We start from the raw sequence: 53825 nt of genomic DNA, 5'->3' as shown, positions 1-53825 counted from the left end.
GACTTCACCGGCATCGTGCCTTTCCCTGTCCGCCTCTCCTCCTACCTGCTCTCGATGACTTGTAGCTACCGCTACGCCGTCATCGCCAGCGGAGGTAAGGAGGAAACCAAGAAAAAAACGAACCTAGACCACTTATATCGACAGGCCGTCAAGACTTTCGATCCATGATAGGGATGACGAAACTCGATGATGACGAAACTCTTGACGAGTTCCGGTACGGGCTTTTGGGATTGCTGCGGGGGCGTCGAACATCTGGGTTGTCGTGCTTCCTTTTAGTTGCGTACACTCCCCCCGGTTTACCTTTGTGACGGATCACAATCTCTCGGCTCCACAACCACCCTTTCTCTGGGGGAGAGATGCGCAAACAAGCGTTTTCCCTGAATCTTCGCACGATTTTCACGGCGTTTCTAATCACTTTGAGCGTCTCCGCGACGGCGGAGGATTCGTTTCGGGCCGGGCTGGCCGAATTGGCTGCCGGTTCGTTCGAAAAGGCGGCGGCGACGCTGGCTGAATTCGTCAAGAAGAATCCCGAGCATCCCGCTGCCGTTCAGGCGATGTGCGGAAACGGCCAAGCTCTCTCGGCGATGGGACGCAATGCCGAAGCGGCGGACGTCTTCGAAGCTGCACTGAAACAGCGGACCAACCGCGTTCGCGAAGCTCCCATCCGTCTGAGTTGCGCCAAGTGCCAGCTGCACGCCGGCCGCTATTCCGCCGCCGCCGAACACGCGCACCAGGCGATCCAGGTCTCCACATCGCCCAGCGAACGGGCGGCCGCTTATCCGATGTTGATCTCCGCCCTGTGCGAAGATGAGCGATGCAGCGAAGCCTGGTTGCATCTGCAGAAAGGAGCCGACTCGGGTGAACTCGATCCCAACGTCACCGTCTCGCTAGCAAAGAAGGTCGCCGCCGGCGCGCTGAAGCAGGGCGAAGCCAAGACGGCGTGCGAAGCTTTTGGCTGGCAGATGGAAAACGATCAAGACGACCGCGGCAAACAGGAAGCCGCTCTCGGCTACGCCTGGGCTCAAGCCGCATTGGCAACGACGCCGACCGAAGCGGCCGAAGCGTTGTTGGAATACGTCGACAACTATCCCAAGTCGCCCGGCGCCGCGCGAGCTTTGCTAGCTGCGGCACGGAAGCAGATCGACGCCGACCAGACGCCGGTAGCTATCGAGTTGCTGCAACGCTTGTATGCCCAATACGCCGATGCTAGCGAGACCGTCGACGGCCTGACGCTGCTGATCCAGATCGCTCAGAAGGCTGGCGACGAGGAACTGCTGCAAGAAACACGAGCTCACTTGGCTCAACAACACACCGACACTCCCGCCGCTCGCAGCGTATTGCATCTGGCGATCGCCGACGCGGCAAAATCGGGGGACGACGCAAAGTTCGAAGCGGTCGCGTCGGTCGTCTTTAACGCGGGCGATCCGCAGTTGGTCGCTCAGACATTGGACCGCTTAAGCGAGACGGCGGGGAACGAGATCGTGCTGCGATTTGCCGACGCGGGACTGCAACGGATGATCGATCCGCAGCAGCACATCGTCACCGGAGCGATCATCGATTGGTTGTTCGAGCACCAGCATTGGTCGGTGATCACCGAAGCGACAGCCAAAATGCCAGCCGAGGTGTTGGTAAGCAACCAGTACCAGGGAGCTGTGATCGCCGAGAGTTTGCAGCGTTTGGGAAGTTCTAAGGCAGCTTATGACTTATTCACGCGATTGGCGGCCGGTTCCGAGCCGACATTTGTAGTGTTGTTGCGGCGATCCGAACTGGCGGTGCAGGTCGGTTCGGTCGATGAAGCTACACAGGCGATTGCCGCGGCGACGGCCGCAGCCGAATCGTCTCGCGATCGGCAATACGTGCAGATCGTGGCAGCTCAGTTGGCCATTCGCCGCGCCGACTTTGATAGCTCGCGAAAACTACTCGACACCGTGGTGCTGTCCCCCGCAGCGGATCAACGCTTGCGTGGCCGAGCCCAGTGGTTGATCGGCGAAACCTATTTCATGCAGCGAGATTACCGTGCCGCCATCGACGCCTACCGCCGCTGCGAGACGTTGTTCCCCGAATCGGGATGGGGAGCCGCGGCGTTGCTGCAAGCCGGCAAGGCGTTTGAAAAGATGGGTAACTTTCGCGACGCCGCCGTTTGCTACACAAGTCTGCTGAACAAACATGCCAAATCACCATACGCTCGTCTGGCCAGCCGCCGCCTCGGCTGGATCGGCAACGAAACGACTCGCTAAACCGATGCTAGCAAGCCACGCCGCACCGAACCAAGCACCCCGCTGCGCAACAACCGCCGCGGCCCAGCCGACCGCTGCGCGATCGTTTGCCGCCCTGGCGATGATGCTAGCGTTTGCGTTTAGCGTTCCCGGAACCGCTGCGGCGCAACAGTTCCGCCAACCGGGTCAATCTTTCCAACAACAGGGCTTTGGCCAACAGGGCGGGTTCGCGCCGCAACCGACAGCGATCCCATCGATCCCGCCAGCCGCTCAGCCGCAGCCGACCGCTGAAGCTCCGGCCGAGGAAGCTGGCGAAGAATCGTCGTCGTGGGTTCCGGGATGGGCGTCGAGCTTAAAGGCTCAGATCAGCGCCGGCGGATTGCTGATGATTCCGCTGGGCATCTGCAGCTTGATCGTGATCGGATTGATTTGCGAGCGATTGATCTCGCTGCGCCGCGGCCGCGTGATCCCACGCCCCTTTGTCCGCCGGTTCCGCGAAAAGCTGGACGATGGGCAATTGGACATCGAAGAGGCGAACGAGGTCTGCAACGAATTCGACTGCGCCGTCGCCGACGTCTTTATCGCGGCGGTCAAGCGAACCGGCCGTCCGATGGTCGAGATCGAAGCGGCTGTCTTCGACGCGTTGGAACGGACCGCCGACGGATTGCGACGCTATCTGCGTGTCTTCCACGCCGTCAGCAATGTCGCTCCTTTGATCGGGCTGTTGGGAACCGTGCTCGGCATGATCGACGCGTTTGAAACGATGGCGTCCGAAGCCGGGGCAGGGCACCCGGAATTGCTAGCCGTCGGGATCAGCCAAGCGCTTGTGACGACCGCCGGCGGGCTGTCCGTGGCGATTCCCGCCTACCTGGCCTACATGTATTTCAGCTCGCGAGCCGATGGCTATCTGGCTGAGATCGAACGCTTGTCATTGGGAGTCATCGACGCGGTCTCGGCCGAAAGCGGCGGAGCAGCGTCGAAGACGCGGCGACGAAAGGCTGCATAATGGCATATCAACGACGCAGTGGCGAAGAGGCGACGATCAATCTGACGCCGATGATCGATGTCGTCTTCCTGTTGGTGATCTTCTTTATGGTCGGGGCGAAGTTCACCGACCAAGAGGGGAGCATCAAGGTTAACGTGCCGGGAGTGGGGAATCTGCAATCGATCACTCGGGGGCCCGACCAACGGGTTGTCGATGTCCTCGCTGATGGGTCGTTGTTGCTGGACAAGAATCCAGTTGCTATCAATCAATTGCAGCAAACCCTAACGAGTGCGGCCGCTCAATATGCCGATACGAGTGTAGTAGTGAGAGGCGATGGGCAAGGCAATTTCCAAGCGATTGCCGAAGTCCTGCAAGTCGTTCGCCAGGCCGGAATCACCGATATGGGAATCGCTGTTCGAATGCAGCGATAGCATAAGCTCTCGTCGTGCATCGCATGAAGTCAATCACCGATTCAACGCTCGCGCAAACGCCCTGGTTGGCGTTCCTCGCCGTGATGGCGATGGTACTGGTTGTTGCTACGTGGGTTCTGTGGCGACGGCAATCGGGCCGCCGGCGTCCCAAAGCCGCGATCGCGTGTGCGGTTCTTTCAGTCCTTATCCACAGCTCGCTGTTCTGGTTTGTGCCGACCAAGGACCAACCAGGCAAAGGGACCGGCGACGCGCCCGGCGAGATCGACGGCAACGCTCCGGTGATGGTCACGATCGCTGACGTCGAAAGCTTTGATCCCGACCAATCGGCGTCGCTCGACGAAACACCCGAGACCTTCGTCCCGCCGCTGGAGCTGCCCACGCCCGAAGCCGATCCGCAGCCGGCTGTCGTCACGGCTCCCGCGCCGTCGGAGCTGCCGATGCAGACGTCGACCGATCCGCCCGAGTTTGCCGCAGAGCCGATCGAGTTGAACGCGACGCACGCGGAGATCGATCAAATGATGACCGATCTGCTGTTGGCTGATGCGACGCTTTCACAAGCGGATGCACCGGAACCGATGCCGACGCCCGAGCCACCGATGCCGAAACCAGCAGCCGCGACGCCGCAGCCAACCGAACCGCTGGCCGCTCAGCCCGCCAGCGCCGCGTCGGGCGTCCCCGTGCCAACTCAGACAGTCGCGACGCCGGTCGCTTCACCACGTCCCGACGACTTTGCCAACCGTCGCGGCCCGGCGCGTCGGAGTGCATTGATCGCAACCGGCGGCGATGACCGAACCGAAGCTGCCGTGGCGGCTGGACTGCGGTTCATCGCATCGCGTCAACGTCCCGATGGAATCTGGGATCCGACGACGACCGGAGCGGGGCAGGAACGGATGCCCCTAGGTGAGAATCGCAACGGTGCGGGGAAGCGAGCCGAGACGGGGCTGACCGGGTTGGCGCTGCTGTCGCTGATGGGCAGCGGGTACACGCATCTCGAAGGACCGTACAACGACAACGTCGCCCGCGGCCTGCAAGCGTTGTTGAACCGGCAAGCGAACGACGGATCGATGGGGGGACCGGCCGGCACGTACGCGCGGATGTATTGCCACAGTATCGCCACCCTTTCGTTGGGCGAAGCGTTTGCGTTGACGCGCGATCCGCGGTTGGCTCAAGCGACAGCCGACGCGCTCAGCTATTCCGCTCGGATCCAACATCCGTCGACCGGCGGCTGGCGTTATCAACCGGGCGACACCGGCGACACCAGCCAATTCGGTTGGCAAGCGATGGCGATGGAGAGTGGCAAGCAGGGAGGGATGAACCTCGATCCACAGATCGACCATCGACTGCGAACCTTCCTGTCGACAGTCCGCGCCGGCCGCGGCGGTCTGGCGTCGTACCGCCCCAAGCGTCCGCCATCGCGAACGATGACCGCCGAGGCATTGGCGTCGCGGTTGTTGTTGGGACATTACGTTCCGCCGGCGGAGATCGCCGAAGCGGAGGCGTACATCTTGCAAGAGCTGCCGGGGATGGGCGAGGACAATTTTTATTACTGGTACTACGCCTCGCTGGCGCTACATCAGTTGCAGTCGCCGGCATGGACGCGTTGGAACGAAGCGATGAAGCGGCGGCTATTGGCAACCCAACGCAGCGACGGCAGCTGGCCGACGACCAGCGTCTGGGGCGGCTACGGCGGCGAAGTCTACACAACGGCGATGGGCTGTTTGTGTCTGGAAGTCTACTACCGACACCTGACGCTGCACCAAGCCCCCGAAAAGATCGCCAACGGCGCGGTGCGACCGCTGGTGCGGTAGCGGCGGTGTTGCTCAAGTCACCGGTGAAGATCGCGTGTCGTCGCTTCGCGACTTGTGTCGGATCGCGTTTTCTTTAGACCTGGGACTTGCGTCCCAGGCTAACACATCTCGTCGCTTCGCGACTGACGTATTTTCGAGTGGCGAAGCCACAGCATGCAACAGCCTGGGACGCAAGTCCCAGGAAATCGCCCTCCACCGCACCATTTCAAGTCCCAGTTGCCGCGCGCCTCCCCTCCCCGAACTTCGCTGCGCTGGTTCGACCCTCCCCTTCAAACTTCGTTTGGGGGAGGGTGAAACCTTCCGGTTTTGACGGTTGTAGCGGTTGGAGTTTTGCGATCGCGCATCGCGCTGTGGGCGAGCTATGCTTCGCATGTTTGGGGATCTCCCCGACGCTTCGATTCGACGCAAAACTGCCGACTTCGCCGACGGGCGACTATGATGCAAGGTGCTGTTCTGCGTCTCGACCCGCGCGCCAAATCCGATGACCGCTCCTCCGACTCCGCCGCATCCCGATCCGACTCCGCCCCCCGCGGCGGGATTGGATGCTGCGCGTCAAGCGCCTCCCACCGCTCCACCGGCGATCACTCCGCCCCCCAGCGCACTGCAACAGCTCGATTCGTTAGCCGATGAGCAAGAGAACCAGCAACCACTGCCTGCGACTCAAGCTTTCTTGCGCGACGCGAGGGTTCCCGGTTGGTTGGTCAGCGGTCTGCTGCACGGCGGCGTACTGCTGTTCCTGGCACTCTGGACCGTCGTCGGAACCACAAGCAACCTGTTTACGATCCAGGCGAGGTTTGAGCGCGAGGAGCCGACGCCGATCGAGCTGACGCCGCCGATGGATCGCCCGATCGTCGAAATCCGCCAGACCGAAGCGATGCCCGATCACGCGATCGAAGCGGCGGTCGAGGCTGTCGAGTTCGAGAAGCCCGAAGCGCTCACGGCAACCGCGCCAACTAAGCCGCTGGATACGATCCGGAAGATGATCGATGGACTGCAACAGCCGACGTCGACGCCCGCGCTGCGGATGCGAGGCAACGCGGGGATCGAGGGGCGCGTCGCGGGCAAACGACAGGAACTGGCTGAAAAATATGGAGCCAGCGACGCCAGCGAACAGGCTGTCGAAGCGGCGTTGGATTGGTTGGTCGCTCACCAACAAAACAACGGCTCCTGGGACTTCGACCTCTCCCACGCTCCCTGCAACGGCCAGTGCCGCAATCCGCGATCGAATCCCGACGGCCAAGCGACTCCCAAAACGGCAGCCACCGGACTGGCGCTGCTGCCATTTTTGGGAGCCGGGTATACGCACCGCAGCGGCAAACATGCCGAAACCGTCTCGCGGGGACTCTACTATCTAAGAAGCCAGTTGCGCGACGCAGCGGTTGGCCGCGAATTGATGCACGGCAGCATGTACGGCCACGGGATCGCAACGCTGGCAGTCGCCGAAGCCTACGCGATGACCAAAGACGAAGACCTGGTCGGCATGCTTCGCGATCTGCAGTCGTTCATCGTGATGGCTCAGCACGAAAAGGGAGGCTGGCGATACAACCCCGGGCAGCCGGGCGACATGACGATCACCGGATGGCAGATCATGGCGCTCAAAAGCTGTCAGATTGGCGGGCTCCCCTTTCCGACAAGCGTCCATTCGCGAGCGGAGGATTTTGTCACCAGTCTTGGCAGCCAACAGGGCTCGCGGTTTGGCTACCTGGAACCGGTCGCCGAAGCGACGCCGACAGCTGTCGGTCTGCTGCTGCAGATGTACCTGAGCAAACCGCCCGGGGACGCGGCGATCATGGAGGGCTGTCATTATCTGTACGAACTGGGCCCTTCGAAAACGAACGTCTATTTCAACTATTACGCCACGATGACGCTGCACCATGCCCGCTATTACGGCTTCCCCGAATGGAACGCCAAGCTCCGCGATTACCTGGTGAAAACGCAATCTCGGCGGGGGCATGAAGTCGGCAGCTGGCACTTCCCCGACCGCTTCGGCAACGTCGGCGGCCGGCTGTACAGCACCGCGATGTGCGCTCTGGTCCTGGAAACCTATTACCGGTACTTGCCGTTGTGGGCCGAAGCCGAATTCCCGTTGTAGTGTTCCAGCGGCGAAGAACCTATACTTGGCAAGCGTTTGGAAATACAATCCGCTGCCCCGACCAAAGGCTGCGGCGGCCTCGTTTTTACGTTCAGGCAAGTCAGTCGGCACGCGAATGCACCCATGGTTCCTTGGCGAACCGGGCGCTGTCGCGTGCCGGCTGATACCTCGATTTGAAATGCGGACTGCCGCTGGCACCGATCGGCAAGCAGCCGGAATCCAACGCCGGCCAACTCTATTTAATTAAACAACTTCATTTGATACGTCGCTCATGTCGCTGCAAATTTCACTCAACGGACAATTGGTACCTAAAGAAGACGCCAAGATCAGCGTTTTCGACCACGGGTTGCTGTACGGCGACGGCGTGTTCGAGGGGATGCGGAGCTACGCCGGCAAGATCTTTAAGCTGGACGATCATCTCGATCGGCTGTGGGATTCCGCCCGAGCGATCTGTCTGGAGCTGCCGATCACACGCGAGCAACTGGCGGAAGACTGCAAAGCGACCTTGGCTGCCAACAACATCATCGACGGCTACATCCGTTTGATCGTCACCCGCGGTGCCGGTTCGCTGGGCCTCGATCCCAACCGCTGCACCAATCCGCAAGTGATCATCATCGCCGACAAGATCTCGCTGTATCCGAGCGAATATTACGAAAACGGTTTGCACTTGGTGACCGCGTCGACGATCCGCAACCATCCAGCGGCGCTCAGCCCGCGAGTCAAGTCGCTGAACTATCTGAATAACATCATCGCCAAGATGGAAGGTTTGCAGGCCGGATGCGTCGAAGCGCTGATGCTGAACCACAAAGGGGACGTCGCCGAATGCACCGGCGACAACGTTTTCATCGTCGACCGGGGAGTCCTCAAGACGCCATCGACCGATTCGGGAATCCTGGAAGGGATCACTCGCAACGCCGTCCTTGAAATCGCCGAGGACTTGGGGATTCCGACCCGCGAGATGACGCTCACGCGGCACGACCTGTTTGTCGCCGACGAATGCTTCCTGACCGGCAGCGCGGCCGAAGTTGTTCCAGTGGTCCAGTTGGACAATCGCCCGATTGGCGATGGCAAACCTGGGCCGATAACCAAACGCCTGCTCGAAGCGTTCCATAAATTGGTTCGCCAATAGGCGGCCGCGGTTCGGCTGAGACACGCATGTGGTTTGCCGCCGACGTGTTTCCATTTTCTTTAGCGGTTCAATCGGCCGCTTGTCGGATGCTGACATGTCCCTGGCGGCCCAGGACGATATGGTCCAGGACGCCGATCCCGATCGTATCGCCCGCCGATTCCAACCGCCGCGTGACGGCAAAGTCTTCGGGACTGGGAGTCGGATCGCCCGAGGGGTGATTGTGGACCAGGACGATCGATTGGGCCGCGTCTTTGATCGCAGCGCGAAAGACCTCGCGGGGATGGACCAAACTGGCATCCAGCGTTCCAACGGTGATGCAATGCGTATCGATCACTTGGTTCTTCGTATCGAGCGTCACGATATGAAACTCCTCGCGGCGCATGTCGCTGACCAACCGCGCGAAATGGCGTCGGCAGAAGGCAGCCGCTTCGGCGGAACTGCAGATCTTGGTCGTCGCCGGCGGCTCGGCTAGCGCTGCGATCCGGCGTCCCAATTCGACTCCCGCCATGATCTGGCAATAGGCGGTTTTATCGACGGCGGGGCTGATCGATTTCAATTCGCCGCGACCGGCGGTTGGCAAACGGTCGAGTTTCCCAGCAAAATCAATCGCCAGTCGCTCCCCGGCCATCATCGCCGATTCGCCCGGTCGACCGCTGCGGATCAGGATCGCCAGCAGTTCGGCGGTCCGCAAATTCGCGGCACCTTGAGCCAACAACCGCTCCCGCGGCCGATCCTGTTCGGGAGCCATCTTCACCTGGTTGCCAAACAGCTTTTCATCGAGCCATTTAGTCGCCGAGAATTCGCCGAGGTCGGTGTTCCAGCGATAGGTCGCTGGATCGTTCTCGCGCAAAAGCCAGCCCTGTCCTACCAGTTCGTTGACGACGCGGGTGACGAAGCCCCGATTTTCGGGGTCGCAGGCGCGGTGAACGACTTCGATCTGGAACTGGGGCTGGGCCGAGACCTGTCGGATCACTGGCAGATAGCGATGGTATCGCCGTGTCGTCGAATCGGCAGGTTGCTTTGCAGCGGTCATAACAATTGATTGTTACGGATCGACGGCGGCATGCAACCGTTTTCCATTCGCCCGGGGGGAACGCATCTCCCAGCGGCACCGATCTGCGCGGCGACTGGTGCTGGGGGTATGACGGTTTTGCGGAATATGCGCCTGTTAGGTTGTGTTTTGCGATCTGGCAAGGGATTCCAAACAAAACGGTTGTATATCGATCCAGATCCTGGCCGATCTGATCTTCGGGTGACCAAATCGGTCTGCATTCCAATCCTCCCGTGTTGGCGGGCAGCGAGATGCGGTCTCCCGCGACGGACTTAGGCAGCGAAAGGATTCGATTTCATCGCAGTTGGGCCCCGTTTCAACTGTGAAGCAACTTCCAAAAGGGAGAGATGGTATGGTCGCTGCATTACCGGAGTATCTGTTGGTATGCGAGACGCGTTTGGATGAAGAGGATCGCCATCATTGGCGGTTCAGTTTGGAAACGATTTTGGGACAGAGTGTCGTTGAAGCGAGTGATCATGAACCGTGTGATTTAAATCGGCTGGCGTTGTTGGCAGTCGTCCGGGGGCTTGAAGCATTGGATGGCCCCAGTTGCGTGACGATGATGTGCAGCAACCGCTATGTGATTCATGGGCTCCGCAACGGTCTGTCGGCCTGGCGCGAGACGCGCTTCAGCTGGGACCACTTTGGCCGCATGGTGACGATTCCCAACGCCGACCTCTGGCGGAGAATCGATCGCGCACTGGACATTCACCAGGTCAGCACATGTTGGTTGAGTGCCGCGTTCCTGTCGCAGGGACGCAATGCCGCACGCATGCCCGAATCGCGACCGGCGCCGTTGGATCGGATCCGCAAATGGCTGGCAGGCCAAGCGGTTGCCGACACGCCAACGTTTGCCGTCGCTTGATCCTTAACGCCGGATCGTAAACCATTGAAACTTGGAGTGCGGCGCTCGCACGCCGCACTCCGAGAGAGTCACGTCGAAAAAAGAAACCGAGAATTGTTGTATTTGCGTCGCCCCGCGGAAGAATGCCAGCATTCCTGCCGGTTGCACAGGAAAAAGCCTTAGGGCAATTATTCCGCGATTTAGGCGACGCAACCCTAACCCAACCCCTTGCATTATCGACGCGAATGCGTCGAATAGCATTGGACGCTTCTACCCCCTCTCCCGTTTAACGCGAGTACCCCTTCGATGCATACACAGGTCCCGCTCGATGGAATAGGACGCCTGGTCGCAGGACGCCACGAAAACCCAGCTGAACTGCTGGGTCCGCATCCGGTAGAATACCAAGGACGCAAAGCGATCGCCGTCCGCGCCTTCGTGCCCGACAGTTCCCAGGTCTGGTTGGTCGACCAGCCCGAAGACGCCCCACGCCCGATGCGTCGACTGCATCCGGCCGGCTTTTACGAAGCCATTTGCCCTCTCGACAACGAACAAGTTTCCTCGAACTACCGCTTGAAAGTCGCCCATAACTCGGGCGAAGTGACCATCATGTCTGATCCCTACGCCGTTGAACCGTTGTTGCAAGAACTGGACCGCTACCTGTTGGGCGAGGGCAGGCACTACGAACTGTACAAGCGTTTGGGAGCGCAGCTTCGGACCGTCGACGGAATCGATGGCGTCAACTTCAGCGTCTGGGCCCCGAACGCCAAAACGGTTCAGGTCGTCGGCGACTTCAACAACTGGGATGGCGTGCTACATGCGATGAAGGTCCATCCCAACTTGGGCGTATGGGAATTGTTTATTCCCGACGTGAAGCCAGGGGACATCTATAAGTACCGCATCTTGCAGCAGGATGGCCAATGGAACGACAAGAGCGATCCGCTGGGCTTCGCCGCCGAATTGCCACCGCGGACCGCTTCGGTCGTGACGGAATTGGACACGCACACATGGCAGGACAATGCCTGGATGGAGTCCCGCCGGGAATCGAATCAGCTGGAAAAGCCATTCAATATTTATGAAGTTCATCTGGGCAGCTGGCAGCAGGGGGGAGACCAGGAGCACGGCTGGTTGAACTACCGCGACCTAGCCCATCGGTTGGTCGATTACTGCAAAGAGATGAACTTCACCCACCTGGAACTGATGCCGATCAGCGAGCATCCGTTCACCGGCAGCTGGGGATATCAGACGGTCGGCTACTTCGCCGCCACCAGCCGCTATGGAACGCCCGAAGATTTCATGTACTTCGTCGATCACTGCCACCAAAACGGTATCGGCGTGATTTTGGATTGGGTTCCCGCTCACTATCCCAAAGACGGCCACGGGCTGGCTCACTTCGATGGATCGGCGCTTTACGAGCACGCCGACCCGCGACAGGGGGAACATCCCGACTGGGGAACCAACATCTTCAATTACGGACGCAACGAAGTCCGCAATTTCTTGATCTCCAACGCCCTCTTCTGGCTCGACAAATATCACATCGACGGCCTACGCGTCGACGCGGTCGCATCGATGTTGTACTTGGATTACAGCCGTGAAGCTGGCGAATGGATCCCCAACGAGCACGGCGGGCGCGAGAACCTCGCCGCGATCGATTTCCTGCGGGAATTTAATGTCGTCGTCCACGAGAAATTCCCCGGCGCGGTCACGATCGCCGAAGAGTCGACAGCTTGGGGGGGCGTTTCGCGGCCGACTTACGACGGCGGACTAGGCTTTACGTTCAAGTGGAACATGGGGTGGATGAACGACACCTTGGATTATTTCCACAACGATCCGATCCACCGCAGCCATCATCACGACGAACTGACGTTCAGCCTGATCTATGCGTTCACCGAAAACTTCACGCTACCGTTGTCGCACGACGAAGTGGTGCATGGCAAAGGGGCGTTGTTGTCACAGATGCCAGGCGATCTGTGGCAAAAGTTCGCCAACCTGCGACTGCTGTATTCGTACATGTGGACCCACCCCGGCAAGAAATTGCTGTTCATGGGGGGCGAGTTCGGCCAATGGAACGAATGGAATGAAGACGGCCCGATCCAGTGGGAGCTGCTCGATTTCGACACCCATCGCGGGATTCAAAACCTGGTCCGCGACCTGAACAAGTTGGTCGTCGAGAACCCCGCACTGCATCACGACGACTTCACCGCCGCCGGCTTCGAATGGGTCGACTGCATGAACGCCACCGACAGCGTGTTGGCTTACGTCCGCAAAGCGGATGGTTTTGGCCCCGCCCTGATGGTCTGTGCCAACTTCACCCCCGTCGTCCGCAAGGACCACCATGTCGGCGTCACGCAGAGCGGTCGTTGGACCGAGATCTTCAACTCCGACGCGGCGATCTACGGCGGCAGCGGTATCGTTAATCCCGGCATGACACAATCGCTGGGGATCCCTCATCACGGCCGCGACGATTCGATCAAGATCGATCTGCCGCCACTGGGGATCGTGGTACTGAAGCACGAAGCGTAAGCTGCCCGCTAGAGAGAGAGGGACGACAGGCGATCGCGCCGGTCCCTTCACGGGATCGCCCGGATGAATCCATGTTCCGGTGCGATCCGCGCGATCTCGATCAGTTCGCTGGCACGATGCGGACTTCGTACAGCTTGGGCCAGTTCTTTCCGGTCACGAACAATCGTTTGGCATCGCGATCGTAAGCGATGCCGTTGAGCACATGTTCGCGAGAGGGGCGTTGATTTGCGGGCCACAATGCGTGCAGATCGATCCAGCCCAAAACGCGGCCATCTTGTGGCGAGATCCGAGCGATCGAATCGTTGTACCACACGTTGGCAAAGATCTCCCCTTCGACGAACTCCAATTCATTCAGGTCGTCGATCCGCCGACGGCCATCGTGAACGGTGATCTGCCGCAACTCTTTAAAGGTATCGGGGTCGAGGAACCGCAGCCGCGGCGACCCATCGCTCATGATCAGATGCGTCCCGTCGTGGGTCAGCCCCCAACCTTCGCCAGCGTAGCGCAACGTCTTGCGATGTTGAAAGGTTTCGCGATCGAAAACAAACGCACGGCGTTTCTTCCACGTCAGCTGGATGATCGAATCCTTCCAAACCGTAATCCCCTCGCCAAACAGATCGCGGTTCAGCGAGATACTTTGCAGTACGTTGCCGGTGGCGAGATCGACCCGCCGCAGCGAACTGGTCCCATACTGGCCCGTCCCCTCGTACATTCGCCCGTCGGCAACAGCCAGCCCCTGCGTGAACGCTCCCGCGTCGTGAGGATAGACGTTGACCACCTGGAAACTGGCGATCGGCGTTGTCGTCGTCTGATTCGCCGACAACAACATCGCTACGCATCCAAGCGCGCTCAGGCCAACCCCAGCTGTCAGCAGCCAGCGGTAGACCGACCAACCGGCTGAGGGCAGGGGGCGTTTGCTTTCATTTGAGGCAGTCATTTCAGTCACGGGCAATGGTTCCTTTCTTCTGTCGTTCTATTACATCTGGTAATCGAAGAAAAGTGAAGTCGGGTCCTCCACAGGGCAAATCACTTTTTCAAACCGAAGCGACTCAGCAAATGGCAACCCGACGCGTCAGCGAGGAATTTACAGGGCGCCTCGTTTACGCGTCGGTTTTCCAACAGTGCCTCAAATCAAACCGTGATTTGCCCCGGGGGGAGACCCACGCACGGCAAATCTCCGCCGCCCCCCCCCGAACCGCCCAAACCTCGCGGTATGCCAAGGGTCGCGACCGAGGCCCCCACAGGCCGAACGAGTCCCCCCCGCAAACGTCCTCCGGAAAACCCTGCATTTCCCTTAGCGAAAACGCCTATTCGGCCTGTTGATTTAATCGCACGCGAACTTCTTGAATCAACAGGCCGCTAATGCGGTGTCGAACTGTCTCGACAACCTGGATTTCCCACGCTTCCTCGACTAGAATCGACTACCTTGTCTAACGGGTGGTACGGAACACCACCTCAACTGCTGACTGCAAAACGGAAGGGGAAAAGGACAGCGGTTTCACGCGGCCCTGGGCCCGCGTGGATTGCACCTTCATCATGGCCAAGCCTTTGCAATTTGACGAAGTCTTTTCGAAAGCGCGCGCCGGCGAGACCGAAGCGTTGGGGGGCCTGTTGGAAACCTACCGCAGCTATCTGCGCGTCTTGGCCGCTTCGCAAATCAGCCACCGCCTGGGGCAACGTGTCAGCGCGTCGGATATCGTTCAGGATACGATGCTCGCCGCCCACCGCGATTTTGGCGATTTTCGTGGACAATCGCCGGAGCAGTTTTCGGCGTGGCTGCGGGTGATTCTATCTCGGAATCTCTTTCGCGCGATCGAACGCCACATGAAAGCCGACAAACGGGATGTCCGCCGCGAGGTCTCGCTGGATCAAGTCGCTGGATCGGTCGATTCGAGCGCCGCCGGACTGGCCAATCTGCTCGCATCGGACCAATCGACCGCCAGTCGAATCGTCAGCCGCGGCGAGGAGACGCGACGGTTGGTCGATCTGTTGGTTGAATTACCCGAGCATTATCAACAGGTGATCATGCTGCGCAACTTCCAGAGTCTGCGGTTCGAAGAGGTCGCTCAGGAGATGGGGCGAACGGCAACGGCCACGCGTCTGCTTTGGTTGCGAGCCCTCAAGAAGCTTCGCGAGCTCTACGAATCGGAGGCCCCCGCTCAATGAACGGCCCCGACAACTCGACAGCTTGCCTGGATGGACTCTCCCCCGCCGACCAGGATCAATTGGTCGAATTACTCGATCAATACCTGATCGCAAGCGAAGAGGGACGCCAACCCGATATCGAATCGATCGTTGCGCAACATCCTCATCTGGAGACACCGCTTCGCCAGTATCTGGCGGGCTTGAATCTGATCCAACAGGCCAACAACACTCAGATTCAGCAATCGTTTTCCGAAACCCAGCGGGCCAGCCAGCTGGTCGATTACGAATTGGGGCCGGAGATCGGCCGCGGGGCGATGGGGATCGTTTACGCCGCCACCGACAAACGAACCGGCCGCGCGGTGGCGTTAAAGATCCTCGCCTTTGGTTCGTCGTTGGACGCCGGCCTGATCGAACGCTTTGCTCGCGAAGCCCGCGCGGCTCAATCGCTTTCCCATCCAAACATCGTTCCCGTTTACGACATCGGTTGCGACGACGCGGTTCATTATTATTCGATGCAGCGGATCGAAGGCGATTCGTTGGATCAACATATCGCCGCCGCCCGCTCGCGTCGCCGCGACGCTGCCGATTCGGCCAGCGGTTCGCTGCTGTCGGGGGACGATCGCTTTCGTCAGATCGCGCTCCGTTGTGCGGAGATCGCCGACGCTCTTTACCAAGCGCATCGCAACGGGATCATCCACCGCGACATCAAACCATCCAACGTGCTTCGCGACCGCGACGGCAAACTCTGGCTCACCGATTTTGGCCTGGTCCGGATCCATCAAGAACAAAGCCTGACCAAGACGGGCGATCTGATCGGAACGTATCGCTACATGAGTCCCGAGCAAGCCCGAGGGCGAGTCGATCTGATCGGTCCGCATACCGATGTCTACGGCTTGGGGGCCACGCTGTATGAGATGTTGGCCCTTCGGCCATTGTTTCGGGGCGACGATAGCGCCCGCTTGTTGCGGCGGATCGACCAGAACACGCCACAACCACCACGTCACTGGGACCCGCGAATCCCGCGCGACCTGGAAACGATCGTACTCAAAGCGATCCGCGCCGATCACACGCAGCGTTACGCGTCGGCCAAAGAACTGGCCGACGACCTGACTCGATTCGCTGAAGGGAACCGCATCCTCGCCCGCCGCGAAAGCGTGGCGATCCGGTTCGCGCGGCGATTCCGCCGACACGCGCGCTCATTCGCCGCGATCGCAGCGGGTCTGATCCTGATGCTGGCTGCCGGGTTTGGGCTGAATCATCTCCTGACGATCGACCGCGCACCAACCGCCGCTGCCGTTGATCCGACGATGCGTCAAAAAATTGCGGAACTGCAACTGACCGAACTTCAGCAAGCCGAAGGGACCGCCGCAATGGTCGACGCAAAATATCGTCAACTGATCGAATCGCTGGACGCACCCGAGGAGCGAACGGATCAACGGCGATTGCGATGTCGCGCTGAAAACCAATGGGCGACGGTTTGCATCGCCCGCGGCGACTTAGAAACCGCCGACGACTTGATGCGACAAGCCGTTGCGTCGGCCGAACGCTTGCCCGAAATGGCGATCAACCGTCCGGTGAAGGGACTGACCCTGGTGAACCTAGCTCGCTTGCGAGCCGCCCAAAACGATCTGCCAGCCGCGCGAGGGGCGTTCGCCCAAGCGAGTGACGTATTGGGGCCCGAAACCGATTCGATGACGTCCAGTCGATTGATCGTCGCGTTGAACGATTTGTGCATGGAGCTTAAGGGGCGTGGGGCGACCGACGCCGCGATCGAGGTGGCTGGCGAGTTGAACCGGTTGTGCAACATCGACAACAAGCGAGACGATCGGTCGTTGAACCAGCTGCGTCAGGCGTCGATTGCGAGAAACAATTTGGGAGCGCTGTTGTTTGAAACCAACGACTTCGCTGGCAGCGCGATCGCCTACGACGAATCGATCGCATTGTTCGAACAGATGCTCGAATCCTTCCCTTGGAACAACGACCTGCGACGGGAATACGCCGTGGCGTTGAACAACTTGGGACGAGCCCAAGCTGCCAACGACGAAGTCGAAGCGGCGGAGGAAACGTTTCTGCAGGCGATCGCGATCATCGATCCGCTGTATCAAGCGGACGACGACGACGCCGAACTAGCGTACCAGGCGGGTGGAATCTGGAATAATCTAAGTGTTTTACAACGTCGGACCGGCGATATAGCAGCCTCCCAAACCGCTTTGAATAACGCCAGACAACGGGCTCAACGCGCTGTCGCTTTGCAACCCCAGGCGTTGCAATATCGCAATGCATTGAGCAGAATTGAACAGAACCAGAACGCGGAACCGCGAGTGGACCACGAGCTATGAAAAAGCCAGCGACAACCAAACGACGACCCTTCCGCATCGAATCGCTTGAAACGCGATCGATGTTGGCTAGCGATGGGCTTTCGTTGGACGCCGGCTTGATCGACCACCCAGCGCGTTCGTTGGGAACCGTCGATGTACGCATCGCCGATTCCGTGATGACCTACGAGGTCTTTGCCGCACGTGGATTCCGCAGCGTCCCGCCATCGGACGCCCGTCCCGATTGGCACGGTAATCCCCAGGATGCGGGGCCGCGCGATAACGTTGCCGGTCCTCAGTTTACGTTTGTCGCGCTCCCGGAATTGCGAGCGCGGTTGCTGCAGGAGACTCAATCGTCCCCCAACTCGCCAGTAAAATTGCAGTTCGATTGGCATGATTCGCTGTGGAGCGGTTCGATGTCGATCGATTCGCCCGGATCCAAACCGCTGCCCGTTCACGTCGATCCGGCGCCTGGATCCAGCGACGTCACGCCCGATGATTCGATGCCCGATCTGTCTGCCGGCTCCGACGGCGATTCGTCTTCGGGAAGCGACGAAGGGGGACTTCATCTCGGCAGCGAACCTTCCACCGCGACGGCACCGCAAACGATCGACGAAGCGTCCAACAGCGAAACGCTTGCCAGCATCGATCAAGCGCTGCTGGAACTGGCGGATGACAACGTCGACGAAGTGGTCGATGCCGACGCGAGTCTCATCGGACGCGAGGCGGCGACGGGCGAAACCGCCACGTGGTCGGAGAGCATTCGCCAGCGTGCTGCGACGAGCTCGACAGGCCAGCGAAGTTTTGCCGATGATTTGCGGCAGATCGATGCCGCACTGTTAGCCGATCTATCGGGAGACCTCGACAGCCAGTTTAACGAACTGCAAACGCGACGATCCTGGAATGCTGGCAGCGATCGATACGGCGACGCATTGGATCGCTGGATCGTCCAAAACTCGGATCTCGCCCAACAGCTCACCCGCGCGGTACAAAATGAGATGATCGATCTGACCGCCGATACATCGAGCGACCTGGTCGGGATGTCTCTCTCCTACGGCGGCTTGAAGATGACTCAGTTGTTTGTCGAAGCCGACGGCAGCGGACCCGCCGATGCGGAGGCCGAATCGCCGAGTCAAATCGGGTTGGTCTTCGAATCGATGGCAACACACACTCGCCTAGCCTCTGCGGTAGGTGTGATCGCTGTCGCCTCCTGTCTGGCACTTCGTCGCCGAACAGAACAACCGCTGGGCGCGCTTCCCAAACCGTAATCAACGGCCGACACTCTGGCTGCGGCCGACGACCGGGCGACAGCCCTCTTTCTTGGGACAACCGAATCGATGGATGGAGCGACAAGTTTTTTTGTCTACGGGACGCTCAAACGCGGTGAGTGTCGCGAGCGGATGTGGCCTCACGCGCCGGTGGAGATCCAACCCGCTTTTGCGTGGGGCTTTCTGTACGATCTTGGTCCCTATCCGGCGATGACTCCAGGAGACGACTGGATCGCCGGAGAGATCTGGACGATCGCATCGCCTCACGTCGCAGAGACCCTGGTGGTGCTGGACGAGATCGAAGGCTACGACGTCGCCAGCGACAACAATCTCTACGATCGTGTACAGATCGATTGGCATCGCGCCCCGGGCGATTCATCCGCTGGCGGGACGGCACTGACGTATCACTACGCTCGGACCGATCGATTGCTGGCCGGTCAAAGGATTATCGGCACGCAGGGCGAACCGGCTCACTGGCCCTCGGCCGGCTGAACCGAATAGGTTTTGGCCAACCGAGCGATCACGTCGGTGACCGCGGTGCGGAACGATTCGGGGCCGATCACCTCCGCTTCCGCCCCCAGCGACAACAACTTCGGCATCAACTCCCGTGGATGGGCGGAAGAAACCGTTAGGATCGCGCCACCATCGGGCTGCATATCCAATTGCTGTTCGGTGTGCCAAGGATCCTCGCGAACCCAAGCCGCCCCAAACGAAGACAACCGAATTTGAACGCTCTCGGTCGCTTCGCCGGAGAAGATTCCAAAACTTCGGTTGAGATGTGTTTGGATGTCGACATCGGGATCGGGCTTGAACCATTCGTCCAGCGCCGTCGCTTTGGTGAACCGATCCAATTTCCAGTGCCGCATTCGCTCTTTGGGATCTTCCACCTCTTCGGCCGCCGCGATCACGTAGATGCTGGATTGATAGATCGCCAATCCATACGGTTCGATCCGCCGCGTCGAAGCGGCGCGACCGGGAGATTGGTAATCGATTTCAACGATCCGATGCTCGACGATCGCGCGATTGATCGTCCGCAAAATCCCAGCGTGCTTTTCGTAGGTCTTCGTCGGCACGCCGTAGACGCACAGCGTTTCGCGGAATTTGGAATAGTGGTCGTAGACGCCGTTGGGAACTTCTTCTTCCAACTTGTTCCAGAACGATTCGACCCCCTGCCAATACTGTGTCCCAGCCAATGGGTTCAACAGATCGCGGCCGATTGAAAGAGCGATCAATTCCGTCGCGGTCGCACTGATCTTATGAATCCCGCGATCGACACGCCCCAGTTTCCAGACCTTGCCACGTTGGTTGGTTTCGACATCCAAATCGTAACCGGCCGACTGCAACGCTTCGATATCGCGGCGAACGGTCCGTTCGTGCAGCTTGGACAATCCGAGGTCGGTGATCAGATCGTCGCGGATCTCGTCCAACGTGCGGCCGTAGCGCGCGTCTTCCAACAGTTGCAAGATCTTATGTTGCCGAATCAGTTGCTCGTTTCTCGCCATCCATGAACCCGTGGGGCAATCGGATCAATCTCTGCCGACACAGCCCGCCTGCGTCGCAGCGATCCATCCTAACGCCTCCGCCGCTCAGGGAAAGGAGAGGTTTTAATGCTGGCATCCTTCCCCCCGTGGTCGCTCGACGCCGTCGAGCGATCTCCACAACCGCATCGACTAATACGGATGGGGTTGCTGCAAGAAGTCCCCGACGGTGCTGACGGGACGCGGCTTTTCAGCTGGCTTGGTCAGCTTGCTAAAAAAGCTCTCCGACTTCTTTTTCTTTGGCTGGTCGTCAAACGGATTCAGAAAGTCGGTCGTCTTGTTCCAAGCCGACCGCGTGCTGGTACCGACGCTGCTCCAAAACCCAGGCTCCTTCGATTTGGGAACCGGCTTGCGTTGCGAGACGGTCGGAAATTTCATCGTCGGCATTTTGGGAGCGGACCAATTCATCGGGTTCAGCTTGCTGAACATCGATGGGCTCTCCGCTTCGATCTTTGGCGGCTGAGCCAAGACGGGCTTCGAGCCGCAGGTCAAAGGGACGAGGAGAGCTAGCGTCAGGAAAATGGGGAGCATTCGAGGGACCATGATGACCTCCTTCTCGGTTAGTAGTTGGTTATTGTTTCTTCAGTTTTGCTTGCGGTCACGTGGGCTGGGGGCGCATTCAAGCGAATCGCAACCCAGTCGTCTTTGGTCAAAAAACCGCGTGCTTTCGACAGAATGTCCATCGATTCAGATCCGAATCGGTTCGTCAGATGACTTGTTACCCGTGGCATTTGGTTGCCGCGGACCAGCGCAACGCGGTCGCCCGGTTGCTGCAGGTGGTCGGAGAGTCGGGTGAGCCAGCGTCCATCATCGTCGATCCCGACTGCGGGCAACGCGCCGTCGGCGTAGAACACCCAACTGGGTTCGATGTTTCCAGCGACGATGATCTCCGACCGCTGGCGATCGGCCAGTTGTTGCGTCAACAGATCCAGTTCGGTGCGGTGATTGTCGGCCAGACGAGGGCCCAGGGTAAACAGCAGCCCGGTCGCCAATACGCCCCCGATAACAAACGATCGGATCCCGAGGTCGGCATGCTTCTCCACAACCAGGGCAGCGCCGATGCAGCTGGCTACCGCCAGGACGATCCCGGCGATGCCAACGATCGACGCGTCGGGCAGGAGCTCGGTCGCGGGACCGGCCAAGCCGATGGCGATTCCGATCCCTACGGCGATACCGCAAAAGAAGCCCGCTTTGAGCCACCGCGGCCAATCGAATTGCGATTCCGCCACGCGATACAGGAACCAACCGATGCAGAGTGCCACGCCGGGATAACAGGGTGTGATGTAGCTGGGTAACTTGGTTGCCGCAATCGAAAAGAAGCCGACATAGACAGCCACCCAACAAACCGAAAGGACGATCGCAGGTCGCACCTCGGGCTGTTTTTTGTAGCTGTCATAAGCAGCGATGCCGATCGGGATCGCAAACATCGACCAGGGAAACGTTCCGACCAATAGCGTGCCCAAGTAGAACAAGATCGGCGGACCGTCGTGTCCTTCCATCGGGCTGAGGGCGCGGCTGACATTGTGTTCCAGGAAAAACTCCCGCAACCAGACTCCGTCGGTCTCCCGCCCCACGGCGACGTACCACGGCCCGGCCACCAACAGCACGACGGCCAAAGCGAGCAACGGATGCATCTTCCAAGCCGTTGAAATCGCAGCGACGACAAACCGTCCGGCGGCGAGGATCCCAGCGACCAGCCGAGCGAAAATCCCGCGACCGATTGCTGTCGATCCGCTATCCGAATCGGACAGGCATCCTTGCGATTCAATATTTTTCGAGTGATTCAATTGCCAGATTGCATGCAGCCCGATCACACATCCGGGCAACAGCAACCCGATCGGCCCTTTGGCAAGGACCGCCAGACCGCAAGCGGCATAGACGGCAATCCAGCCCAAAATGTTGGGCCAATGATATTCGAGGCGAGTGGAGGATTCGGTCTCCACGATTCGATGCGACAGTTGGACGTAGATCGCAATCGCCAGCGTCGAGCAGAAGATCAGCGGTCCATCGGGAGTTGCAGCTCGCGAAGCGAGCACAAACATCAACGATGTCCCTAGCGAGATCCCGACCCAAGGCGCGACGCGATGCCCCAGCAAACGCGTCGCGATCGAAATGGTCAGCAGGACGGTCCCCAAACCGCACAGCGCCGATGGCAGCCGAGCGGAAAATTCGTTGACTCCGAACACTTGGTAGCTGACCATCTGCATCCAATACAGCAGCGGCGGTTTATGCGTCCGCAGCTCGCCGGCAAACGTCGGCACGATCCAATCGCCATTCTCCAGCATTTCGGCAGCGCAGCGGGCGTTGCGAGGTTCATCGCGATCCCACAAACGAGCGCCCCCCAAATCGGCTAGCAGCACGATGGAACAGAGACAGGTGACGATGATCCAAGAACGCAAGGGAACGAACTCCGGTAGGTTTGACTGGCAATACAACGCCATAGCGATACTCAATTTCCGCCCTGCGAATAAAGAGCAGATTCCTCGATTGGATGCTGTCAACGCCTCCGCGCCACGTTAGCATAAGCAATACTCCAGGCGGAAAATTTCGGACGTTATATCGGCAGCGAATCCCTGTTTTGAATTGAGGCACCATCCGGCACGCGCTTGCGTCCGGCAAACTCGCCTCAACACAAACACAGGATCGCCCTGACACTTTTTCGATCGCATCGCCCCACCTCGAAAGCCCTCCCATGCCTTCAACCTACCTTCATGCTTGCATTGCCCTGGCCCTCTACTTCGCCGCCCACATCCTGCCGCTGCCGCTAGCTTCCCCGATTCAGACCGCTTCAGCCGACGAACGGCAGCCGAACTTCATCATCATCTACTGCGACAACCTCGGTTACGGCGATATCGAACCGTTTGGATCGACTCTGCATCGCACGCCGAATTTGAATCGAATGGCACGCCAGGGGCGTAAATTTACGCACTTCTGTGTGACGGCTGGCGTCTGCACGCCGTCGCGAAGCAGCATCATGACAGGCTGCTATTCGCAGCGAGTCGGGCTGCACAAAAACCCACGCGACGGCTGGGTCCTGCGCCCCGTCTCGCGTTATGGACTGAATCCCGAGGAACTGACGATCGCCGAAGTCCTCAAACAGCAGGGCTACGCAACGGCGATGGTTGGCAAATGGCACCTGGGGGACCAACCGCAATTCATGCCCACCCAGCAAGGCTTTGACTGGTTCTTCGGCGTCCCCTATTCCGACGATATGACCGAACGGGTCTGGGACCAGGACGGATCGCACTGGCCGCCGTTGCCGTTGATGGAAAACGACACCGTGATCGAAGCTCCTTGCGATCGCGATGGTTTGACCAAACGCTACACCGAGCAGGCGATGCAGTGGATCGCCCAACACAAAGACGAACCCTTTTTTCTCTATTTTCCACAGGCGATGCCGGGCAGCACGAGCACACCGTTCAGCAGCGACACGTTTCGGGGCAAAAGCAAAAATGGCCCCTGGGGCGATTCGATCGAAGAACTCGATTGGTCGATGGGACAGATGCTCGATCAGCTGGAAGATCTGGGGATCGCCGAAAACACATTGGTCGTCTGGACCAGCGACAACGGGGCACCGATCAATCGCGATCCGGCCGATCTGAGTCGCGGTTCGAATCGGCCGCTGCATGGTCGCGGCTACACGACCAGCGAAGGAGCGTTCCGCGTGCCGACGATCGTTTGGCAGCCCGGCAAGGTCCCTGCGGGAACGGTCTGCGAGGAACTGGCGACGACGATGGACCTGCTGCCGACGTTTGCAAAGCTAGCGGGCGGATCCCCGCCAACCGATCGCAAGATCGACGGCCACGACATCGCACCATTGCTGTACGGCCAATCGGGAGCGAAGACACCTTACAACGCCTTCTACTATTACCACCAAGACCAACTGCACGCGGTCCGCAGCGGAGCGTGGAAGTTGTTTTTGCCGGAGGCGAAAGTTGCAGGACACCCTCACTTCAGCAGCAAAGTGCCTCCACAACCGTTGCTATTTAACGTCGATACCGACATCGGCTGCAAGAAAAATGTTGCCGCTGAACATCCCGAGATCGTTGCGCGATTGAGTCGCTTGGCCGACGAAGCGCGAGCCGACCTGGGAGACTTGGGCGTCGCCGGAGCGGGGCAGCGGCAACGGGGTGAACTGCCCAAGGGAGTCGAACCAGTCGCCCAACGGCTGAAATAACACGACCATCGTCCATAGGCACCGGGTTCCGCATCCCCAGGAATACGGACCCCGGTGACGTCGCGACGGTTCCGACACCCAAGTGCGCACGTTCCGCGATTGCACTTGGACTTTGGAATCTGCCGCCACGGGCGTTGTCGGGCCGAGATGGCCGATCAACCGACGTGCCGCAGCGCTTCGATCGGATTCATTTTGGCCGCTCGCAGCGCGGGATAGAGGCCGAAGGTGACGCCGACGGCGACCGAGATTCCAAACGCGATCGGGATCGACCAGGGAATGATCACCGGCTGCATCGTGAGGACGACTTCGGGCAGCGAGTCCATCATCTCGGGCATCGCTTTTTGAAGAGTCCAGCGGAACAGGTCGAGCACTTTTTCGCAGGTCAGTCCGCCCAAGATGCCGGTGATTCCGCCGCCGACGGACAGCAGGACCGTCTCGATCAAGAACTGCCGGGTGATGTCGCGTCGCCGCGCGCCCAGGGCCCGACGAATTCCGATCTCGCGGGTCCGTTCGGTCACCGTGGCCAGCATGATGTTCATGATGCCGATGCCGCCGACGACCAACGAGATTCCGGCCAACAGGCCCATCATCGCCATGAACATCAGCCGCGTGTTCTGAGCCTGTTCGAGCAGCTTTAGCGGGACACCGACGGTGAAATCGGCAAACAGATGCGTACGATCGAGTGCTTGTTCGATCGCATGTCCGGTGGCAACGGCATCGCGTTGATCCTTCAACCGCAGCGTGATCTGCGACAGCGCTCGGCTGCCGTTGTTGCCGCGTGAGGTGACTTCACCAAACCGGATCCAATACGTTTCCAGAGGAATATAGACGTTGTCGAAGAACTGTTGCTTCTTACTGGTATTATCGACGCTGTCGAGATCCTCGCGCGACGCGGCAACGCCAACGACGCGGAAGTAGTCGTCGATGACGTGGATCGATTTCCCGATCGGGTCTTCGTGTTTGAACAGCGTGTCGGCGACTTCTTTTGCCAATACGCAAACGTTTGCGCCGGTCTCGATATCGCGGTCGATCAGAAATCGTCCGGCAACCAATTCCAGCCGATACAGATCTTTGTAGTCGGGAGTGCAGGCGTTGATCTCCCCCATCATCATGCGGTCGAGATAGCGGAACTCGCGCCCCGAGCGACGGTAGAACGGAATCGCCAGATCGACCGACGGGATGGAGGTCTCCAGATGGTGCCAGTCCTGTTCGGTGAGTCCGTAATAATAGACCCGTTTGCCCTGCAATTCATCGGCCGGCGGACGCGCCGTGGTCAAGATGATGTTGTTCGCCCCCAGTTCTTCGATCTGTTGGTTCGCTTTCGCCGCGATCCCTTCGCTGATCGCCAGCAACCAGATCACGCTGGCGACACCGATGAAGATCCCCAACACCGTCAGCATCGAACGCAGCGGATGCATCAACAGCGTCTTCAGGCCAACGCGGACATCGCGCATCCGCATCCGCAATTGCGACGGGCGAGTGCGATGCAGCGGCGCGTCGACGACGTCGGTCGCTTCGGCAGGCGGGGCGGGATTGCGAAGTCGTTGATCGAGTTCGACGACGCCATCGCGCAGCCGAACAATCCGACGAGCCCGTTGAGCGACCTCTTCCTCGTGGGTGACCATCACGATCGTGGCCCCCTGTTGATTCAACTCCTCGAACAACTCGAGAATCTCCTCGGTCGTCGCGGTGTCCAGGTTACCGGTCGCTTCGTCGGCAAGGATGAATTCGGGATGATTGATCAGACTGCGCGCGATGCCAGCCCGTTGCTGCTGGCCGCCGGAGAGTTCGGTCGGGCGATGCTCGCAGCGCTCGCCAAGTCCCACCAGGTCGGCCAGCGCTTGACTGCGCTGTCGATCCGACGCGCTGATCCCACCGCTGTAGGCTAACGGGACCTCGATGTTCTCCAACACATCCAACTGAGGCAGCAGGTTGTAGGCTTGAAAGACAAACCCAATCCGCTTGGCTCGAATCGCCGATAATTCATCGTCGCTCAGTTTCGCAACGTCGCAATCGCCGATCAGATATTGGCCGGAGGTGGGCGTATCGAGGCCGCCGAGAAGATTTAGGAGCGTGCTTTTTCCCGATCCCGAGGGGCCCATGATGGCCACATAATCCCCGCGAGGAACTTCCAGTTGAACGCCTTTGAGGACATGCACCGTCTCGCTGCTTAAGTGATAATCCTTGCAGAGGCCGCGGATACTCAGCGCGATCTGCGGCGGATCGACTGAACCTTCAACAGGTCCAGGATCGGATTGTGCGAGCAGCATGACAACTCTTCGGTAGGCGGGGCATTTAGGTCGCTTCTTGCGTTGGCAGGTCCATCTGCTCCATCACCTGTTCGGTTCGCACGTTCAGCACGACCTCTTCCTCAGCGGACAACCCCGATTCGATGACCAGGTTGGTTTCGTTGGTTGTCCCGATGAACACTTCGCGCGTCTCCAACGTTCCGTCTTCGTGTGGCAAAGCACAGAAGTATTGCCCTTCGCGTTCGATCACCGCTTCGATCGGGATCTGCAACGCTTGATCGATCCGTTGAACCAGGATGTTGACTTCAGCAGTCATCCCAGGACGAAGATCTCTGGGCGGGTCGGTGATCTCGATCTCGACGACGTATTCTTTGACGTGCGACATGTAGACGCTGATCGCGGGGAGCGGATATTCACTGACCGTCGTCACCTTGCCGGTCAAGGCGAGGTCGGGCATCGCGTCGAGCATCAATTCAGCGGTCAGGCCAGGGCGAACGTGACCGATCCGCGATTCGTGGACCAACGTTTTCACTCGCATCTTGCCGGGATCGGGCAGATTGATGATCGTCTGGCGTTCGCGAACCGGCATCCCCTCTTCGATCATGATCTTGTTCGCACTGCGGCTCTGATTGTTCGCGTAGACAACCTGTCCGGCGACGGGAGCCATGATGCGGCACTTCTCGATCTGATCTTGGATCTCTTCCAACTGGACCTTATCGAGTTCCCAGGTCTTGGTCCGCGATTGCAAACGCGATTCGGCGGTCCGAATCTCGGCTCGCAACTGGGTTAGCATCTTCTCTTTGGTGAAGGTGTTCAAAACCGCGAGCTTCGTTTCGGCAACTCCCAATTCGTTGCGAGCCTTTTCGACGGCAAACGTATCGGCTTCCAATTGAGCTTCGGGAATGTAGCCTCGCTCGGCCAAACGCTTGCTGTAATCGAGGTACTCTTCGGCGCGGCGTTTGTTCTCTTGAGCGACAAAAACTTCGCTCTGCTGTTGAGCCAACTTTTCTTTAAATGTCCCCTCTTCGTATTCGCTCAATTCCAGCTTGGTCGAATCGACTTTCGCCTGAGCTTCGATCACCGCCGATTCGCTGTTGCTGCAGACGATCTGTTGTTGAATCAGTTGCGTTTGCAACGCGGAATCGTCCAGGCGAACCAAAAACTCCCCCGCTTCGACCCATGTCCCCTCGGGAACGATCTCGATGATGTTGGTGCCGGCGGAGCCCGAACGGCGATTGACTTCGCAGCGGACCTCGATGTTGCTGGAACTTTCGACTTCACCACGTTCGAGAACCGTGTGCACAAACGGTTCCATCGTCGCTGTCGTTGTCAAATAGACCGGCTTGGGAGCTTCGACAAAAAAGCCTTTGACCGAATCGACCATGCTGCCGAAAAACTGGCCGACGACACCGCAGACCAGGAACATGCCCAGTACCGCTGCAAAAAGCGTGGTGCTTGCCGAACCACGACGCTGGCGTTTGCTGTTTTGCGTTTGCATCGGAGGGTCCGCCTGCCGCAAGCAGGCGTCTCGAAGGTATAGGTGGGAGGGGGGGGGGCTTCTTTTGGGAGCGTGGTACGCGATCCCGGCGGGACTTCGTCTAGAAGTTGGCCTTATTGTAGCACGTTCCGCGAATCCTGTCATGGCGATTAAACATGTGACGATTGCTAATTCTCGCCCCCTGAAATCGGACACAACGGCCTACCAAGGGCCCAAACAAAGTCATTCTCTCCGCAAACGCTACAACACAAAGCATTGCTAGGCAACGCGAATTCCAAAGCAAAAGCACGAATCAAAAATCGCGTAGCCATATCCACTGGAATCGTCGCAATCCGACCCTACAACGTGGTCCCTCGACTCCGTCGAGGGGATAAGGCCGATGTAAAAGATCCCTCGCCAGAGCCGAGGGCACCCATACTAGCTTGCAAACGAAACCATAACCGTTTCGCCAGACCGTGGATGCTTCGGATCGAGCGTTTGCAGTTCCAGCCGCATCTCGCCGGGCGTCAGGACCGCTTCGACCCAGCCGTTGGGACTCTTGTCGTTAAACACGTAGGCAACCGGCGGCAGGTTGATCATCTGGAAGTGGCCGCGTTGGCTGTGATTCCAATGATGCGAGTGACCGTACAGGTAGGCTTTGACATGCTTGCGGCTCTCCAACACCTCCATTAGCGCAGCGGTGTCGGAGATCCCGGTCCATGGTTTCCCCTCGGCTGGCTCGGTAAATTGCGGCGTGTGATGCGTCATCACGATCGCTGGCTTGTCGGCGCGGGCGTCGAGCTGTTTGGCGAGCCAATCGATCTGAGCGGCTCCAAGTTCTCCAGTCACCACGTTGACTTGGAACAGCGAATCGAGCAGGAAGAAGTTTGCATGTGGTGTTTCGATCACGCTCACATGTTTCGCCATCACCTGAGCATCAGCAGGGCGTTGATCGGACAAGGCGTCGTATAGCGGTTGGCGATCGTCGTGGTTTCCCATTGTCAGGTGCAGCGAGATCCCCGCGGGATCCAGTGGGGCGAGGCAGCTGACAAGGTTTTGATAATCGCCGAGCAGACCTTTGAGATAGGCGCAGTCGCCGTTGATGATCAGATCGGTCGGCCGCGTCTTGCGGTCGACAACTTCGCCGATCACACGCTGCAGGTTGTCGGTCATGTTGATCCCCCGCGCTTCGACATCGTGCGAGCTGGGGATGTGTGTGTCCGATAGCAGCGCGATCACCGTGGCATCCGCTTCGGCGGCAGAAAGCCGCTGCGTCGACGACATCAGCAACGCAGCGCCGCCACCAACAACCGTGGTTTGAAGAAAGCGGCGACGCGATTGGGGGATTTTGTGAATCGGCACGAGGTTGGCTCCGGCAGAGGTTTGGGGTGGGTTTGGTGCCGATTATAACCACCCGGCCGACCGACGGTTGCGCCCCGCGATGCAACGCTAAAAGCTAATCATTTTTTAACCTTGAGCGTCTCGGGAAATGGGAACCCGAAGCGCAAGGGAGCAATTCACACGGCATCTCGCTTATGCGTCGGGTTACCAAGAGTGCCAAACCCAAACGCTGAACGCCCGCCCGGTCTATTGGTACGGCCGGCTGCTGATCACGCCTTCGGTCGGGCTGCTCGCTTGAGCGTACAGCCGCTTCGGAATCCTGCCGGCAAGGTAGGCGTCGCGGCCGGCGGACGCGGCGGCTCGCATCGCTCGGGACATCCGAATCGGATCGCGCGCGTGAGCGATCGCTGTGTTCAGCAGCACGCCGTCGGCCCCCAGCTCAAACGCTTCGGCGACATCGCTCGCGGTGCCAACTCCCGCGTCGACGATCACCGGATAATCGGGGTCGTCGAGCTTCAGGTATTCCAGAATGATCCGAAGGTTGTTCGGGTTCAGCAGGCCTTGGCCGCTGCCGATCGGGCTGCCCGCAGGCATCACGCTGGCCGCACCGACTTGTTTCAGTCGCCGGGCCATGATCGGATCGTCGCTCGTGTAGCAGAGCACGCTAAAACCTTCTTTGACCAGTTCTTCGCAAGCTTTGAGCGTTTCGATCGGGTCGGGGAGCAGGGTCTTGCTGTCGCCGAGGACTTCCAATTTGACCCAGTCGGCGCCGGCATTGCCCAGGTTCCGCAAGATCTCGCGCCCCAACCGAGCGGCCCGAATCGCATCGGTTGCGTTGTAGCAGCCGGCTGTGTTGGGGAGCAGCGTGTAGCGGTCCGGGTCGATGAAATCGAGGATGTTCTGGCCGTTGCGGTCGTACAGCCGCTCGCGGCGTACCGCGACGGTGACGCAGTCGGCACCGGAAGCTTCCAACGATTCGGCCATCTGTGGCATCGTATCGTATCGCCCCGTCCCGACGATTAAGCGGCTGGCGAGTGTATGTTTGCCAACGATCAGAGGGGGATCGGTGGCGGAATCGTTGCTGGGAATGGCTGTTGACATGGCTCCGATTCTATCGCGATCGGACCGTTTTTGAAATGTGCCCTGCCATGAAACGGAGCACGCGGGCCGACGTTCAGCCGCCGCCGACAAGCGTGACGACTTCGATGCGATCGCCCGCCGCAACTTGCTGGTCACCATGCTGTTCGCGCGGCACAACATCTTCGTTGAGTTCGACGGCCAGGTAGGGGCCGGGGATTTCGACGATCTCCAACAGCGCCGCAACGCTCATCGGGCCTTCGATCTTTTGAGCCTGGCCGTTGACTGTAACTTCGATCATGAGTCTTTCATCTTCTCCACGCCGCCTCCAAGCCCAAACCACGGGCTGATATTTCCGGCACTCGCCATCGTACCCGGGCCCATACCACGCGTCGATAAGCCCAGCAATCAAACCACCCAGACCACGAACATCGCTTCCCCACGCCCTTCGTTTAACCGCGGCGGCAACGCCCCGCGTGTCCCGGGAGGGTGTCGGGGAAGCGCGGCCCGCTGTGCACGCGGTTAAACGAAGAGGCACACGCCGATCTACCCGCCACCTTCGTTTAACCGCGGCGGCAACGCCCCGCGCGTTTTAGAAACGGCGGCGGTGAAGCGCGGCCCGCTGGCCACGCGGTTAAACGATCGCAGACAAGCCGACACTCGCCACCTTCGTTTAACCGCGGCGGCAACGCCCCGCGCGTTTTAGAATGGGCGGCGGGGAAGCGCGGCCCGATGGGCACGCGGTTAAACGAAGCCGAATACGCCGATCGCCCCAAACCTTCGTTTAACCGCGGCGGCAACGCCCCGCGCGTTTTGGAGCGTTACGGGGAATCGCGGCCCGCTGGGCACGCGGTTAAACGAAGCCGAATACGTCGCTCGCTCCAAACCTTCGTTTAACCGCGGCGGCAACGCCCCGCGCGTTCGGTAAGGCGGCGGGGAAGCGCGGCCCGCTGGGCACGCGGTTAAACGATGGCGGAGATACCGCTCATCGGTGCAGGCAGCGGAAGAGATGCGTATTAACACGGTATGACGCGTATTAACACGGTATAAAAACGAAAAAAGCGTTGCGTGTATTCCACGCAACGCTCTTTATCCGAGGCATCTCAGATTGGACAGACCGCGATCCGGAGCTACACGAGCTCTTTCTTCGTTCCGACCAAAGTTTGAAGGCGTTCTGCCAACAGACGGGCGTCAAACGGCTTCTTGAATGTCTCATTGATCGCCGAACGATCGAAGCTCATTGGTTGCCCATCGTCGGGCAGCAATGCGATCAGGATCACTTCAGCGAACTCCATATTACGTCGCAGATTTTGGCAAATCTGCACCGCCTCTACCTTGCCGATCGAAAAATCGACGATGATACAGTCGGGACTAAAACTCTCAGCTTGAATACCAGCCTCGAAACCGCTGGCAGCAACAGCTACCTTAAACGACTTCTCTGGTGGCAATTCACGTTTGAGGTTCTCAATTAATACTTGGTCCTGAGCAACGATCAGACACTTGGCCATAGCCTCGTCTTCTAGATCGCCCAGGGGCATACCATGTTCCTTGAGGAACTTGATCAGGTATTCGCGCGGAATCCGGCGATCCTGACTGCCTGGGATGCGATATCCTTTCAAACGCCCCGAATCAAACCATTTGGAAACGGTTCGCGGTGCGACTTTACAGATCTTTGCGACCTGTCCTGTAGTGAAAACCTTCATTCCAGGTTCTCCATAACGCCTCGATAGTCATCCGTGATCGACGGCTCGCGGTAAGACGCCGATGTATGTTGGTCCTTTAGTCGTCTACAACTCTGTCAACGGAAGTCGGTACGTTGGCTCGGTCCGTGGGGAGACCTCGCAAGCTGTATCCATCTGGGTCAGACCTGCCGGTTGCGGATGTGGGTCAAACGACCAACGCTTGGCACACCTGGCGTGGTGAGCAAACGCGATCCAAGACGCCGGTCGATTGCTGAATCCGAAGATCCCGCCGCCGACCGAACTCCACTAAGCTTGGGCGTGAAACGCGCTGAAGAGATGCTGAACGACCGCTGCTTCCAGAACCGGTTAAGTCCTCGCATCGTTCGCTTTGAGATCTACGAATAGACCTCGGCCAGTAATCCCCCCAACGGGACAATCCGTCTCGATCTCCCTCACAGGTCCAGTTGGCACTGTGAGATGTTTCGAAGCAGACCATCCGAGAGTAAGTTTCGTGATAAACGGGCCTAATTCTTTAGGGCGTTTGATTGGGAACACTCGTTGCGTTCGTCAGGCGCAGAAAAAACGGAGCCCACCGCTTGGCGGTAGCCTCCGTAAACCCAGGGAATCACAGGGAATCCGATGTCCAGAAATTGGGCTTGAATGAAATTGAGGTTGTATTTAACGGGAAAAAAATTTTTAGCCGGAGGACGATTGACGGAATCGACACGCCGGGATCTTCCCCAACAACTCGCCCAGCTGGCAGAGTCGACCAGGCTTCTGCCAGCAAATCCGCTGGCGAGGTGCCGTCGCCGCCAGTGGGTGGGATCGGCCGACTAGCCCGCGTTGCCGTCGACGCTGACCTCGCCCAACGCCGCTCGCAACGGATCGTCGTCGGGACCGCAGAAGCCCCAGTGCTCGCGACGACGCCAACCCTCGGCATATTCAAACTTCCCAGACATCCGCCCCACCTCGCGGCCGATCGTCCGCATCGTCTCGGTGTACGAGTCCATCTTCTGGCTCGAATCCAACCACGCCCGCTGGCTCTCGTGGCATCCGAGCGCTTCGAACTTCTGGTCGATCACGTCGGTCGTGTCGACGTAGAAGTGCGGCTCGACCGGTTCGCCCATCGGCGTTTTGTTGCCGTGCGGCTGGGCGTGATAAACCGTGACCGGTTCGTCGTAAGTCGCTTCGGGAGGATCGGTGACGTAGTTCGGCATCGCGTGCATGAACGCTGCGGTGACGGCCATCCGGCAAACGGTTTCATGATCTTCCATGTAGTCGACCGGCGAATGGGTCAGCACGATGCTTGCCTTGGACCGCCGCACGACCGCCGCGATCTTGCTGTAATACTCGGGCAGATACAGCACTTCCATGTCGCGAGCGACAGGACCGTAAAACGTCGCTCCCAAAACCTTGGCCGCCTGTTGAGCTTCGCCCAAGCGAGTCGCAGCGCACTCGGTCTCGCTCAGCCGTGTCGATCCACGGCTGCCGTCGCAGACGTTCATGTAATGCAGATCCCAACCGCGACGCGCTAACTGGAGCATCGTCCCGGCCATCACAAATTCGATGTCGTCTGGATGGGCGGCGATGGCAAGAACCGATGGCATGGGTGGGACTCCGTTGAGTAGGTACTGTGTGGGAAGGAAGGTTTTTGATTCTGCTGGTTTGGCTCGGGCCGCCAGCGCGGTCTGCACAACAGCTAAGAATCATAAGCACGAACTCGCCAGCTGTGGCGGTTCAGGCGGGCGGAGTCTCTATTATTGCAATTTGTCGTGAAGGTAAAAGCCGATGATCGCACCGATCATCAAACTAAACGGGATCGCAATCGCAAGCGCAATCGCTACTTGCATCCCCGTGTTTGGCTTGCTCGAAATCGCGATCTCGTATCCCGGCATCGGCGGCGGCGGGACGATTCCGCTGGCGCTGTTCATCGTGTCGCCGACACTGGCGGCCGTTGAGTCGTTAGCGTCGCCGGAGGCGGAGATCTGCCCCGAACCCTGCCCCACGCTGCTGGTGCCACTGTAGGGGTCGACGCCGGGCGGCGGCGGTTCCAACCATGGGCCCCGCGTGATCGGGCGGTCTCCCAAGGCTTGCACATCCTCCAACCAAGGTTCCAGCCGCGCGGCAACTTCCGCTGCCGAAGATATCCGATCGTTGGGATCTTTTTCCATCATGTCGGCGATGATGTCGACAAATTCCTCCGGGATGTCCTCGGCAAACTTCCGCGGGTGCATCGGCAGATCCTCGCAATGCCGACGGCACTTCGACGCCGTGTTGCCACCGGGATAAGGAACCTTGCCGCAGATACAGTAATACAGCGTGCAGCCGAGCCCGTAGATATCGCTCGCCGGGCCGATGTTGTCGGGCGTCAGGATCTGTTCGGGAGACAGATAGTCCGCGGTGCCGACGATCTTCCCCGCTCGCGGGTCGCTCGACATCGCCGTGCTCCACGCCGCCAGCCCGACGTCGGATACCTTCGCCCGGCCGCGCGGGGTCACCAAAATGTTCCCCGGCTTCACGTCGCGATGGACCAGCCCCTGTTGGTGCGCGTAATCGAGACCCAAGGCTGCCTGATGGATGTAGAGTGCCGCTTCGGAGACCGGCAATGCCCCGTTCTTTTTGATATGCCGTCGCAGATCGGTCCCCGGCACATATTCGGTGACAAGATAATGGATCTGGCCATCTTTGCCGGCATCAAACGCGCGGACCAGATACTGGCAATCGAGTCCCGCCTGCATGCGGATCTCGTGCTGGAAATTGTTCCGCGTCTCATCGGTCACCTTTTGAAGAGGCAACACTTTGACAGCGCATTCGCGCCCCATCACCTCGTGCACACCTTTGAAGACCTGCCCCATGCCGCCTTGGCCGATGAAGTCGGTGATGATGTAGGGGCCCAGGTTCAGCTTCGTCCGCCCCGCCTTCAATTGCTCTGCCTGATATCCGGTCAGCAATCCATCGCGCACCAGCGCCGCCGCTAATAGTTTGTCGTCGACCTTCTGCCCCGATTCGCGAAGCGCTTCGACAGCGTCCGCCAGCTGGGCCGGTGTGATCAATTCGCTAGTAAGCGCCGAGGCTTGGAATGCAGTCTTGGCGTCGGAGAGATGCGTTTTCGTTTTGTGGGACATTCAAATTCGATTCGACAGTTGCAATGGGGCATTTTGCAGAGATTCATTGTAGCCGATCCCGATCGATCGCCACGCAAAGTCCCCGTCGAATGCCTCTCGCACGCCAACCAAACTCAAAACGTCCGCGAGCTCGTAACCGTTGTACCGATTCGCAGGGCATGTTCCCCCATTGGTAGCACATCAAATTGTTTGGCGTAGATCGCCAACATCCGCTCGCTAAAAGCGCGTTTCGCTTCCCCGGCGAGTTTCATCCCCGGGAAGAAGCTCAGCTGCGGGACTTCATCGCCCCCCAAGAAGTCCAGCGGATGCAACAACAGCGACGGGGTGGTCCGCGTCAGGCGGCACATCGCGAGGGCGAAGCGGAAGTAGAGTTCGGCCAGCCGAGACGATCGCTGAGCCAGGAAGCAGAGGTAGCTGAAGTGAAACGGAGCCCGCACGATCGGGATCGTCGAGACAGGCAGCTCCAGCACGCGACCGCTGGGCGTTGTCCACCAGTAGGGTTTCAGCGGACGCAGCCCATCGCTCAGCGAGCCGAACATTTCCGCTCGGTCCTCTTTCTCAGCCGACGAGAAAGACGAAGTCATTAAATAGTAGGCTCGAGCCATCGGGCCCAAGAAGGTCGGAAAGGTGGAGCCGTCGAATTGATAGCCGCGTTCGCACAACAACTGCAGCACGTCGGCCGACAGGCTGAAGCCCGGCCCGCGAAAACCGACGATCGCTTGGTCGGTGATTTTTGCCAACGCAGCTTCGGTCCGATCGAACTCGTCGACCAATTGTTCGCGCGAGTAGCGTTGCAGCCACGGTTCGTGGTTGAACGAATGGTTGCCGATCTCGTGTCCCGCGTCGACGATCTGTCGCAGCGGGCCATGGTTCTTCTCTAACGCAGCGTCTTGCCCGACCACGAAGACCGTAGCTCGGAGATTCAGCCGGCCGAAGATCTCCAGAAAGTGAGGCACAACGGTCGGCAGATACGACGGAAACGTTTCCCATTGGGCGTCGCCATGAGTCCGTAGGTAGGCCCACAGATTGTCGAGGTCTAACGAAAGGTCAGCGATCGGAGACGACATTAGCGGAATAGCAACAGGGACGTGAAAGAGTTCATCAGCGGACGACTCGCCAACCAACAGACCTAGCATAATCGCAAACACCAGGCATCGGCTTCGGGGCTTAGAAATCGCCGGTCCAAAATCAACAGGCCAGAATCAATAGGCCGGAGGCCGACACTCTCCCTGCCGGTGGTGTAAGCCACCGGCACCCTACCATCGGGAATCCCCGAGGCCGGAGGCCGACACAAACTTCTGTCGGCCTCCGGCGTTCAAAATGTCGCGCGCCTCTTGCCTCCCGGTGGCTTACACCACCGGCATTAGATATGCCGCCCTCCGGGCTCAGGAAGCACCGGTCCAGAATCATCAGTCCAAAAAACCAACAGGCCGGAGGCCGACACATTCCCTGCCGGTGGTGTAAGCCACCGGCAGCAATAAGGGACGCGAGGGTAGCTCGTCTGTTATCATGGACTCCCCCCACCTATGAAAACCCTCTCGCGATTCCCTCCTTTCGAAAGACCGAACCTGCCATGCTGCATCGACGACAACTTTTGGGTTCCCTTGGCACCGCCGCTTTGTTGAGTGTCGGACTTCGCAACACGGCGATATCAGCTGACAATGCAAGCGATCCGGTCGCTGAACTCTCGACGCGTTTGAATCCCAGCATCCAAGCGGCTCGCGACACGGCGCTGCAGATCCTCAAGCCGTCGCCGGCGGAACTCGACCGCGGGCTGCGGCTGCACTCCGAATCGATCGTCTTCGATTCGTACGGCTTCTCGCCGCGGGCGGCGGTCGATGGCGATGCGATCGCAGCGGCGATCGAGGCCGGGGCGTCGCACGATCAGGTCAAGGACATGAAGGAAGAGATGTCGATGACGCGGTACGTCAGCGATCCCGTCGAGCAGCAAGAGTATCGCGACGCATGGCGTGCCTCGGGCGTGACCTGCGTTTTCCAGAACGCTGGCGAAGAGGGACAGGATCCGCTGCGACTGATGCGGCGACTGTCGCGGTTCACCTACGCGACGGATCTGATGCGCGGGTTCGTCAGCAAAGCCGCGGTGCCTGCCGATGTGGAGACCGCCAAACGCGAAGGACGCCACTGTCTCTATCTGACCGGCAACGGAGTGCCGCTTAGACAGCAATGGGAATCGATCCCCGACGAACTCCGCTACATGCAGGTCTTCTATCACCTGGGGATCCGGATGATGCACCTGACCTATCAGCGACGGAACATGATCGGCGACGGTTGCGGCGAGAAGAGCGATGCCGGGCTCAGCGATTTTGGCCACGCGGCGATCGCTGAAATGAATCGATTGGGCATCATCCCCGACTGTGCCCACAGCGGATGGAAGACGAGTCTCGAAGCGGCGCAGTCCTCTTCGCGGCCAATGGTCGCCAGCCACAGCACTTGCGGCGCGATCTATCCCCACATTCGAAGCAAGCCCGATGAAGTGATCGAGGCGATCGTCGATACCGGCGGCTACATCGGGATCTGTTGTATTCCTCGATACCTTCGTGGCAGCGGTGATATCACCGCGCTGTTGGATCACATCGACTATGCTGTCAAAAAGTTTGGTCCCGATGCGGTCGCGATCGGAACCGACGTCTCCTACAACTCGCAGAACGCGGGGCGTGAATCGGCGAAGTTGCCGCGGATGTCGAAGCAACACCCGCCGTTTCGATCGCTTTGGCCTGCGGACGACTACAAAACGCTGCCCGCAGCGGCGCGAAGCATCGCCTGGACCAACTGGCCTCTGTTCACCGTCGGCTTGGTCCAGCGTGGGCACAGCGACGACGTGATTCGCAAAATCATCGGCGGCAACGTGATGCGAGTGATCAACGCGTCGATGACCTAAGCGATTGGGGCAACTGTATCGGCTGAATTCATACAGCCGTCGCGGTGAGTTGTCGATATTACACCTCAATGACCAGTAGCCCTTGCGGCATCGCAGTGGCTGCAACTAAGCAGCGAGTTTTTTAGTTTAACCGCGTGGGCATCGCCCCGCTTTTTTGAGCCGCACGCGGCTCGATGGGCTCGCGGTTAATCGAAAAAAGCACGATAAAACCTGCTTATAGGGTCGTCTCGCAGCGAGTTCTTTGAAGCCTGAGGTGTTTGTCTATGTCGATCGATGTTCGGAAGCGAAACCCAACTTCGTTGCTCGCCGGATTGCTAGCGGTTGCTGCAATTCATTGCAGCGGTTGCCGCGTGTTGGCTCCCGTTCCGATTCACGTCGAGAGTCAACAGATGGCTCCGGAGTTGGTCGATTCCAAATCGCCACAAGTCGAACTCGGCCGACCGCAGCCGATCATCGACGGGATCGGTTGGGTCGTCGGCATTCCCAACAAGATCATACTGTGGGATCGCCGCATCGATCGCCACAAGATTTCCGAACAGACGATCGATTCGACGGTCGACTATTTGCAAGCGAACAACTTGCCGCACGTCAAGGTTCGAGCGAATCAATACAATCCGCTGGACGATTGGCACCGGCTGACGCAGAACAAGGTTGTCGCTTGGCCTTGGCGGTATTCGCTGGGAGCGTTATCTGTCGCTGGAGAAGCTATCTTTCCTGGAAGGATCGTCGGCGGCGATCACTTCAATCCGTTCACACAGACGATCCATCTGTACAGCGATGTCCCGGCCGTCGCGCTACACGAAGCCGCTCACGCCAAAGACTTTACGCGGCGGACCTACCAGGGAACCTATGCCGCTTCCTATCTGTTTGTTCCACTGTGGCACGAGACCCACGCCTCCCAAGACGTCTTTGCGTACCTGGAAGAGCGTGAGGATCGAGCAGGACTTGTCGAAGCGAACCGCATACTTTATCCCGCCTATGGGACGTACGTCGGCAGCACCGTCGGCAACTTCTTTCCCGCCTACTCCGCACCGCTCTATTACACCGGCCTGATCGCGGGCCATATAAACGGCCGGATGCTTAACCGGGAACTGGAGCAACAGATGCCATCGGAAGTGTTGGCATCAAGCGAGCCAGTCGCGCTTCGGCCTAGCGAAACCGAATCTTTTTAAGGCGACGCGGTTCGAGACTCGATGTCCATTAGTGGCGCGGCACCTAAGCTGCGGCGAACTTCTGCAATCCCTTCGGGATGTTGCCGCCGAACTCAACTAGGATCGCAAAAAGTCAGACGGAAAGTGCCCGCCTCACTTCGCCGCGTTTGCGTCTTGTGTCGGCGGAGCAACTTGACAACAAGGCAGCGGCGTTTTGGCGATCGCTTGGATCTGAGCGTCGATGTCGTCGTTGTTTTCTGCAGACGCTTCAACGGAAGCTTGCAGCGACGTCAGCGAACCGAGGTTGGCGAAACCGCGGCCCGACGCTGTATAGCAACCGCCGACGACCAGCATCACCGCGGCAAATGCAGGGATCGCCATCGTGAAGCGCCGCGATAGAAACTGGGTTCCGGCAACCAGAGCGACCAAGGCGGGAACGGTTCCAATCCAGAAGGCGATCATCACGACAGGCCCCATCGTCAGGCTGCCCGTTCCCGCGGCGACCAGTGCGAACAGGTAAAGCCATCCACAGGGCAGCAGAGTCGTCAACAGTCCGGTCGCCAATGCGCGGCCTGGCAGTGGCAGTCGGAAGACATACGGACGCAGCCGAACCAACAGACCGCCGATTCGGGACGGCGCCGGCCCTACGGTCGCGTCGGTTTTCCGAGGGGCGATGATCGAGATCAAGCGATGGATGCCGATCAGGATCATGATCGCACCGACGACGCGCGCGGCGAGCAATTGGTATCCCATCGCCGCTCCGCCGAAATCGATCAGACTGCCGATCGCCCCGGCGATCAACCCAGCCAAAGCGTACGTTATCAAGCGTCCGATGTGATACAACGCGCCGGAGGTCATCACGCGTCGCCGCGAGACGTTTTCGCTGGCACCACTGGCCCAGATCGCCAACGGTCCGCACATCCCCACGCAGTGCATGCTGCCCAGCAGGCTGGCGGTGACGATCGCGGTCGCAAGAATCCACATCGCAGATCAATCCCGTTCGAGAGTTCGTTGTACAGTGATCCGTTGGTCTTCGTGCCGGATGTTCAAATCGACCTGCCACAGTCCGCTGCGCTCCATCGGCGCCAGGACTTGGTACTCCGCATCGCCAACCGGCTGCATGTCGACCGTTTGCACCTCGGCCGCGCGGGCGTGATGGTAGATGTCCGCGGAGACCTGCAGATCATCGATCGGTTTTCCATCGGCGTCGGCGATCGAAACCTGAACCGCCCGCATGCCGCGTCCGTCGGCGACGTTGGAGACATCCAAGTCGACGGTCCAGCCGAGTCGCTTCGCGGCGGTTCGCTCGCTGTGGATCTGGTCCCAGTTGAGCGCCGCCTGATGGTAATTGGGGACGATCGCCGCCGAAGCGTCTCCCGTCGCCAGTTTGATCGCGACGCCGCCGATCACCAATTGCAGCCCCAACAAGGCGACAACTAATGAAACCCAGAACCACTTCGCTTTGCGTTCGGCGATCTGTTGGTCGGTGCGTTGCGCGACCGTCGCCTGCTGGTTAATCATTGTCGTGGTCCTAACAGATTGAATTGCACGGTCTTGCTCGCGTCTTTACTGCTGGTCACTTCCAGCGTGGCGGGTTGGTTTCCGGTGCCAAAGGTCAGGCTGCCACTGAACTCGGTCGCGACCGGCACCAGCGACGTTCCGCCCGGTTCGAGCGTGAGCCCCGTCGGATCGATCACCTTGAGTTGAACATTCGCCGGTTCGGCGACTTGCAATGCATAGGTCTGCTTTTCGTCGGTTCGATTGACCAAGCGGATCGTAAAACTGTTGGAGATCCGGCCGCGAGCGACTGTCGTGAACGGAGCCCCTTTGCCGCGAAGGACCCGCGCGTCGAAGGTCGTTTTCGTCGACAACGCATAGGCGAAGCCCGACAGGACGGCGGTCAGGATCAATGGGTAGATGATCGTCCGGGGACGGAACCGGCGCCGTGGTTTGCCCGCGATTCCGTCTTGAGATCCGTAGCGGATCAATCCTCTTGGACTGCCGACGCGATCCATCACGTCATCGCAGGCGTCGATGCACTGGGTGCAGTTGATGCACTCCATTTGCAAGCCGTCGCGAATATCGATCCCGGTAGGACAGACGACGACGCAGCGATTGCAGTCGACACAGTCGCCGGCGTTATCTTCGGCGCGGTGCTTTCCCTTTTTCCGCGGCTCGCCACGGACCGGGTCGTACGTAACGATCAGCGATTGCTCATCGAGCATCACCGACTGGAAGCGCCCGTAGGGACAGGCAATCAGACACATCTGTTCCCGGAAGATCAGAAAGTCGAACAGCATCAAACCGGTCGTTGCGGCCATCACCAGAAACGCCGCCGGATGGTCGATAGGCGAACTCTGGATCCACTGGCTCAATCGTTCCGTGCCGACAAAGTAGGCGAGGAACGTATGCGCCAGGAACATGCTCAACAACACATAGACCGCCACGCGGGCGACTTGTTTTACGCCCGTGAGTGGCTTCTTGGCGTGGCCGCCGCGTCCGGTGGTACCGTCGAAAAGGCGATCGATCGGACGGAACAGGTATTCCATGTAGACGGTTTGCGGACAGGCCCAACCGCACCATGCTCGGCCAGCGATCGCGGTGATCAACACGATCCCAAACATCACGCTCAGCATCAACAACGCCAACAGCATCGTGTCGGTCGGCAGAAAAGTCCTGCCAAAAATCGTGAACTGACGCGCCGGGATGTCCATCAGGATCAGCGGCTTGCCCGCGACCCGCAGGTGCGGGATCGCAACAAAGACGACCATCAAGATGTAGGCGACGACGCGGCGTTTACGCCACCATCCGCCGGTCGCCAGGTGAGGCAGCAACCAACGGCGGCTGCCATCGCGGCGAAGTGTGCTGAGCACGGCGTCATCGTCGTGTGACGTTCCCGCTGCACCATTGGCAGCGGTGTGAGGGAGAACGGGAAGCGAGCGTTTGTCGTTCATGAGGAACTTACAGCCATTGCATCCGGTGGGCGTGCAATGCCGATGCCCTGCAGTGTTAGATTCCGATTTAAAAAGTAAACGTTTTGTAGTTTGCAGTCGGCGGTCGTCGTCGCGTTACGGCGTCGCTTCTTCTTCGGGTTCCGGCGGTGCCTCGGGCCATGGCGGAATCTCGCGTCCGTCGGGACCTTTGCCCCCTTCGACGTTTTCGCCCCGCAGCGATGCGACATAGGCTGAGACCAAGACGATCTCGTTGGGATGCAGTCGAGTCTTCCAAGCCGGCATCGCATTGCCGCCAGCGCCGTTGGTGACGATCTTAGCGATGTCTTCGACGTTCTGGATGTACTTGTAATGTTCGTCGGTCAGGTTCGGACCGACCATTCCTTCGCCGTTGCGGCCGTGGCACGAGATGCAGTTCGTCTTAAAGATGACCTCACCAACACGGACCCAGTTTTTCTTGTGGCTGTAGCGAACGATCGTTTCCGCATTCGGCTCCAGATCGCCGATCTCAGCGAACTGCAGACGCGTGTTCTCCGCCAACGCGACATCGTAGATATCGTGCACCGAGCGGCCTTCGGCGCCGCCGTGGTAGAAGACCCAGTAGACGGGGCTGAACGCGATCGACGCGACAAACAACCACTTCCACCAACCTGGCAGCGGGTTGTCGTATTCTTCGATGCCATCGTAGCTGTGATCGAGCTTGTGATTGTTATCGGTCATAACGTGGGTCCTCCACCTTGTCGCTCAACGGGATCGATGCGAAGCGGTCCGTTGCACTGCGGCTCAGCCGCATCGTGCCGTAGACCATGACCGCAAACGCGGCGACAAACAGTCCCAACGCGATTTCGGCACAGTTGGAATAATCGAGTGCGGAAACAAGGTCTCTGATCATTTCGATGTCTCAGATTTTGCAGTAATTGCGATTCAGTGATTTCACGTCGTGCAACGCGGAGACTATTCCGCAGTTTCGCTTGCGTCGGTCGCTTCGGCGGTTTCGGTCTCCGCTTCGACAGCAACTTCCACGTCGGCGTCGGTTTCACCCTCGGCCGCCTCTTCCGACTCGGCTTCGGGTTCGGGAGTCTTGAAAAGGTCGGTTCCCATCCGTTGCAGGTAAGCGATCAACGCGATCACTTGTTTGTTCTGCTTGCCCGCTGGCCCGCCTTGGCGAACGATATCCGCAGCGACCACCTCGGCTTGCCGCCGCGCGACATTCGCGGTATCAGTCAGATCCTCTTCGCTGTAGGGAGCGCCCAGATAGTGAACGGTCTCCACGAGTGGCTGGATCGCTTCGAACTTCAGGTCCTCTTCGATCAGATGCCGGTAGCTCGGCATTACCGAACCAGGCGATACCAACTCGGGATCTTCGAAGTGAGTCCAGTGCCAGAAGCTACTCTGCTTGCCACCCTCGCGTTGCAAGTCGGGTCCGATCCGGCGGCTGCCCCACTGGAACGGCCGATCGTAGATGAACTCGCCCGGCTTGCTGTATTCACCATAGCGCTTCGTCTCGGCAACCATCGGCCGGATCATTTGCGAATGGCAGTTGTAGCAGCCTTCGGAAACGTAGATGTGTCGGCCAGCAAGCTCCAAAGGAGTGTACGGGGTTACGGTTGCGATCGTCGGCACGTTGGACCGGATCAAAAACGTTGGGATGACTTCGAACAGCGTCGCGATCACGACGGCTAATGTCGTCAGTACGGTGAACTTCACAGGCAGCCGTTCCCAGCGGCGGTGCCAATCCATCTGGCTGAAGACATCCAACTTCTTGCCCAGTTCGAGAACTGGAGCGTCTTGCAAAACGCTCGGTGGCAGCGGTTCGTCGTGGTATTCTTTGCTCAATCGCGGTGCGGAGTAGACCGGCACCTCGTAAGTCTTGGGACGATTGGCCCAGGTCATCAGGGCATTGATCGCCAACATCACAACGCCGCTGAAATAAATAGTTCCGCCGGCGACACGCAGCCACCACAGCGGCACGATCGATTGAATCGTTTCGACAAAGTCGGGGTAAACCAGATGCCCGGTGTCGTCCATCGCTCGCCACATCAGGCCCTGCATCAGTCCCGCAGCGTAGATCGGAACGATGTACAGCAGGATTCCGACGGTGCCGGTCCAGAAGTGCAAGCTGACAAGCTTAGGGCTCCAGATCTTGGTTTGGTACAGCCGAGGCATCAGCCAATACATCATTCCAAAGATCATGAAACCGTTCCAACCCAAGGCACCAGCGTGCACGTGAGCGATCGTCCAATCGGTGTAATGGCTCAGCGCGTTGATCGCTTTGATCGACAGCATCGGTCCTTCGAAGGTCGCCATTCCGTAGAACGTGATCCCCACGACGAAGAACTTCAGCACCGGATCAGCGGCAACTTTGTGCCAAGCCCCACGCAGCGTTAACAGGCCGTTGATCATGCCGCCCCAACTGGGCATCCATAACATAAGACTAAACAGCATGCCCAGCGTGCTGGCCCACTCGGGCAGCGCGGTGTAATGCAAGTGGTGCGGGCCAGCCCAGATGTAAATGAAGACCAACGACCAGAAGTGGATGATGCTCAATTTGTAACTGAACACCGGCCGTTCAGCCGCTTTGGGCAGGAAGTAATACATCAAACCCAGGAAGGGCGTGGTCAGGAAAAACGCCACCGCATTGTGGCCATACCACCACTGCATGAAGGCGTCCTGAACGCCAGCGTAAACGCTGTATCCGTGGAACAAGCCCGACGGGATGACGAGGTTGTTGAAGACGTGCAACAACGCGACGGTGACGATCGTTGCGATGTAGAACCACAACGCGACGTACATGTGCCGTTCGCGGCGGTTGATCAGAGTCATCAGGAAGTTGCCGCCGAAGATCAGCAGCCAAACGATGGCGATTGCGATATCGATCGGCCATTCCAGTTCGGCATATTCGCGGCTCTGCGTGATCCCCATCGGCAGCGTGATTGCGGCGGCGACGATGATCGCTTGCCAGCCCCAGAAGTGCAGCCGACTGAGCACATCGCTCCACATCCGGGCCTTGCACAATCGCTGGGTGCTGTAGTAGACCGCGGCGAAGATTCCGTTGCCCGCGAAGGCGAAGATCGCAGCGTTGGTGTGCAACGGACGCAAGCGGCCAAACGAAATCCAGGGCAGCCCATTGGTCAACCAAGGGAGCACAAGGAACGTAGCGACGATCAGACCGACCAGTGTCGCCACCAGTCCCCAGACAACCGTTGCCGTGGCGAACATCCGTACGATGGTGTCATCGTACGAAAAGTGTTCCAAGTCTCCAGGTTGCGAATCGCCTGATCTCGCGGCATCCTGCGATGTTACGTCGGTAGTAGCCATAGCCGAACAACTTCTCTAACGGTGAGTTCTTGCATACAGAGAGATGCGAGCGCGATAGACACGCGTCGCAGACCATAGTTTCAGATATTGTGAAGCGTCATTCAACTGCAAAAGAGAGCGGCTAATCGTCACGCCTGCGACACAATGGTCTCATCCAACGATCAATCCGCCCACAGATCGCACTTCCGTTTCATACCAGCACGATGCGCAAGCGAGTGATTAAAACGGTATCACTCTTGCGAGCACGCAACCCAAACAAGCGAAAACGCTGCGTTTTTACGAGCACGAAGCGCAAGCGAGTGACGCAATGAAACGGCACTCACTCGCTCGCGCTTCGGGCTCGTATCTCCAGCGCGGCCGAAGGGTTTGATGCGCAAACCGGCGGTAAGGTTGCCCCGGTTTGCGTAGATTACCCGACGAGATTCCAACCGGCATGACGCGAGCGAGAGACGCATTTTTGATCACTTGCTTGCGCTTCGTGCTGGTATGGGGCGCGCGGCGAATCTTGATCACTCGCTTGTGCTTCGTGACCGCAATGGTTCGCGCGGGTTACGACGTGACGGTTTCTTCGTTGATCGTGACTTCGAATCCGAGGTCGCGGATCATGTCGTAATCGGCCTGCGGTGGCTGGCCCTGCGTCGTCAGGTAATCGCCGACGAACATCGAATTGGCGGCGTAAAGCCCCAAGGGTTGCAGCGATCGCAGATGGATTTCGCGGCCGCCGGAGATCCGCAGTTCGCGGTCGGGATTGACGAACCGGAACATCGCCAATGCCTTCAGGCAATAGGCGGGAGTCAATTGATCGTTCCCTTCCAGCGGCGTGCCATCGACGGCATTCAGGAAGTTCAGCGGAATCGATTCGACTTTCAGTTCTCGAAGCTCCATCGCCATGTCGACGACGTCGTCATCGGTCTCGCCCATTCCAATGATCCCACCGCTGCACAGCTCCATCCCCGCGTTGCGGACATGGTGCAGGGTCTCCTTGCGATCGGCAAAGGTGTGCGTGGTGCAGATCTCTTTGTAATGGTTTTCGCTGGTGTTCAGGTTGTGGTTGACGCGGTCGACGCCAGCCGCCTTCAGTCGCTGGGCGTGCTCTTCGGTCAACAACCCTAGGCAAGCACAGATCTTCAGATCGTACTTCGCTTTGATCTCCGGCACGATTGTCTCGACAGCCTTCATCTCGCGCTCGTTGGGACCGCGAGCGGAGATTACCAAGCAGTACGTTTTTGCTTGGCGTTCCGCAGCGACGCGAGCCGCATCCATCAGCTTTTCGCGGTTGAGAATCGTGTACTTCTCGACCGGTGCGTTGGAGATCTTCGACTGAGAGCAGTAGCCGCAATCCTCGGGGCACAGACCGCTCTTAGCGTTCATCAAGAAATACAGCTGCACGGTGTTGCCGTGGTATCGATGGCGGATCCGGTAAGCGGCCGCCAGAATATCGAGCACCTGAGTGTCATCGGCCCGCAGAATCGACAGCGCCTCGTCGCGTCCGATCGACTCCCCCGCCAACACGCGGTCTGCCAATCCATGCCAAGTCCCAGTCGCTACGTCTTGCATCGTTTTCGAAATCATTTAGGCCAACAGCAAAAAGCGTTTCAAAGAAAAAGCCCCCGCTGCACCGCAGTCGAGGTCGCTATGATAGGCCTGATGTTATAAAGCTTTCCCGCCTGCGGGCAAACTGGTTACCCGGAACAAATCCCGCCACACGATTCCGCGACGGTGCCGTTTGCCCCCGCCAACGCAAAAACTTGCTCAATCGATCGCTTTGGGACGCGTTGCGGCCAGCGTGATCGCTTGGCTGCTGAGCCGTAGTTTGGACCACTCGGGAATTTCGAAGGCCAGAGCCAGAATCGCTGCAGTCGGGAAGTGGCCGCAGGCACCGCTAAAGTGCCCCGCCAGCATCTCCATTCCCGGATTGTGACCGACCACCATCACTCGCTTCGCCTCCATCGCGTCGCTGGCGACGACCTTGATGATCGTTTCGGGAGCTGCGTGATAGAGCGTGCGGCTGTCGTGAATCGGCACCTCGACTGGCCACTCCCCCGCCACCGCCTCGATCGTCTGCTGGGCGCGGACGGCTGTCGAACAGAGGACCAGATCGGGAAGCAGGTCTTGCTCCAGGATCCAGCGGCCGATCCGCGGAGCGTCGCGGCGGCCGCGGTTGTTTAATGTCCGGTCGTGATCCGCAAGCGACACCTCGCCCCAGTCGCTCTTGGCGTGCCGCATCATGATCAATTCAAGTCTAGACATCGATTCGCAACCCGCCTGGCTCGAAGGATTATGTTTATTGGGGAGCCGACCGCAGGGTGGCTCGCCGCCGACAGTTTTCTTGCCTGACATCCTACATCTAAGGCCGCTTCTTTTACAGCCGTCGGGTCAGCACGAGTTCGTCGTTTGATACCGACACCTGAACATCCCCCGGAAGATCAAAGCTTAGCGGCTTGCCTTGCGGCCCGCCGCCGAACATCCGCTGCGTTAACAGTTTCCAGTGTCCATGCGACATTTTGCCCCTCGGCCAAGCCATCCGCTTCCAACAACCTTGCAGTAAAGCGACTTTGACAGCTTCCGGAGCCAGCCGCATCGGGCCGATAGCGATTCGCACGGCGCCGGCTTCGTATCGGACAGCGGTCGATTCGAGCTCGGCCGCCATCTGATCGACAGCCGCCTGCAGTTCGCCGACGTTTTGCCCCAAGCGCAACAGCGATTCATCGACCTGCGGAAACTGAGCCTTCAGCAGCGGCAACAGTTCGACTCGCAACCAGTTCCGCGTCCACGTCGGGACCACGTTTGTTGGGTCGCTGCGATACGATTGCCCCACCGCCGACATCGCCGATTCGATCGAGTGGCGCGAGACGTCCAAGAAGGGCCGAGCCAAAACGAGGTCTTCCCCCAAGGGGCGGAACGGAGCGATCCCTCGGGCTCCTTTGCCGCCGGTGCCACGCAAGATGTTGTGCAGGATCGTTTCAACTTGGTCGTCGCGGTTGTGCGCGACAGCGACATAACGGGCGCCGAGCCGCCGAGCGACCGAGTCGAGAAAATCGTAACGCTCCCCGCGGAGATCGGCTTCGCTGCGCGATGGATCGCGCGATGCGGAACGTCCGAGTTCGAAATCGAGCCCCAAGTCGCGAGCCACCTCGCCGACAAACGCCGCGTCGTCCCCGGAATCGTCGCGTGTCCGATGGTCGTAGTGGGCAACGATCAAGTTCGACGATGCCCCGCCGGCCATCTGCGCCAACGTCCGCACTAAGCAGACGCTGTCGGCGCCTCCGCTGACGCCAACCACCACGCGCAGCGAACCCCATCGCTGCACGGGCCAGACGGCGGCGACGCGGTCGCAAATCGGTTGTAGGTGATCGGTTTCAGACACGCGGTTTTTCGAGATGCGGTGAAGTTGGAGAGCCGTGATGCCGGTCGGAGGCTGCGGGTTGTAGCGATTGTGACGGCGGGAATCGGGCGTGAAAGTTGGCTTTCTGGCGACAAATCGCTTGCCAATTCGGAACCGGATTATTGTGGAAGGAGGCCAAGCAGACGCCTTTCAACGCAAACGTCCAACCAGCGAGTCTATCCGATGCGATTCCCAAACCTTGCAATTCCCCAGTTGATCGTCGCCACCGTCGTGGTCGCGGTCCAGGGCATTGCTTGTGGAGCGGATTGGTTGACGCTGCCGAGCACCTACACGCACGACCCATCGACCGGAGCCCGCGTCGATCAATATGCCGCCAAAGCTCCAGCGGTCTCGCGGGTCGACCCCACTTATCGTGAGAGCGGTTATCGCCAGTATCGCAGCACGCTGCAATATGGCCAAGCAGCAGACAATTACCACAGCGTCGAAAAGTGGGGCGAACCAGTCCGCCCCTACGGCGAATGGCGATTTCCTGTGCGACCCTATTCCGCACCCTACTCGGCTTGGGGAGCCCCATTGGCCGGCATGAACGTCGGCGGCTATTACCCCGGCTGGCAAGGCGGTTATCCAAATCCCGGATCCAACGCCGGCGGATATCCGAACGGCGGCGGACATCCCCACGGCCAACATCACGGCGGTAACGGCAACGGTTACCATGGCGGAAACCATCCCGGCGGCGGCCAGCCTGGTGGAGCTTACCCTGGCGGTGGACTTTCCGGTGGTGGATACCATGGTGGCGGATCAGGTTATCCCGGCGGATACGGACAGCCCGGTTTCGGCGGCGCGTCGCTAACGCCTTACCCGCCAACTCAAGCCTATCCAACGCCGCCCTATTACGACGGAGCCTACCCGACATACGGCGAGCAACCGCGAATGAACGACCGCGAGTTCTACCGCAAACCAAGGCAATAAGATTCACTGCCCCGCAACGCCGCGCCACGCAACAATTCCCAGTCGCGAAGCGAAGCGTCGCTTGGCGGACTACTGGTCTTTGCGCGGTCGCAGGTTGCCGAACAAAAGTTCGGCGCGGCGAACGGCCGTGGGATCTAGCTCGCGACAGGTCGCTAGCGCTTGAGCGGCATCGGGACGTGGGGAGGTGCGGAAGTAGTTGACGATGTGGATTCGGATCGGTCCGGAATCGGGCTGGGCGTACAACTCCATCAGACGCGGGCCGACGGTCCAGTCTTCCATGCGAGCCAGGTCAGGGATGACGTAAGCTGCCAAGCGAACGTTGCGCAGCAAAGGATGCAGCGCCGCGGCGAGTTCCGTTTGGTCAAACCGCTTCGTCTCGACGGCGTGAAAACGGATCGCGTTCAGAGCCATGAAAAGCGTTTGCTCATCATCGCTGCTACTCAACAGTTGATTTACCTGCTCCAAACCAGTTGGACCTGCTAGCGACATGTAGCAGCCCATCGCTGCGTCCCAACCAATTGCGTTGCGGTCGATCGTCTTATCGTCGATTACACGCTGGACCAACGCGGCATCTTCCGGCTCGCCACAGACGCTCAACAACGTCCACATCAATCGGATGCGATGCGGCGGTGTCGTGTCGTCCTTCAGATAGGACTGCAGGTTCTCTAGCACCCACTGACGATCGAGCCGATCGCCCAGCCCGTCGATGTCGGCGAAAGGGGCTCGCGCGAATTCGTTGTACGCGTCGTCGGCGACATGCCGATCTTCGGCGACAAGAAAGGGCAAGAAGTAGGCGAGCCGGTCGCTGCCGGCAGCCGGAGCTGACTGCAGGCCGTTGAGATACTTGACGGAAACGGGAGCCAGCGGCAGCGGTGCCGACCACTGCGGCGCCTCCGCTTCCCCAAAGGCGAACAGAAGCACCGGGCCGGTCGGAGGTTCCTCGGGCAGGATGTAGGCTTCGACTCGCGGGCCGATCCGATCGTCCCCTTTGAGAACTTTGGTGACTTGGAATTTCGCCAGCTGCATCCCAATCTCGGATGCCGGCGACGCCGCGTCGCGATCCCATTGAGCGATCACGCACGCGGCCGATTCACGAATGTCGTCCGACAGCGTGCTGGCCAACGCTTCGCAGAACAAACATCCCAGCGCCAGGCGTGGGATGGCGAGCAGAATCAGGCAAGCGAGCAGCGGACGCATGGGCGAGACCCGTTTAGATCGAGGCTTTGATATCGTCGAAGGATCGCGTTTCGTAATCGATCCCGACGTAATCAAGTACTCGACACAGGCCACGCATCGCAACGCCAAAGCCGTCGGGACCGCTGAAGCCGCCGAACTGGCCGCCACCCTTGACGTGTGGTTCCAGATCGCAAACGACGCCTGGAGCGCCACGCTTGGCCATCCGCGCTTCGACTTCTGGCATGTAAGCCGCCAGGTCGCGCAAGATCGCTTCGTGCCCACAATCGCCGCGGTCGGCGGGAACGAAGTTCTTCAGCGAAGCTTCGTCGACGTGATGGATGCGTCCCGTGGGGCTTGGGTCGTGGTAGTCCTTGATGTGCAACCAACCCAGGCCGGGTTTCATCGCCAAGTACTGCTCGTAAACTTGATCGGCCGAAAAACCTTGGGTGCTGATGTTGGCACCGTCGAAGATCGTGACCAACGCGGGATGGTTGACTCCTTCGTGCAGTTGAGCCATCAGTTGACCGGTTTGGCCGATCAGATTCGCTTCGACTTCCAGGCCGTAAGTCAGGCCGTGCGAGTCGCAGACTTCAGCGATCTTGCCCAGCTGGTCGCAAGCTTGGCTCAAGTGATCTTCGGGCTTGGTCCCCTTGGGGTGGTAATAGGAGAAGCCGCGGATCAGTTTGCAATCGAACGCGTTCGCCAGTTCGCAGGCGCGGACGACTTCGGTCTTCAAATATTCTTCGAAGGGGACGTAGCGGTTGCTGGTTCCGTCGTCGACGTCTTTCAGTTTCACTTTGCCGATCGGCGAACCGAGCGTTGCGACGCGGAGGCCGTAGGCGTCCATCAGTTCGCGGATCGTCTTGATCTCGGGGTCGGTCAATTGCATCGCGTTCTTGATGCCATCGCCAGCGTCGATGAATCGCAGCGAAAACCACTTCATGCCCAAAGCGGCAAAGGCGGCGAACTGTTGAACGGCGGTCTTGTCGATCGCGGCTTCGTCGGAAAATCCAGAAAGCAGAACGGATGGAGCGGAGGCAGGCATGACGTGATTACTCGGTTTTCAGTTTGAAAAAGGAAAGGTGGGAAGCGGGCGATTATTCGTCTTCGGAATCAGGATATTCGACAACGATCACGCTGGACAAACCACCGCGTGGCGTCCAACGACTCTCTAAATTCGCCCAACGTGGCTTTACGGCATTCACAAAGTCGTCCATGATCCGATTGGTAATGTGTTCGTAGAAGATACCCTCGTTGCGGTATCGTTGCAGATACATCTTCAAGCTTTTCAGTTCGATACACAGTTCGTTGGGAACGTAAGTAAAGACCAACGTGCCGAAATCGGGCTGTCCCGTCTTCGGGCAGACCGATGTAAACTCGGGGCACGTGTGTTCGATCGTGTAGTTTCGACCAGCGTACGGGTTATCAAACGTTTCTAGCAGATCACCAAAGTCAGTGGACACTTCGCATTCTCCTGAATTAAACCGGACATTGTCGCATTCGCTCTCCAAGGCGAAAGGGGGTACGCTGCGCATTGCCGAACTTTATGCCAGTCGGCAAGGCGAGGGCCTTTTAACGGGAACATCCAGCGCATTCATCCGAGTCAGCGGATGCAACCTGCGATGCTGGTTCTGCGACACCCCCCACGCCTCTTGGAATCCCGAAGGGGCTCAGCAGTCGATCGACAGCATCGTCGCCGATGTCATGAAATTGCAGGTCTCCCACGTCGTGCTGACTGGGGGCGAACCGATGCTGTTTCCCGAGATCGTCACGCTCTGCCGGCAACTGGCCGACCGCGGCCTGCACACGACGATCGAAACCGCCGGCACTATCTACCAAGATACAGCCTGCGACCTGATGTCGATTAGCCCCAAACTGGCGGGCAGCCGCCCCCGCGATGGGAGCATCGGTGAAAAGTGGCAGCAGCAGCATGATCGTCGCCGCTGGGCTGTTGATGTCGTTCGCCGGTTGATGGTTGAGTCGCCCGATTATCAATTAAAATTTGTCGTCGACGAGCCGGACGAACAGGTCGAGGTTCAGCGGATGGTCGACGAACTGCGCCCGGACGTCGATCCCGCCAAAGTCTGGATCATGCCCCAGTCGCGTTCGACGGCGGAGCTGGACGCGCACGAATCGTGGCTGCGTCCCTGGTGCGACCAGCAAGGGTTCCAGTACTGCGACCGGATGCATTTGCGTTGGTACGGCAACGTCCGCGGAACCTAGTTGCGCGGGACTGCGACTACGCCAGCACCGGCTTGATCACGTGTCCATGCACATCGGTCAAACGGAACCGTCGGCCTTGGTATCGGAACGTCAACCGCTCGTGATCGATCCCCAATTGATGCAGGATCGTCGCCTGCAGGTCGTGAATGTGGACCGGGTTCTCCGCGACGTTGTAGGAAAAATCATCGGTCTGGCCGTACGTGATCCCCGGTTTGATACCGCCACCGGCCATCCAAATCGTAAAACATCGCGGATGGTGATCGCGGCCGAAGTTCGTCGCCGAAAGCTTTCCTTGGCAATAATTGGTCCGACCAAATTCGCC

The 53825-nt window shown here is 59.3% G+C and carries 44 protein-coding genes (1 of these 44 running past the window's edge); 17 read left to right on the top strand and 27 right to left on the bottom strand.

Annotated elements, in window-relative coordinates; genetic code table 11:
* Positions 1–356 precede the first annotated feature (356 nt).
* From EC9_RS11670 to ilvE, 6 genes are all read left to right on the top strand, one after another.
* Positions 357–2237, top strand: a complete 1881-nt coding sequence (locus EC9_RS11670; protein ID WP_145345351.1) for a tetratricopeptide repeat protein — start codon at positions 357–359, stop codon at positions 2235–2237.
* Positions 2167–3222 carry a MotA/TolQ/ExbB proton channel family protein gene (locus EC9_RS11665; RefSeq protein WP_246106084.1) on the top strand — a complete coding sequence of 352 codons (1056 nt, stop codon included), beginning with the start codon at positions 2167–2169 and terminating at the stop codon, positions 3220–3222. The genes EC9_RS11670 and EC9_RS11665 overlap by 71 nt, the downstream gene beginning before the upstream one ends.
* Positions 3222–3632: an ExbD/TolR family protein gene (locus EC9_RS11660; RefSeq protein ID WP_145120365.1), complete on the top strand. Its 411-nt coding sequence runs from the start codon at positions 3222–3224 to the stop codon at positions 3630–3632. Before EC9_RS11665 ends, EC9_RS11660 begins: the two co-directional genes overlap by 1 nt.
* A gap of 23 nt (positions 3633–3655) precedes the next feature.
* Positions 3656–5440 carry a prenyltransferase/squalene oxidase repeat-containing protein gene (locus tag EC9_RS11655; protein WP_218934744.1) on the top strand — a complete coding sequence of 595 codons (1785 nt, stop codon included), beginning with the start codon at positions 3656–3658 and terminating at the stop codon, positions 5438–5440.
* Between the two features lie 481 nt (positions 5441–5921).
* On the top strand, positions 5922–7532 hold the full coding sequence (locus EC9_RS11650; RefSeq protein WP_145345349.1) for a prenyltransferase/squalene oxidase repeat-containing protein: 1611 nt from the start codon (positions 5922–5924) through the stop codon (positions 7530–7532).
* 271 nt (positions 7533–7803) lie between these two features.
* A complete protein-coding gene (ilvE, locus tag EC9_RS11645; RefSeq protein WP_145345347.1) occupies positions 7804–8661 on the top strand; it encodes a branched-chain-amino-acid transaminase in 858 nt (285 codons plus the stop codon).
* A gap of 67 nt (positions 8662–8728) precedes the next feature.
* On the opposite strand, the gene radC is transcribed toward ilvE, so the two are convergent.
* Positions 8729–9694: a RadC family protein gene (radC, locus tag EC9_RS11640; RefSeq protein WP_246106083.1), complete on the bottom strand. Its 966-nt coding sequence runs from the start codon at positions 9692–9694 to the stop codon at positions 8729–8731.
* A 370-nt stretch (positions 9695–10064) separates the two neighbouring features.
* Between radC and EC9_RS11635 the strand changes: the two genes are divergently transcribed.
* Entirely contained in the window at positions 10065–10577 is a 513-nt protein-coding gene (locus EC9_RS11635; RefSeq protein WP_145345345.1) for a ribonuclease H family protein, read from the top strand.
* 285 nt (positions 10578–10862) lie between these two features.
* The gene (gene glgB / locus EC9_RS11630) at positions 10863–13076 is read left to right on the top strand and encodes a 1,4-alpha-glucan branching protein GlgB (protein ID WP_145345343.1); all 2214 of its coding nucleotides are present in this window, start codon (positions 10863–10865) and stop codon (positions 13074–13076) included.
* Positions 13077–13176: 100 nt separating this feature from the next.
* On the opposite strand, the gene EC9_RS11625 is transcribed toward glgB, so the two are convergent.
* Positions 13177–14013 (bottom strand): glutaminyl-peptide cyclotransferase, encoded by an 837-nt coding sequence (locus tag EC9_RS11625; protein ID WP_218934743.1) that lies wholly within the window; start codon positions 14011–14013, stop codon positions 13177–13179.
* A 599-nt stretch (positions 14014–14612) separates the two neighbouring features.
* Between EC9_RS11625 and EC9_RS11620 the strand changes: the two genes are divergently transcribed.
* The 4 genes from EC9_RS11620 to EC9_RS11605 all read left to right on the top strand — a co-directional run bounded on the left by EC9_RS11620 (position 14613) and on the right by EC9_RS11605 (position 19296).
* Positions 14613–15242 carry a sigma-70 family RNA polymerase sigma factor gene (locus tag EC9_RS11620; protein WP_145345341.1) on the top strand — a complete coding sequence of 210 codons (630 nt, stop codon included), beginning with the start codon at positions 14613–14615 and terminating at the stop codon, positions 15240–15242.
* The gene (locus EC9_RS11615; RefSeq protein ID WP_145345339.1) at positions 15239–17560 is read left to right on the top strand and encodes a serine/threonine-protein kinase; all 2322 of its coding nucleotides are present in this window, start codon (positions 15239–15241) and stop codon (positions 17558–17560) included. Before EC9_RS11620 ends, EC9_RS11615 begins: the two co-directional genes overlap by 4 nt.
* Positions 17557–18804, top strand: coding sequence for a hypothetical protein (locus tag EC9_RS11610; protein WP_145345337.1), 1248 nt, complete (start codon positions 17557–17559; stop codon positions 18802–18804). The genes EC9_RS11615 and EC9_RS11610 overlap by 4 nt, the downstream gene beginning before the upstream one ends.
* 69 nt (positions 18805–18873) lie before the next feature.
* Positions 18874–19296, top strand: coding sequence for a gamma-glutamylcyclotransferase family protein (locus EC9_RS11605; RefSeq protein WP_145345335.1), 423 nt, complete (start codon positions 18874–18876; stop codon positions 19294–19296).
* Here the strand turns inward: EC9_RS11605 and EC9_RS11600 are convergent.
* The 3 genes from EC9_RS11600 to EC9_RS11590 form a co-directional block, all read right to left on the bottom strand.
* Positions 19275–20306, bottom strand: a complete 1032-nt coding sequence (locus tag EC9_RS11600; RefSeq protein ID WP_145345333.1) for a helix-turn-helix transcriptional regulator — start codon at positions 20304–20306, stop codon at positions 19275–19277. The two genes, EC9_RS11605 and EC9_RS11600, sit on opposite strands and share 22 nt — an antisense overlap.
* A 168-nt stretch (positions 20307–20474) precedes the next feature.
* Positions 20475–20885 carry a hypothetical protein gene (locus tag EC9_RS11595; protein ID WP_145345331.1) on the bottom strand — a complete coding sequence of 137 codons (411 nt, stop codon included), beginning with the start codon at positions 20883–20885 and terminating at the stop codon, positions 20475–20477.
* 17 nt (positions 20886–20902) lie between these two features.
* Positions 20903–22741 (bottom strand): ArnT family glycosyltransferase, encoded by a 1839-nt coding sequence (locus tag EC9_RS11590; RefSeq protein WP_218934742.1) that lies wholly within the window; start codon positions 22739–22741, stop codon positions 20903–20905.
* Positions 22742–23034: 293 nt separating this feature from the next.
* Here EC9_RS11590 and EC9_RS11585 point away from each other — a divergent pair, with 293 nt between their 5' ends.
* A complete protein-coding gene (locus tag EC9_RS11585; RefSeq protein WP_145345327.1) occupies positions 23035–24519 on the top strand; it encodes a sulfatase family protein in 1485 nt (494 codons plus the stop codon).
* Positions 24520–24674: 155 nt separating this feature from the next.
* Here the strand turns inward: EC9_RS11585 and EC9_RS27250 are convergent, their stop codons facing one another.
* The 9 genes from EC9_RS27250 to EC9_RS11540 all read right to left on the bottom strand — a co-directional run bounded on the left by EC9_RS27250 (position 24675) and on the right by EC9_RS11540 (position 36537).
* Entirely contained in the window at positions 24675–26789 is a 2115-nt protein-coding gene (locus EC9_RS27250) for an ABC transporter permease (protein WP_145345325.1), read from the bottom strand.
* A 25-nt stretch (positions 26790–26814) separates the two neighbouring features.
* The gene (locus tag EC9_RS11575) at positions 26815–28266 is read right to left on the bottom strand and encodes an efflux RND transporter periplasmic adaptor subunit (RefSeq protein ID WP_218934741.1); all 1452 of its coding nucleotides are present in this window, start codon (positions 28264–28266) and stop codon (positions 26815–26817) included.
* Positions 28267–28683: 417 nt separating this feature from the next.
* Positions 28684–29607, bottom strand: a complete 924-nt coding sequence (locus EC9_RS11570) for a metallophosphoesterase family protein (protein ID WP_145345321.1) — start codon at positions 29605–29607, stop codon at positions 28684–28686.
* A 225-nt stretch (positions 29608–29832) separates the two neighbouring features.
* Entirely contained in the window at positions 29833–30687 is an 855-nt protein-coding gene (locus EC9_RS11565; protein ID WP_145345318.1) for a thiazole synthase, read from the bottom strand.
* A 73-nt stretch (positions 30688–30760) separates the two neighbouring features.
* Positions 30761–30964, bottom strand: coding sequence for a sulfur carrier protein ThiS (gene thiS, locus EC9_RS11560; RefSeq protein WP_145345315.1), 204 nt, complete (start codon positions 30962–30964; stop codon positions 30761–30763).
* 829 nt (positions 30965–31793) lie between these two features.
* The gene (locus EC9_RS11555; RefSeq protein ID WP_145120627.1) at positions 31794–32366 is read right to left on the bottom strand and encodes a helix-turn-helix domain-containing protein; all 573 of its coding nucleotides are present in this window, start codon (positions 32364–32366) and stop codon (positions 31794–31796) included.
* An 812-nt stretch (positions 32367–33178) separates the two neighbouring features.
* Positions 33179–33952 carry a PIG-L deacetylase family protein gene (locus tag EC9_RS11550; protein WP_145345312.1) on the bottom strand — a complete coding sequence of 258 codons (774 nt, stop codon included), beginning with the start codon at positions 33950–33952 and terminating at the stop codon, positions 33179–33181.
* 150 nt (positions 33953–34102) lie between these two features.
* A complete protein-coding gene (locus EC9_RS11545) occupies positions 34103–35470 on the bottom strand; it encodes a serine/threonine protein kinase (protein ID WP_145345309.1) in 1368 nt (455 codons plus the stop codon).
* A 113-nt stretch (positions 35471–35583) separates the two neighbouring features.
* Complete coding sequence (locus EC9_RS11540) at positions 35584–36537, bottom strand: polysaccharide deacetylase family protein (RefSeq protein ID WP_145345306.1); 954 nt, start codon at positions 36535–36537, stop codon at positions 35584–35586.
* Positions 36538–37043: 506 nt separating this feature from the next.
* On the opposite strand from EC9_RS11540, the gene EC9_RS11535 reads away from it, so the two are divergent.
* The gene (locus tag EC9_RS11535; RefSeq protein WP_145345304.1) at positions 37044–38369 is read left to right on the top strand and encodes a dipeptidase; all 1326 of its coding nucleotides are present in this window, start codon (positions 37044–37046) and stop codon (positions 38367–38369) included.
* 263 nt (positions 38370–38632) lie between these two features.
* Complete coding sequence (locus EC9_RS11530; RefSeq protein WP_246106082.1) at positions 38633–39541, top strand: hypothetical protein; 909 nt, start codon at positions 38633–38635, stop codon at positions 39539–39541.
* A gap of 132 nt (positions 39542–39673) precedes the next feature.
* Here the strand turns inward: EC9_RS11530 and EC9_RS11525 are convergent, their stop codons facing one another.
* The 9 genes from EC9_RS11525 to tilS form a co-directional block, all read right to left on the bottom strand.
* Positions 39674–40504 carry a sulfite exporter TauE/SafE family protein gene (locus EC9_RS11525; RefSeq protein WP_145345301.1) on the bottom strand — a complete coding sequence of 277 codons (831 nt, stop codon included), beginning with the start codon at positions 40502–40504 and terminating at the stop codon, positions 39674–39676.
* A gap of 6 nt (positions 40505–40510) precedes the next feature.
* On the bottom strand, positions 40511–41041 hold the full coding sequence (locus EC9_RS11520) for a FixH family protein (RefSeq protein WP_145290836.1): 531 nt from the start codon (positions 41039–41041) through the stop codon (positions 40511–40513).
* On the bottom strand, positions 41038–42474 hold the full coding sequence (ccoG, locus tag EC9_RS11515) for a cytochrome c oxidase accessory protein CcoG (protein WP_145345298.1): 1437 nt from the start codon (positions 42472–42474) through the stop codon (positions 41038–41040). Before ccoG ends, EC9_RS11520 begins: the two co-directional genes overlap by 4 nt.
* Positions 42475–42588: 114 nt before the next feature.
* Complete coding sequence (locus EC9_RS11510; protein ID WP_145345296.1) at positions 42589–43191, bottom strand: cbb3-type cytochrome c oxidase N-terminal domain-containing protein; 603 nt, start codon at positions 43189–43191, stop codon at positions 42589–42591.
* Entirely contained in the window at positions 43181–43363 is a 183-nt protein-coding gene (locus tag EC9_RS11505) for a hypothetical protein (RefSeq protein WP_145345295.1), read from the bottom strand. The genes EC9_RS11510 and EC9_RS11505 overlap by 11 nt, the downstream gene beginning before the upstream one ends.
* Before the next feature lie 62 nt (positions 43364–43425).
* Positions 43426–45789, bottom strand: a complete 2364-nt coding sequence (gene ccoN, locus EC9_RS11500) for a cytochrome-c oxidase, cbb3-type subunit I (protein WP_145345293.1) — start codon at positions 45787–45789, stop codon at positions 43426–43428.
* Between the two features lie 549 nt (positions 45790–46338).
* Positions 46339–47346 (bottom strand): biotin synthase BioB, encoded by a 1008-nt coding sequence (bioB, locus tag EC9_RS11495; RefSeq protein ID WP_145345291.1) that lies wholly within the window; start codon positions 47344–47346, stop codon positions 46339–46341.
* A 195-nt stretch (positions 47347–47541) separates the two neighbouring features.
* Positions 47542–48039 (bottom strand): SixA phosphatase family protein, encoded by a 498-nt coding sequence (locus EC9_RS11490; RefSeq protein WP_197452915.1) that lies wholly within the window; start codon positions 48037–48039, stop codon positions 47542–47544.
* Positions 48040–48151: 112 nt separating this feature from the next.
* Positions 48152–49156 carry a tRNA lysidine(34) synthetase TilS gene (gene tilS / locus EC9_RS11485; protein ID WP_218934740.1) on the bottom strand — a complete coding sequence of 335 codons (1005 nt, stop codon included), beginning with the start codon at positions 49154–49156 and terminating at the stop codon, positions 48152–48154.
* Positions 49157–49357: 201 nt separating this feature from the next.
* Between tilS and EC9_RS11480 the strand changes: the two genes are divergently transcribed.
* Complete coding sequence (locus EC9_RS11480) at positions 49358–50104, top strand: hypothetical protein (protein WP_145345286.1); 747 nt, start codon at positions 49358–49360, stop codon at positions 50102–50104.
* Positions 50105–50173: 69 nt separating this feature from the next.
* Here the strand turns inward: EC9_RS11480 and EC9_RS11475 are convergent, their stop codons facing one another.
* The 3 genes from EC9_RS11475 to queF are packed head-to-tail and all read right to left on the bottom strand — an operon-like array spanning position 50174 to position 52743.
* On the bottom strand, positions 50174–51301 hold the full coding sequence (locus tag EC9_RS11475; protein WP_145345284.1) for a hypothetical protein: 1128 nt from the start codon (positions 51299–51301) through the stop codon (positions 50174–50176).
* Between the two features lie 13 nt (positions 51302–51314).
* Positions 51315–52325 (bottom strand): sugar phosphate isomerase/epimerase family protein, encoded by a 1011-nt coding sequence (locus tag EC9_RS11470; RefSeq protein WP_145345282.1) that lies wholly within the window; start codon positions 52323–52325, stop codon positions 51315–51317.
* A gap of 52 nt (positions 52326–52377) precedes the next feature.
* Positions 52378–52743 (bottom strand): preQ(1) synthase, encoded by a 366-nt coding sequence (queF, locus tag EC9_RS11465; protein ID WP_231746136.1) that lies wholly within the window; start codon positions 52741–52743, stop codon positions 52378–52380.
* A gap of 28 nt (positions 52744–52771) precedes the next feature.
* Here queF and EC9_RS11460 point away from each other — a divergent pair, with 28 nt between their 5' ends.
* Positions 52772–53503: a 7-carboxy-7-deazaguanine synthase QueE gene (locus tag EC9_RS11460; protein ID WP_246106081.1), complete on the top strand. Its 732-nt coding sequence runs from the start codon at positions 52772–52774 to the stop codon at positions 53501–53503.
* 16 nt (positions 53504–53519) lie between these two features.
* On the opposite strand, the gene EC9_RS11455 is transcribed toward EC9_RS11460, so the two are convergent.
* On the bottom strand, positions 53520–53825 hold the end of the coding sequence (locus EC9_RS11455; protein WP_145345278.1) for a DUF1501 domain-containing protein. 1125 nt of this gene lie beyond the right edge of the window; only the last 306 of its 1431 coding nucleotides appear in the window; the start codon falls outside the window, past its right edge; the stop codon is at positions 53520–53522.

The organism is Rosistilla ulvae (genome assembly GCF_007741475.1).
Taxonomy (GTDB): Bacteria; Planctomycetota; Planctomycetia; order Pirellulales; family Pirellulaceae; genus Rosistilla; species Rosistilla ulvae.
Note: the sequence above shows the minus strand (reverse complement) of the source record. Positions and strands in the feature narration are given on the sequence as shown.

What these genes read in the sequence shown, in the direction of transcription:
- EC9_RS11670 (WP_145345351.1), top strand. Translation starts at nt 357, where the DNA reads ATGCGCAAACAAGCGTTTTCCCTGAATCTTCGCACGATTTTCACGGCG.
- EC9_RS11665 (WP_246106084.1), top strand. Translation starts at nt 2,167, where the DNA reads ATGCCAAATCACCATACGCTCGTCTGGCCAGCCGCCGCCTCGGCTGGA.
- EC9_RS11660 (WP_145120365.1), top strand. Translation starts at nt 3,222, where the DNA reads ATGGCATATCAACGACGCAGTGGCGAAGAGGCGACGATCAATCTGACG.
- EC9_RS11655 (WP_218934744.1), top strand. Translation starts at nt 3,656, where the DNA reads ATGAAGTCAATCACCGATTCAACGCTCGCGCAAACGCCCTGGTTGGCG.
- EC9_RS11650 (WP_145345349.1), top strand. Translation starts at nt 5,922, where the DNA reads ATGACCGCTCCTCCGACTCCGCCGCATCCCGATCCGACTCCGCCCCCC.
- ilvE (WP_145345347.1), top strand. Translation starts at nt 7,804, where the DNA reads ATGTCGCTGCAAATTTCACTCAACGGACAATTGGTACCTAAAGAAGAC.
- radC (WP_246106083.1), bottom strand. Translation starts at nt 9,694, where the DNA reads ATGACCGCTGCAAAGCAACCTGCCGATTCGACGACACGGCGATACCAT.
- EC9_RS11635 (WP_145345345.1), top strand. Translation starts at nt 10,065, where the DNA reads ATGGTCGCTGCATTACCGGAGTATCTGTTGGTATGCGAGACGCGTTTG.
- glgB (WP_145345343.1), top strand. Translation starts at nt 10,863, where the DNA reads ATGCATACACAGGTCCCGCTCGATGGAATAGGACGCCTGGTCGCAGGA.
- EC9_RS11625 (WP_218934743.1), bottom strand. Translation starts at nt 14,013, where the DNA reads ATGACTGCCTCAAATGAAAGCAAACGCCCCCTGCCCTCAGCCGGTTGG.
- EC9_RS11620 (WP_145345341.1), top strand. Translation starts at nt 14,613, where the DNA reads ATGGCCAAGCCTTTGCAATTTGACGAAGTCTTTTCGAAAGCGCGCGCC.
- EC9_RS11615 (WP_145345339.1), top strand. Translation starts at nt 15,239, where the DNA reads ATGAACGGCCCCGACAACTCGACAGCTTGCCTGGATGGACTCTCCCCC.
- EC9_RS11610 (WP_145345337.1), top strand. Translation starts at nt 17,557, where the DNA reads ATGAAAAAGCCAGCGACAACCAAACGACGACCCTTCCGCATCGAATCG.
- EC9_RS11605 (WP_145345335.1), top strand. Translation starts at nt 18,874, where the DNA reads ATGGATGGAGCGACAAGTTTTTTTGTCTACGGGACGCTCAAACGCGGT.
- EC9_RS11600 (WP_145345333.1), bottom strand. Translation starts at nt 20,306, where the DNA reads ATGGCGAGAAACGAGCAACTGATTCGGCAACATAAGATCTTGCAACTG.
- EC9_RS11595 (WP_145345331.1), bottom strand. Translation starts at nt 20,885, where the DNA reads ATGGTCCCTCGAATGCTCCCCATTTTCCTGACGCTAGCTCTCCTCGTC.
- EC9_RS11585 (WP_145345327.1), top strand. Translation starts at nt 23,035, where the DNA reads ATGCCTTCAACCTACCTTCATGCTTGCATTGCCCTGGCCCTCTACTTC.
- EC9_RS27250 (WP_145345325.1), bottom strand. Translation starts at nt 26,789, where the DNA reads ATGCTGCTCGCACAATCCGATCCTGGACCTGTTGAAGGTTCAGTCGAT.
- EC9_RS11575 (WP_218934741.1), bottom strand. Translation starts at nt 28,266, where the DNA reads ATGCAAACGCAAAACAGCAAACGCCAGCGTCGTGGTTCGGCAAGCACC.
- EC9_RS11565 (WP_145345318.1), bottom strand. Translation starts at nt 30,687, where the DNA reads ATGTCAACAGCCATTCCCAGCAACGATTCCGCCACCGATCCCCCTCTG.
- thiS (WP_145345315.1), bottom strand. Translation starts at nt 30,964, where the DNA reads ATGATCGAAGTTACAGTCAACGGCCAGGCTCAAAAGATCGAAGGCCCG.
- EC9_RS11555 (WP_145120627.1), bottom strand. Translation starts at nt 32,366, where the DNA reads ATGAAGGTTTTCACTACAGGACAGGTCGCAAAGATCTGTAAAGTCGCA.
- EC9_RS11550 (WP_145345312.1), bottom strand. Translation starts at nt 33,952, where the DNA reads ATGCCATCGGTTCTTGCCATCGCCGCCCATCCAGACGACATCGAATTT.
- EC9_RS11545 (WP_145345309.1), bottom strand. Translation starts at nt 35,470, where the DNA reads ATGTCCCACAAAACGAAAACGCATCTCTCCGACGCCAAGACTGCATTC.
- EC9_RS11540 (WP_145345306.1), bottom strand. Translation starts at nt 36,537, where the DNA reads ATGTCGTCTCCGATCGCTGACCTTTCGTTAGACCTCGACAATCTGTGG.
- EC9_RS11535 (WP_145345304.1), top strand. Translation starts at nt 37,044, where the DNA reads ATGCTGCATCGACGACAACTTTTGGGTTCCCTTGGCACCGCCGCTTTG.
- EC9_RS11530 (WP_246106082.1), top strand. Translation starts at nt 38,633, where the DNA reads ATGTCGATCGATGTTCGGAAGCGAAACCCAACTTCGTTGCTCGCCGGA.
- EC9_RS11525 (WP_145345301.1), bottom strand. Translation starts at nt 40,504, where the DNA reads ATGTGGATTCTTGCGACCGCGATCGTCACCGCCAGCCTGCTGGGCAGC.
- EC9_RS11520 (WP_145290836.1), bottom strand. Translation starts at nt 41,041, where the DNA reads ATGATTAACCAGCAGGCGACGGTCGCGCAACGCACCGACCAACAGATC.
- ccoG (WP_145345298.1), bottom strand. Translation starts at nt 42,474, where the DNA reads ATGAACGACAAACGCTCGCTTCCCGTTCTCCCTCACACCGCTGCCAAT.
- EC9_RS11510 (WP_145345296.1), bottom strand. Translation starts at nt 43,191, where the DNA reads ATGACCGATAACAATCACAAGCTCGATCACAGCTACGATGGCATCGAA.
- EC9_RS11505 (WP_145345295.1), bottom strand. Translation starts at nt 43,363, where the DNA reads ATGATCAGAGACCTTGTTTCCGCACTCGATTATTCCAACTGTGCCGAA.
- ccoN (WP_145345293.1), bottom strand. Translation starts at nt 45,789, where the DNA reads ATGGCTACTACCGACGTAACATCGCAGGATGCCGCGAGATCAGGCGAT.
- bioB (WP_145345291.1), bottom strand. Translation starts at nt 47,346, where the DNA reads ATGCAAGACGTAGCGACTGGGACTTGGCATGGATTGGCAGACCGCGTG.
- EC9_RS11490 (WP_197452915.1), bottom strand. Translation starts at nt 48,039, where the DNA reads ATGTCTAGACTTGAATTGATCATGATGCGGCACGCCAAGAGCGACTGG.
- EC9_RS11480 (WP_145345286.1), top strand. Translation starts at nt 49,358, where the DNA reads ATGCGATTCCCAAACCTTGCAATTCCCCAGTTGATCGTCGCCACCGTC.
- EC9_RS11475 (WP_145345284.1), bottom strand. Translation starts at nt 51,301, where the DNA reads ATGCGTCCGCTGCTCGCTTGCCTGATTCTGCTCGCCATCCCACGCCTG.
- EC9_RS11470 (WP_145345282.1), bottom strand. Translation starts at nt 52,325, where the DNA reads ATGCCTGCCTCCGCTCCATCCGTTCTGCTTTCTGGATTTTCCGACGAA.